This is a genomic window from Mesorhizobium sp. B2-5-4 (assembly GCF_006441095.1).
Taxonomy (GTDB): domain Bacteria; phylum Pseudomonadota; class Alphaproteobacteria; order Rhizobiales; family Rhizobiaceae; genus Mesorhizobium; species Mesorhizobium salmacidum.
The window spans coordinates 335,619-392,204 of record NZ_VFUR01000002.1 but is presented as its reverse complement, the minus strand read 5'-3'; the positions used below and the strand labels follow the sequence as shown (position 1 = coordinate 392,204).

Sequence of the window (56,586 nt, the reverse complement as noted above, 5' to 3'; positions counted from 1 at the left end):
GCCGGTCAAGGCGTCGCCTTCGGCCTTCTCGACCGGCAAGGGCTCGCCCGTGATCATCGATTCATCGATGGAGGAGCGGCCTTCGAGCACCGTGCCGTCGACCGGGACGGCATCGCCGGGACGGATGCGCAGGCGCTCGCCGGTCTTGACGTCGTCCAGCGGCACATCGCTCTCGGAACCGTCCTCGGCGATCCGCCGTGCGGTCTTCGGCGCGAGGTCAAGCAGAGCTCGGATCGCCGATCCGGTCTTTTCGCGGGCGCGCAGTTCCAGCACCTGGCCGAGGAAGACCAGCGCCACGATGACTGCGGCTGCCTCGAAATAAACCGGCACCGCACCGCCATGGCCGCGAAACTGATGCGGAAAGATGTCCGGGAAGAGCGTGGCGGCGACGCTGTAGAGATAGGCGGCGCCGACGCCGAGCGAAATCAGCGTCCACATGTTGGGGCTGCGGTTGAGGATCGAGTCCCAGCCGCGATGGAAAAACGGGAAGGCGGCCCAGAGCACCACCGGGCTCGCCAGGACCAGTTCGATCCAGACCTTTGCGCGATCCTCGACCAGGCCCTCCAGCGACAGGCCTACCATCGGCGCCATGGCGATGATCAGCAGCGGGAGCGACAGCACCGCGCTCACCCAGAGCCGCCTGGTGAAATCAACCAGTTCGGGATTTGGCCCTTCATCGCCGGTTGGCACGCCCGTTGGCTCGAGCGCCATGCCGCAGATCGGGCAGGAGCCGGGCTTGTCGCGGATGATCTGCGGATGCATCGGGCAGGTGTATTGCGTGCCCTTGGGCACCGGCGCCGGTGCCGGCCTGCCGCCGAGATAGGTTTGCGGCGCCGCCTCGAACTTCGCCTTGCAGCCGGCGGAGCAGAAATAAAAGCCTTGGCCTTCATGGCGGACAAAATGTTTCGCCGTCGCGCGGTCGACGCTCATGCCGCAGACAGGGTCGGTCGCCGTCAGGTAGCTTTCCGGCTCGGCCTGAAACTTCGAACGGCAGCGCTCACTGCAGAAATGATAGAGGCGGCCGCCATGCTCGAATGTCGGTTTGCCGGCGGCCGGATCCACGGTCATGCCGCAGACCGGGTCGCGCAGAGCCGCATCCGAGGCGGCGCCTTTCGGCGCGCAACAGCCGCCATGCGAGCCGTGCGTGTGATGATCGTGATCTGAATGCGTCATTCTAAAATGCCTTGATTGTCACTGCTTCAAAACCCGAGGTAGTGCTTCCAGTAACTGGAAGGTCAAGGGCCGTTTTGGTTTTCCGCATTTCAAGCCCCGTGAAATCGATCGACCCCCTGCACAAAGGCCGAGCTCGTGCTAAAACTTTTCTTGCTAATATTCTCCGCATCCCATTCAGCCCGCTAGATTTCGGTCGACAATGAAGTGCCTGGTCATAAATCTCGATCGGTCCCCGGACCGACTTGCTCACATAAGTGCAGAGTTCGCCCGGATTGGCACCGCGTTCCAACGCGTTGCGGCGATCGGTGCACGCAGCCACCCCGAAGTCGGGCAGCAACCGCAACTTCCGATGTATGTCCCCGGGGTTTGTTGGGCAGCGAGATTGCTTGCCTGCACAGCCACCGCCTCTGCTGGGCGATCTTGGCGCAGGAAGAGGCCCCCTACGGCGCCATCTTCGAGGACGACGTGGTTTTTTCAGCAAATGCCGGTCCGTTGCTTGCCTGCCATCCCAAGAAAAAATAAGTTTTGTTGAAGAATGAAGCGCCTGGTCATCAACCTCGATCGATCTCCCGACCGGCTTGCCCATACGACGGCGGAGTTTTCGCGCATCGGCCTCGGATTCGAGCGGGTTGCCGCAATCGATGCAAGGGACCATCCGGAGCTCATGCTGCAGCGCCAGCATCCACTGTATGCGGTGCGGCGCCTGTCCGGCAGCGAGATCGCATGCCTGCACAGCCATCGCGCCTGCTGGACCATTATCGCGCAAGACGACGCGCCCTATGGCGCCGTCTTCGAGGACGACATGGTGTTTTCCGCGAAAGCCGGTGCGCTGCTTGCCGATACTAGCTGGATTCCGGCCGATGCCGATGTCGTCAAGCTCGAGACATTCTTCCACACAACCGTGATCCAGAGGGAGAGGTTTTCCGTCGGCGGCGGTTTTTCGCTGTTCAGGCTCCGCAAGAACCACATCGGAACTGGCGGTTACCTGCTCTCCCGGCAAATGGCACGTGCTCTTCTCGAGGCGACCGCCGACGTCAACGTGGCGGTGGACAGTCTCATCTTCGACCCTGCGTTCGCTACGTCAAGCGGCAAGACGATCTACCAGCTGGTCCCGGCGCTCTGTGCGCAGGAGCAGTTCGTGGGCAACAGGTTGCCGAGCCTGGTTGAACCGGGACGGGAGGCCGAGTGGGTCGCAAGCGGGCTCGCCGGCGGACACAGGATGCCGGCTCTCGCGCGGATACGCAGGGAGGCCCGGCGGGCAGCGCGGCAGATCACCGATCTCTGCAGGCTGCGGCGGCAGATTGTCGTACCGCTCGCTCCAGTCGAGGCAAACGACTAGAGCGTTTGCCGGATCGACAGCAGGCCCATACCCAGCGCCACGAAAACACGCTATAGACGCCGCCCAAAAGACAGGGCCAACCGGTATCCATGGCGAAAATTTCCCTGAAGCTCGATGAATTGATCGACGGAGACGCTTTGCGCCGCGAGATGACCGCGCTGACCGCGGCCAGTGCCGGCGACGGTTCCAGCCAGGCCATCCGTGCTGCCGTTCTTCAGCTTCTCAAGGGGCGCCTCGCCGAGGGCCGCAAGACAGCCGAGGCCATGCTGAGGCAAGATGGCGGCGGCAACGCTTGCGCCGAACGGCTGTCGCACCTGATGGACGAGCTGATCTGTGCGCTCTACGACTTTGCCGCGACGCATGTATACCGAGTGAAGAACCGGTCCTCGGCCGAACGCATGGCGGTCGTTGCCGTCGGAGGCTATGGCCGCGGCACGCTGGCGCCGGGATCCGACATCGACCTCCTGTTCCTGCTGCCCTACAAGCAGACGCCGTGGGGCGAACAAACAGTCGAGTACATGCTCTACATGCTGTGGGACATGGGGCTGAAGGTCGGCCATGCCACCCGCAACATCGATGAGTGCCTCAGGCTGTCGCGCACCGACATCACCATCCGCACCTCGATCCTGGAAGCCCGTTTCCTGTGGGGCGAGCGCAAACTCTATGACGAGCTGATGCTGCGCTTCGACCATGAGGTGGTGCGCACGACCGGCCCGGAATATGTGCAGGCCAAGCTCGCCGAACGCGACGAGCGCCATGCCAAGGCCGGCGAAAGCCGCTATCTGGTCGAACCCAACGTCAAGGACGGCAAGGGTGGGTTGCGCGATCTGCAGACGCTGTTCTGGATCGGCAAGTATTTTTACCGCGTGCGCACCGGCGAGGAACTGGTCGAGAAAGGCGTCTTTACCGAGGCCGAGTATCGTGAGTTTCAGAAGGCCGAGGATTTCCTGTGGGCGGTGCGCTGCCACATGCATTTCCTCATGGGGAAGGCCGAGGAGCGGCTGCATTTCGACATCCAGCGCGAGATCGCCGAACGGCTCGGCTATACGACCCATCCCGGCCTGTCGGCTGTCGAACGCTTCATGAAGCACTATTTCCTCGTCGCCAAGGATGTCGGCGACCTGACCCGCATCTTCTGCGCCGCGCTGGAGGAAGAGCAGGCCAAGCACGTTCCCGGCTTCAACCGCATCTTCCTCACCTTCCAGCGCCGTAAGCGCAAGCTTGCCGGCACGTCCGACTTCATCGTCGACAACCATCGCATCAACATCGCCGACGACGGCGTCTTCGAGCGCGACCCGGTCAATCTTCTCAGGCTGTTCTGGTTCGCCGACAAGCACGGGCTGGAATTCCATCCCGATGCGCTGAAACTGCTCACTCGTTCGCTCGGCCTGGTCAACAAGTCGCTCAGGCGCGACGAGGAAGCCAACCGGCTGTTCCTCGACATACTGACCTCGGACCGCAACGCCGAACTCAACCTGCGGCGCATGAACGAGGCGGGGCTGCTGGGCCGGCTGATCCCGGATTTCGGCAAGATCGTCGCCATGATGCAGTTCTCGATGTACCACCACTACACGATCGACGAGCACCTGATCCGCTGCATCGGCGTGCTGGCCGAGATCGAGCGCGGCGACGGCGAGAAGGTGCATCCGCTGTCGCATTCGCTGATGCCGGGCCTGAAGAAGAGCCGCGAGGCGCTCTATGTCGCCGTGCTGCTGCACGATATCGCCAAGGGCAGGCCTGAAGACCATTCCGAGGCCGGCGCCAGGATCGCGAGGCGGATCTGCCCGCATATGGGGCTTTCGCCGGCCGATACGGAAACCGTCGCCTGGCTGGTCGAGAACCACCTCGTCATGTCGATGACGGCGCAGACCCGCGACCTCAACGACCGCAAGACGATCGAGGACTTCGCCTCGATCGTGCAGTCGGTCGAGCGGCTGAAGATGCTGTTGATCCTGACCGTCTGCGACATCAGGGGCGTCGGACCGGGCGTATGGAATGGCTGGAAGGGCCAGTTGCTGCGTACGCTCTACTACGAGACCGAACTGCTGCTGACCGGCGGCTTTTCGGAAGTCTCGCGCGCCCAACGCACGGCGGCAGCGCGCGAACGCCTGGCGGAGGCGCTCGCCGACTGGCCCGACAAGGCGCGCAAGCGCTATGTCAGGCTGCATTATGAAAACTATCTCCTGACCGTGGACCTGCCGGACCAGCTCCGCCACGCCGAATTCATTCGCGAGACGGACGCGGCTGGCAATAAGCTCGCCACCATGGTCAAGACCCATCAGTTCGAGGCGGTGACCGAAATCACCGTGCTGGCGCAGGACCATCCCCGTCTTCTCTCGGTCATTGCCGGGGCATGCGCCGGGGCCGGCGGCAACATCGTCGACGCGCAGATCTTCACGACATCGGATGGCCGCGCTCTGGACACGATCCTGATATCGAGGGAGTTCGATCGCGACGAGGACGAGCGCCGGCGCGCCGAGCGCGTCGGCCGGCTGATCGAGGACGTGCTGTCGGGCAAGAGCTGGCTGCCGGAGATGATCGAGAAACGCACCAAGCCAAGGCGCGGATCCAAGGTGTTCAAGATCCCGCCGCGCGCCGAAATCCGCAACGCGCTGTCGAACCGGTTTTCGGTCATCGAGGTCGAAGGGCTCGACCGCCCTGGCCTTTTGTCGGAGATCACCGGGACGCTGTCCGACCTGTCGCTCGACATTGCCTCGGCGCATATCACCACTTTCGGCGAGAAGGTCATCGACACCTTCTACGTCACCGACCTCACCGGCCAGAAGATCGACAGCCCAGCCCGCATCGCCACTATCCGCAACCGGCTGATCGCGACGCTCGAAGGCATCGTGCCGGAACGCGGCGGCAGGTCCAAGGCAGCCGCCGAGTGACGGCCATCATCCCCTTCTCCCAGTCCCACAGGTAGTTTGCGAACGCATGAGTCTCGTCAAGAAATTTGCTACCGTCGCTTCCGGCACGTTGATGAGCCGTGCGCTCGGTTTCGGCCGCGAGATGCTGATGGCAGCCGCACTCGGCACCGGACCGGTCGCGGACGCCTTCAACGCCGCCTTCCAGTTTCCCAACACGTTTCGCCGGCTGTTCGCGGAGGGCGCTTTCAATGCCGCCTTCGTGCCGCTGTTCGCCAAGGAGATCGAGACGCACGGCACCGACGGCGCCAAGCGTTTCTCGGAAGAGGTGTTCGGTGTCCTGTTCACCGCGCTCCTGGCGCTGACCGTTGCCATGGAACTGGCGATGCCGCTGATCGTGCGCTATCTGGTGGCGCCGGGCTTTGCCGACACGCCGGGCAAGTTCGAGACGACCGTCACGCTTGCGACGATCATGTTCCCGTATCTGATCTGCATGTCGCTCGCAGCCATGATGGCGGGCATGCTGAACTCACTGCGGCGCTATTTCGCGGCGGCGATCGCGCCGGCTTTCCTCAACATCATCCTGATTAGCGTGCTTGGCTACGCCTGGTACCATGGACTGGATGCACATGCTGTCGGCTTCGCCCTGTCCTGGGGCGTGCTGGCGGCGGGCGTGGTGCAGCTTGCCATCGTCTGGGTGGCGGTGCGCAATGCCGGCATCTCGATCGGCTTCCGCCGGCCGAAGATGACGCCGAACGTGAAGCGGCTCCTGATCCTGGCGCTGCCGGCGGCGATCACCGGCGGCATTACCCAAATCAACCAGCTGATCGGAACGGCCATCGCCTCGGCGCAGGACAGTGCCGTCTCCTCGCTGGCCTATGCCGACCGCGTCTACCAGTTGCCGCTCGGTGTCGTCGGCGTCGCGGTGGCGATCGTGCTGTTGCCCGAACTGTCGCGGGCGCTGAAGTCAGGCAACCTGATCGAGGCCGCCAATCTGCAGAACCGCTCCGTCGAATTCACCCTGTTCATGACCTTGCCGGCGGCGGCGGCACTCTGGGTCATGTCGGAACCGATCGTACGGCTGGTCTATGAGCGCGGCGCGTTCGCCGCCAACCATTCAACGCCTGTCGTGGCGGCGATCCTGGCGATCTTCGGTCTCGGCCTGCCGGCCTTCGTGCTGATCAAGGCCTTCACCCCAGGCTATTTCGCCCGCGAAGACACGCGCACGCCGATGATCTTCGCCGCAATCTCCGTGGCGGTGAACGTCGCCACGGCGCTGACGCTGTTCCCGAGGATGGGCGCACCCGGTATTGCCGTGGCTTCGGCCGTCGCCGGCTGGGTCAACGCGCTGATGCTGCTTGCCGTGCTGATCCGGCGCGGCCATTGGGGCCGCGACGTGCCGCTCCTGAAGCGCATTCCGCGGCTGGTGCTGTCGGCGGTGGTAATGGGGGTCGCCCTCTATTTCGCCGAGCATTATTTCGCCGTCAGGCTCGGACCCGGCTCGCCGCTGGTCATCAAGGCGACGACGGTACTCGCGCTGGTGGCGGGCGGAGCTACGCTCTATTTCGTCACCGCGTTCGTCACCGGCGGTGCCGATTTCAGTATGATCCGGCGCAATGTCGGGCGCAGGGGATCGCCAGCGACTAAGGAACAGTCTCCAGATCCGTAAGCCGGAATTCGTCTGCCGTCGAAAGTATCGAAACGGCGTAGTAGCGCGCGCAAGCGTAGTGGAAACAGTCCGCCAAATTCAGGCGAATGGCGTTGTTGCGAAACCGCGACGCAGCCTCGATGGACAATGACGTTGCCTCGGAGGCAGGCGGAAGCTCCCGCAAGGCTATAGCTCGCTCTTCAAGAAAACGACTGACTATCCTCAGGCTTACTTCGACGGGGACTGCCAATTTTTCTGATCGCGAAAGCGCCATCGAGGCTTCCCAGACGGCGATCGCCGACGTGAAAGGAGCCGGCGCCTCCATGATCGCTTGCGAGCAGCGTGGAGCTTCGGCCTCTTGGCTCAGCATCGCGACGATAGCGGCTGCGTCGACGAACATCAGTCTTCGCCGGACAATTCGTCGTAGACCGAGCGCGGCAGCGGATTGCGTGCCTGCTCGCTCAGCTCGATCCCGAATTCGGCACGGAGTCGTGCAGCCGTCTCAAGAGGTGTCTCTCGGTTACGCCGACGCTCCAGGGCTTCGCGCATGGCGATGACGATCGCCTCGGTGAGGCCGACTCCCTCGACCTTGGCGAAGGCGCGCGTCAAGCTGTCCGCCTCCTTGTTGTTGATGTTGATGGTCATCGCAGTACCTACATTCATTTGTGTAGTTATTGATACGTATCACACTACAAAAATAAATCAACATGGTCGCGGAGCGATCTCACGCCTCTTGATCCTCTCCCCACTCTCGTCCATAAGCGCGCCGTCGCAAGGCTTTCGCCGCGCGCGGTTTCCAGCCGCGTGATTGGCTCCGAAAAGTCTGCAACTTTTCGGAATCACGCTTATACGGCCCTCCACAAGCCATGAGGAAACCATGTCCGCCTTCAAGCCACTCGTCTTCTCCGGTGTCCAGCCGACCGGCAATCTGCATCTCGGCAACTATCTCGGCGCCATCAAGAAATTCGTCGCCCTGCAGGATACGTCCGACTGCATCTATTGCGTCGTCGACCTGCATTCGCTGACCGCCCAGCTCGTCTATGACGATCTTGCCGACCAGACGCGGTCGATCACCGCGGCGTTCCTCGCCTCCGGCATTGATCCGAAGAAGCACATCGTCTTCAACCAGTCGCGGGTGATGCAGCATGCGGAGCTTGCCTGGATCTTCAATTGCGTCGCGCGCATCGGCTGGATGAACAAGATGACGCAGTTCAAGGACAAGGCTGGCAAGGACCGCGAGAATGCCTCGCTGGGCCTGCTCGCCTATCCCTCGCTGATGGCGGCCGACATCCTGCTCTACCGCGCCACCCACGTGCCGGTGGGCGAGGACCAGAAGCAGCACCTGGAACTGACCCGCGACATCGCCCAGAAATTCAACAACGATTTCTCCGCCCGCATTGCCGGTCTTGGCGTCGGCGTCGAGATGCAGGTCGGTGAGGAGACGGTGAACGGCTTCTTCCCGATCACCGAACCGGTCATCGGCGGGCCGGCGGCGCGCATCATGAGCCTGCGCGACGGATCGAAGAAAATGTCGAAGTCCGACCCATCGGACCTGTCGCGCATCAACCTGACCGACGATGCTGACACCATCTCGAAAAAAATCCGCAAGGCCAAGACCGACCCGGAGGCCCTGCCGAGCGAGGTCGACGGGCTGGAAAGCCGGCCCGAGGCGGAGAACCTGGTCGGCATCTATGCGGGTCTCGCTGAGATGTCGAAGGCCGATGTGCTGAAGCAATTCGGCGGCCAGCAATTCTCCGTCTTCAAGCCGGCACTGGCCGATCTCGCGGTGGAGAAGCTGGCGCCGATCGCCGGCGAGATGCGCCGCATCCAGGGCGACCGGGCCTATGTCGACGCCGTGCTCAGGGACGGCGGCGAACGCGCCGGCGTTCTTGCCGAGACGACAATGAAGACGGTGCGCGACATTGTCGGGCTGCTGCAGGGCTGAGCCCGATCGTCAACGCGCCGCCTCATACCGGCCAAGACATACTGGCCTGTGGCCGACGGCTTGCCGCCGGCCTGCCGTAGTGGCAGATTGCGGCCGAAAAGTTACCAAGTAGGTAGACATGGTCTCCAAACGTCTCAGCCGCGAAGCCGGTCATCGCAGGAAATTCCTGACGATCATCGATGACACGCCGGAATGCGAACGCGCCGTCGCCTACGCCTCGAAGCGGGCGCAGAGCACCAGCGGCACGCTGGTGCTGCTCTATGTCATCGTACCGGACGATTTCCAGCACTGGCTGGGCGTCGAGAAGATCATGCGCGAGGAGGCGAACGCCACGGCGCGCGCGGCGCTCGACGGCTACGCCAACAAGGTGCGCCAGAAGCTCGGCATCGAACCGGAGATGGTCGTGCGCGAAGGCAAGCCTACGGAAGAGATCCATAAACTGATCGAGGAAGACCAGGATATCGCCATCCTGGTGCTGGCGGCCGGCGCCGGCAAGGAAGGTCCCGGACCGCTGGTCGGTGCGGTGGCCGGCAAGGGTGCGGCCTTTCCGATCCCGGTGACCGTGGTGCCGCAGAACCTGTCGGATGAGGAGATCGACAGCCTCGCCTAAGGCCCGCCCGGGATCCAGTTCCCCAGCCAGCAAAAACATTCCGCCAGCCAGCCGTTCCGGCGACGCGTTTCGCTTGAATGTCCAGCCGATAGAGCCTATTTAGAACTATTCCAAACTAGTTGCCCAAAACGGGCATGGAGACGGCTATGTTCATCCAGACCGAGTCGACGCCCAATCCGGCGACGCTGAAATTCCTGCCCGGCAAGGAAGTGCTGCTCGAAGGTACCGCCGATTTCCGCGATGCCGACAGTGCGGCGACGGCCTCGCCGCTGGCTGGCCGGCTGTTCGAAATCCCCGGCGTCACCGGCGTGTTCTTCGGCTATGATTTCATCACCGTGTCCAAGGACGGCCCGGACTGGCAGCACCTGAAGCCGGCAATCCTCGGCGCCATCATGGAGCACTTCATGTCCGGCGCGCCTGTCATGGCCAAGGCGGGCCCCGCCGCCGAGACCAGCCAGACGGGCGAATTCTACGCCAAGGCCGACGAGGAGCTCGTCATCACCATCAAGGAGTTGCTCGACACGCGCGTGCGCCCGGCGGTCGCCCAGGACGGCGGCGACATCACCTTCCGCGGCTTCGAGAACGGCACCGTGTTCCTGCACATGAAAGGCGCCTGCGCCGGTTGCCCGTCGTCGACGGCGACGCTGAAGCACGGCATCCAGAACCTGCTTCGCCATTTCGTGCCGGAAGTGCAGCAGGTCGAACAGGTCTCCTAACCGCCAGTTCCCTGCCGACAGACAACAAAAAACCGGGCCGAATTGCCCGGTTTTCTGTTTGGGACGTCCGTTGTTGCCTAGACGGTCCGCGTATGAAAGGCGACTTCCAGTTTAACCACGATGTGCCGAAAAAGCGGGGCTTTCCGGCATCATGGCCTAAAGAACGATGACCTTGGCGCCGACCTCGGCGCGATCGTAGAGGTCGATGACATCCTGGTTCATCAGCCGGATGCAGCCCGACGACATCGCCTTGCCGATCGAGTTCCATTCGGGGCTGCCGTGCAGGCGGTAGCCCATGTCACCGCCCTTGTTGAACAGGTACATGGCGCGCGCGCCAAGCGGGTTCTTCAGGCCCGGATCCATGCCGCCGGCGAACTTGGCGAGTTCGGGCTGGCGCTTGATCATCTGCGAGGGCGGTGTCCAGGTCGGCCATTCGCGCTTGATGGCGATATGGGCGGTGCCGTGCCATTCAAAGCCTTCGCGGCCGACGCCGATACCGTAGCGGATGGCCCGGCCGCCGCCCTCGACGAAGTACAGGAACTTGTTCTGCGTATCGACGATGATGGTGCCCGGCTTTTCCTTGGTGTCGTAGTTGACTTCCTGGCGATGGTACTTCGAAGGCACTTTCTCGATCGGGATCCGCGGCAGCTGGTAACCGGCATCGGTCACCGCGCCATAGTCGTTGGAGAAGATCTGTCCGCCGATGGTGCTGCAACCGGCAATAGCGGTGGACAGCGCCAGTGCGGCGATTATTGCAAGCGACTTCATGCGCATGTGGTGATCCGGTGCCCCGCCTAAACCAGAGCGGCACGAGTCGGCCGCTTTCTCATCATCATTCATGCTGGCATTTGCTTTGCTTGCCAAGCACACGATGCCTATATGCGGGGACTTACATGCTGGTATGCGTATCACTATGGCATTTCGGCAACATACCTCGCCGGATTGTCAAGGAAATTCAATGGGCCTGAATCGCAGGCCCGCAAAATCGAGGACCCGCCATGAATGTCGGCGACGCCGCCCACCGCTCAGGCCTGCCGGCCAAGACCATCCGCTACTACGAGGAAATCGGCCTGATCGCGCCCGCGCGCGCCGCCAATGGCTACCGCGACTATTCGGGCGACGACATCCATCGGCTGGCCTTCCTGCGCCGCGCGCGCAATCTCGGCTTTTCCATAGACGATTGCCGCCAGCTGATGGCGCTCTACAGGGATCGTGGCCGCGCCAGCCAGGACGTGCGCGCGATCGCCGCCGCCCATGTCATGGCCATCGAGGAGAAGGTGCGCGAGCTGCAATCGATGCGCTCGACGCTGCAGAAGCTCGTTCACGCCTGCCATGGCGACGAGCGGCCGGACTGCCCGATCCTGGATGATATGGCGGGGGTGGCGTGAGTCAGCGACAAACCCCATCGCAGGAGCGATAGACCTCGTATTGAGGAAGGTGGCCTGGGCGAAGGCGGCGAAAGACGGCAAACCAGATGACAGCCCGCATCTTCGAAAGCCCCGTCTTGCCCCTGTGATTGTCGACGGTGCGAGTGGCCTTGCACACTTCCGTGAAGGCCGCCAGCATTGGTTCGTGTAGTATATTGCACGCTCTAATATGAACGTAACGTATAAGCCGGAGAGAGCGCATGACCCGCGACCAGATGCTCGCCTACCTTAGCGCCGCCGATGCGGTCGCTCGCGAGGCTGCCGCGCACGGCCATCATCCGTTCGGTGCGGTGCTGGTCGGCCCCGACGACGCGATCCTCATGCGCCAAGGCAATATCGATACCATTCATCACGCCGAGACCGAACTTGCACGGCGCGCGGCAGCAGCCTATTCGCCTGAGTTTCTGTGGACATGCACGCTGGTCTCAACCGGCGAGCCCTGTGCGATGTGCACCGGAACGCTCTACTGGGCGAATATCGGCCGGCTGGTCTATGGCTTCGAGGAGATCGAGCTTCTCGCGCTGACTAGCGACCATCCCGAAAACCCGACGATGAACCTGCCCTCGCGCGTTGTGCTCGGCTCTGGACAGAAGAAGATCGAGGTTCACGGCCCCTTCCCCGAAATTGCGGACGAGCTGGTCTCGGTGCACCGTGGCTTCTGGCAGCGGTAGTGGTTCTTCGGGTTTGCTGGGTTGCCGGTCTGACCCAGGAACAGATAAAGGAACTGGTGTGTCGGAAGCGGGATCAAGGCGAAGATTAGACGGCTATTCACCCTTTCTTCACCATATCAGCACATGCTCATAAGCGGACATGCTGATGTAGCTCGTACGTGTCGAAAGCCCCGGTGCAGGCCCAAGCGCCGGGGCTTTTTCAGATACCTCCCGATGGCTCCGGGAAATAGCGTCCTTCAGAAGATTCCCATGACAATTAGGATGATCCCAATCGCCGCAAGGGCCATGACGAGGATCATGGCCATCTCGAAGGCGTGACCGAAATTGTCAGTCATCAGGCACCACGCACAAAGGACAACAGCCCGGCCTGCTCATCGTGTGACACAGGATTCCGCAGGCCGGGCCGTACGCCGGCTTTTGAGGGCACGAGCCGGTGAAGGTTGAGCATGTTCCTAAGCGGACCTGTTCGCAATGGCATGTCCGAATGCGTACAAAATTCCGGTCTTATCTAGCAAACGGACCAAACAGCCTTCGGCTACTTTTTCGCCAGCAAGAGAGCTTCGCGCACCAGCGATGGCAAACTGCCAACGCCAAGCAAATCGATAAGCTCGCGTGCTTGGCTGAGGGTGATTCCGGTTTTGTCGACAAGCCAGTTGGCGTGCTTGTCCTTGGCGGTTTGGATCAGCATTTTCGTTTCATCGAGTTCGTGCATGGCAAATGCTCCATGGCGAAACCGAAACGTATCCCTAGTGAAAGTAGCTCGCAAGCCGCGTAGGTGAAATCGTACAAATCAGACAAATCGGCCTCGCGGCCCGGCGCTTAAACGAGGATGGGTTTGTCAAATATACAATCGCCTCGATTCTGGCGATTATATATTTGACAGACCCGGCTTGGTCGGTTGAATTGGTTATGGTATAGCCCCCTTGGGTTGAAGGGGGGATTATCATGACGAGATATGTTCCAATTTTGAGATGGAAGCAGGGCGAACGCACCGCGCTTAATCATTTGGCCGCTGCTACTCGCGATGGCGTAGCGCCGCATGTCGTTCTGACACAAGCGCAGTTCATCGGTTCGTCCAAGAAGTCATCAAGCGACACTCCACCTAAGAAGGCGCCTCCGAGCGCGGCGGAACATTTTGCCAAGCAGGTATTCGATTCATGGGGGAAGAACTTGTTTTTCCTCGATGCGGCCGACTTGCTGGGGAACGAAACGAAACACGATCTAGACGAGATACGGCAGGCCGCAAAAAAACTCGGACTCTACCTAGTGCCTTCCGCACGGTATGCAGCGCCAAAGGAATATCGCGCTGCCGTGCGACGCGCTGTAAAGCAAGACGGGGTTGGGTTGGCGCTGCGTCTTACCCTGAGCGAAATGACCTCTGCTGCTACCTGGGTTTCGTCATGGCCCTTCCCGGCTTCGGAAACCGATCTGATTATAGACTTGGGTGCTTCGGTCGCGAGTGTTCTAGCACTTGGCAGTTCTGTCCTGACTGCATTCCAAGCACTTACGAACGGTGCGCAATGGCGCTCTATAACCATGACTGGAGGCAACATACCCGCTACCCTAACAGGCTATGTCGTGGGTCGCACCATGTTGCCAAGATCGGAATTTGCACTCTGGTCAAAACTAGTGGCCGCACCCTTGCCGTATAGCTTGGATTTTGGCGACTACGCTACCATTGGCCCCGAGGCCAGCACAGAAGACATCGGCGGGCCAGTTCCGATCAACGCGAAGTACACCATAAAACCGGACTTTGTCGTCTATCACGGCGTCAAGGAAAAAGGGCCGGTAGGGAAGCCGCGAGATCAACAATATCGGGCCTATGCGAAGGACATAACCAGTAAATTACCAAACCGATCCCCATTGGCATATTGCTGGGGGGATCAGATGATCGATGCTATCGCCAATTCGGCCCCCACCGCCGGAAGTCCTACCAGCTGGGTCAGTTATAGCATCAATCGGCATCTCGAGATTACCAGGGCTCAACTGCCCTAGCTTCGGCCGGTTTTTGAGTACCTCTCGGACTTCCAACGCCAGTTGCCGGTATGAAAAGGCGTCGATTAGATGGCGGGCAACATCTGCTGAAGACTTTGCCCGCCATCCCTTCGCAAGCCCGTGTTTCTCCAAAATCGAGACCGCCTCATCCTTCCATATAAGTTGAGCTAATATGGCCGGGTCTGGATTCGGATTACGTTTCGCACGGCGCTTTGTCGCAAGCTTTATGCCGCCATTTTTCATTGTGGCCAGCACGCAGCCCCACCACGAGGGTATGCAAGACAGGGCTTTGTCATAGTGTTTCCCACCGACGACCAACGTCATGCGGTCAAAAACCTTGCCATAGATTTCAACTTGGTTGGGAAGGCGCGCGAGATTGTCGCTGTCGCTTTTTAATTCGTATCCGCACAGCTCGCCATTGATGACGGCGATATCGACGCGAACGGCTCCGGACCAAACGCCCATCTCCTCCACAATGCGCGTTGTGGCGTCGTCTTCATGCAGTAATTGGAGGTGAGCCTTAACCGCTCTCCTCACATCGGCATCCCGCATCCCGGCCCTTTCCGATGCTTCGTCTCGGCAACGTAACGACGAAAGGTTAACTGAACTTTTACCAATTGGTCAAGGAATCGCAGGTTGTAAACTGGGCTATTCCTCTTTCTTTTTCTGTTCTTCGTGCCTTGGCGGCGGCGCTTTCGCCACCTTCCTAAGGGCCGCATTCAACGGCTCTTCGGAATCGACGGTTTCGATCTCCCGCGCCAGTTCTCGGAACTTGTCGATTTGGGGCTTCTCTTCCTGTGCAGACTTGTGGTCGCCGCTCGCGCGGGCACCTTCATTGGATTTCTGATAGTGTGCCAAGTCTGATTCTTTTGGCTTGCGCGTCATGAGTGACCATTTTGTTTTTGCCGATGAGGCCGGTTGCTTCAAATTCGAAGCTGGCGATCACGCCAGTCGGTATTTTATCCTCTGCACCATTCGGATGGAAACATGCGAGGTGGGAGCGGAGCTTTTGGATCTTCGTCGCCACCTCGTGGCAAAGAAGCAAATCGACGGCGAAGGCTTCCATTGTACCACAGATAAGCAGGCTGTTCGCGACGAAGTTTTCGGCGTTCTTAAAGGCCATAATTTCGCGGTGGATTCCACCATCCTTGAGAAGCGGAAAGCGTTACCTCGCATCAGCCAGGATGAAGCCGTCTTTTACAAATATGCTTGGTATTATCACGCCAAGGATTTGTTACCTCGTCGCTTCAAGGCGGACGACAATGTGCTTATTTCTGCGGCTGCGCTGGACACCAAGCGAGGCAAGGCTGCCTTTCGGAATGCCTTCAACGAAGTGATCCAGCAAACTGGCAAGCACTTGGAGCACACCACCGTTTTCCACCTGTCCAAAACCGACCCGTGCCTTCAGGCAGCCGATTATTGCGCATGGGCATTGCAGCGGAAATGGGAGCGAGAAGACGGTCGCTCATACGACTTGATAGCCGGCAAACTGTCCACCGAGTTTAATCTGTGGAAGTACGGCAAGAACCCATTATTATTGATAGAAAAAGTTGTGCGCCCCGCTATCCCGATTATCTCCTTTTCAGGAGCGGCCACTGGGGCTTTTCGTCAGGCAAGGGGCGCACAAACCAACCATAATGTAACCGAAGCTAAAGAATCTGACAACCGGTCATGACCGGTTTTTTCGTTTCGCAGCCGTGACAGTCTTTGGGAACCGAGGCTTTCTGGCCACATATTTCCAAAGCGGAAGCGTCAACTGGACCGGCTTCCGGTAGTGCTCATGCCTCGCGTTGACGAGGCCCCCCATAGGTAAGGCGCTTGCCCTTGGCACCCCGCAAGGCGATGAGCGAACGAACGCTGTCATCGATGCCGAGCGCGATGCGGTTCGAATAGCGGAAGTCGAACTCTGCCAGATAGCGGTGCAGATGGTGTTCGGCGCAGTGCTGGTAGACGCCCTTCATGCCGCGCTTGAAGATCGAATAATAGCCTTCCACCGTGTTCGTGTGGATGGTCTTTTCGCCTTCGTAGCGCACGTATTCATCCTTGGAATGCGTCACGACATCGTGCGAGGCGAATTCCTGGCCCACGCGGCGATACATGCCAGCCTCGTCCGTCATCAACGCGCTTTCCTTGGCGATGTTGGCGCGGATAATCGGCATGACAGTGCCAATGCGGGCGGTATCGACATGGAAGGAACGGGCGCGGCCACCACGCTCTACCAGCGTGACGACAGTGTTCTTGTGCGAGCCGCCGCCAGTCTTCACCGGAGTACCGGCAAGGCGACCGATATAGGTTTCGTCGGCCTCAACGGTCTTGCCATTACCGCCCATGGGCGTGAAGTCGCCAGAGCGCATGGCCTCGCGAATGCGATGGTACATGAACCAAGCTGACTTGTAGGTGATTTCCAGAGCGCGGTGCAGTTGATGGGCCGAAACGCCCTTCTTGCTCGCGCACATGGCGTGCAAAGCCTGCAACCAGATGTGCAGCGGCAGGTGGCTTTCCTCAAAGATCGTACCCATGCGAACAGTGAACTTCTTGCGGCAATCTCTGCACTTGTAGAGGCCGTGAATTTCCAAGCCGTGCGGGTTCTTCTTGGACGGCTTCGTGCGACCGCCCTTCAATGCGTAGTGCTTTTCCATGGAGCCGCAATGATGGCAAACCGGACCCTGCGGCCACAGCATACCCTCGACGTGTTCGAAGGCGGCGGCTTCGTCATGAAAGTAGGGGCGGGAAAGAACGGACATAGCGATAACTCCTTGGATTCGTTATCGCACGTCCGTTTGGGTCTGTCAAATATATAATCGCCTCGATTCTTATTAAGGTTGGCTAATTTGAAGCGACGTGATACCCGGTTTCCACAGGCTACGGCTGGATAGCGCCGCCTGACTTGTCGACAAGCCGGTCGGCTTCACCACTTTGATTAGCGATCACTAATATGCTATAGGCAAATGGTGAGGGGCTAGTTCCATGAGACAGTCGCTAAGACACATTGCATTGGCATGGCTCATTCTGCCCGGCGATGCAGACGCTCACGATTGGTATACAGGCAAGACTGATCCCGTCCTTCACTATAACTGCTGCGGAAACAAAGATTGCCACCCGATCAGTTCCGACTACGTCAGGATGACGAAAGACGGCTATTTCGTCAGGATGCCGCGCCCGGCTTACTTGAATGAGCCCCAGGAACCGGAGTGGTTTATCCCCCGAGAACGCGTCCAGACTTCGCCTGATGATCAATACCATATCTGCGAGCGATTGATGACGTTTTACCGGACGATCATTCCTCACTTGAAGTTTGAGGCCTATTACCGGTTCAGATGGACGTGCTTCTTCGCGCCGCCGGGGACGGGTTCAATCCCGTCGGATTGAACCCGTCAAGGGCTTTCTGTCAATCGGGTCTGATACAATCGCCTTCTAAAAACGGGTTCAAACCGTGAACAAAATCTGGCATGGTGCCTGCCATGCCAATCATCTCCCCGATTCCCCTGAACCCTCTGATCGACGGCCGCCAGTCCGAGCGCGCCATGCTGGTGCGGCGTGGCGTGCAGCGGCTGCTGATGCAAATGGGCGCCCATGTGCTGCCTGAACTGTCGCTGGCCACCGGCCGCCGCGCCGACCTCGTGGCGCTGACGCGGCAGGGCGATATCTGGATCATCGAGATCAAATCCTCGATCGAGGATTTTCGCGTTGACCGCAAGTGGCCGGACTATCGCCTGCATTCCGACCGTTTTTTCTTTGCCACCCATCCGGGCGTGCCGGCCGAAATCTTTCCCCAGGAATGCGGCTTCATTCTCTCCGACGGATATGGCGCCGAAATCCTGCGCGATGCGCCGGAGCATCACATGGCGGCGGCAACGCGCAAGGCGCTGATGCTGCGTATCGCGCGTGCGGGTGCTTCGCGGCTTCTGGCGGCGGAACTCGCGGGGGTCGCGGTGCCGGCACTGGAGGGGGAGAGCGAGTAATCGCGGCCCTGAAATTGACGCCCGCAACTGTCAGATGCTCCAGCCCGGAACTGTTACTCCTCCGTCCCTTCCACTCCACTCGCAGCCGGCGCCATCAGCAGGACCGCGGCGCCGAGCAGCGCGGCGATGAAGGAACCGGCGAGAATGCCGACCTTGACCGCGTCCTGCAGCGCCACGTCGCTGGCGAAGGCGAGCAGGCCTATGAACAGGCTCATGGTGAAGCCGATGCCGCACAGCAGCGAGATGCCGATCATGTGCGACCAGCCGGCATGGGCCGGCAGATCGGCGAGGCCGAAGCGGATGGCGAGCGCGGAGGAGCCGAACACGCCGACCAACTTGCCGACGACGAGACCGGCCGCGACGCCCAGCGTCAGCGGCTCGATCAAGGCGCCGAAACTCAGGCCGGCAAGCGAAACGCCGGCATTGGCAAAGCCGAAGATCGGGACGACGATGAACGCCACCAGCTTGTGCAGGCCATGCTCGAGCCGGTGCAGCGGCGAACGGTCGAGATCGTGACCGATCCCGGCGGAGCGTTCGAGCGGAATGGTGAGCGCAAGTGCTACGCCGGCCAGCGTGGCATGGACGCCGGACTTCAGCACCAGCACCCACAGGATGGCGCCAAGCATGAGATAAGGCACCAGGCTCATCACCCGCATGCGGTTGAGCACGACAAGCGCGGCAATGACGGCGAAGGCCGCGCCGAGATAGGCCAGCGACAGACCGCTGGTGTAGAAGATGGCGATGATGATGACGGCGCCGAGGTCGTCGATGATGGCAAGCGCGGTCAGGAAGACCTTCAGCGAGGCCGGCACGCGGCTGCCGAGCAGCGACAGCACGCCGAGGGCGAAGGCGATGTCGGTGGCGGTCGGGATCGCCCAGCCGGACAGTGCGGCCGGATTGCTGCTGTTGATGGCGACATAGACCAGAGCCGGCACCACCATGCCGCCGGCCGCGGCGATGCCAGGCAGCATCCTGCGCGGCCAGGTCGAGAGCTGGCCATCCAGCATCTCGCGCTTGATCTCCAGCCCGACGAGCAGGAAGAACACCGCCATCAGCCCGTCATTGACCCAGTGCGAGACATTGAGCGGGCCGATATAGGCGTGGAGAACGGCGAAATAGGTTTCGGCAAGCGGCGAATTGGCGACGATCAGGGCAAGGGCCGCCGCCACCATCAGGATAATGCCGCCAGCCGCCTCGCTGTCCAGGAACTCGCGGAAGACGGAAACCGGCCGTTGCTTCAAATCCTGCATTTTGCCTCCGTACCTAGCCTGGCAGCCAACGTTGTTTGCAATGATGGCAGGTGCCGTTGACGATGCAAGGCGCCTTAGTTTCGTATGAGTTCACAGGCATATCGTATGCTTGGGAAATCGACCGACATCGCTTCGTCATCTACAGGCGTAGCAAGGAGCGCAGCGACGCGGCGCAGACCCGAGGATGACGAAGCTCGGGTGGCCTTACGCCAATTGCCCGGAGTCGACGTCTCTCAGCGCGGCGCTCGCTTGGCGAGGATCCGCTGCAGCGTGCGGCGATGCATGTTGAGCCGGCGCGCGGTCTCGGAGACATTGCGCTCGCACATCTCGTAGACGCGCTGGATATGCTCCCAGCGCACCCGGTCGGCCGACATCGGGTTTTCCGGTGGGGCGGCGCGCTCGCCGGTGGTGCGGGTCAGTGCCGCAAAGACATCGTCGGCATCGGCGGGCTTCGACAGATAGTCGACGGCGCCGAGTTTCACCGCGGTCACCGCGGTGGCGATGTTGCCGTAACCGGTCAGGATGATGGTGCGGGAATCCTCGCGCTTCTCGCGGATGGCGGCGACCACGTCGAGGCCATTGCCGTCGCCCAACCGCATGTCGACCACCGCATAGGCGGGCGGATTGGCGCGGGCCTTGCCCACGGCCTCCTCTACGCTCTCCGCCGTCTCGACCACGAAACCCCTGGTTTCCATGGCACGGGCCAGACGGGTCAGGAACGGCTTGTCGTCATCGACGATCAGAAGCGAGGTATCCTCGCCTTCAACCATAGGCCCACTGTTTTCATCGCCTGTCATCGTCTCGAAAATTCCTGCTGCCTTATTTTTACGCAGATATAGTTTTGCGGGGCTATTGTCCAATTACGCAGTGTCAAACATCGTCGCCGGGGCCGTTTCCGGGTTCAGGAAAACGCTCCTCGGCCAGGAAATCCGCACCACGGCCCCTTCGCCGAGGCCGCTCGAATTGCGAAAATCGAGCGTGGCGCCAGACCGTTCGAGCAATGTCTTGGCGATGAACAGGCCGAGCCCGAGGCCGCCTCCGGCTTCATTGCCCTGGCGTGTCGACATATAGGGCTCGCCAATGCGGTCGATGATCTCGGGCGGAAAACCCGGGCCGTCATCGGTGATCGAGAAGGAGACCATTGCCTCGTCCCAGCTCCAGCGTATGGTGACGCTCTTGCGGGCGAAATCGACGGCGTTCTCGACCAGGTTGCCGAGGCCGTAGATGACACCCGGATTGCGCCGCCCGACCGGCTCCGGTCCGGTCCGCTCGCCCGGACGAAGCTTGATCGAGATGCCGAAGTCGCGATGTGGCGCGGTGACCTCCTCGACCAACGAGGTCAGCGGCAGGCGGGACAGATGCGCCTCGCCTTCGGACGACAGGCTGGTCAGGCGCTTCAGGATTTCGCGGCAGCGCTCGCTCTGCGAGCGCAGCAGCTTCACGTCTTCCCCGTATTTCGGATCGGTGCCGAGCGCCTTCTCCATTTCCTTGACGACCAGCGTGATGGTGGCGAGGGGCGTGCCGAGTTCGTGCGCGGCGGCGGCGGCCAGGCCATCGAGCGCGGAAAGGTGCTGCTCGCGCTGCAGCACCAGTTCGGTTGCGGCGAGCGCGTTGGCCAGAAGCCGGGCTTCGGCGGCCACCCGGAAAGCGTACATGGCGGTGAAGGCGATGGACGACAGCACCGCCATCCACATGCCGGCGACATACACGAAGGGCATCGCCAGCGGCGCGTCCTCAGGCCAGGGCAGCGGCAGATGGCGGAAGACCAGCAAGGTCGCCGCTATCATCACCAGCCCGCCAAGGATGGCGGTGAGGCGAAGGGGCAGCGACGTTGCCGAAATGACGACGGGCACGGTCATCAGCAGCGAGAACGGATTGGTCAGGCCGCCGGTCATATAGAGCAGCCCGGCTAGCTGCAGGCTGTCGAAGATCAGGATGCCGAAGGCTGCGAACGGAGTGAGCCGGTGCGCGGCCGGAAACCGGAAGGCCAGAAACAGGTTCATCCAGGCCGAACAGGCGATCAGGGCAAAACACAGGCTGACCGGCAGCGGGAATTTCAGGCCGTAAGCGACGACGAGCACCGTCACGCTCTGTCCGACAATGGCCAGCCAGCGCAGCCGGATCAGCGTGTTGAGGCGCAGTCGCTGGCTCTGCTGGAAATCGGGCGTGTTCAGGATGTTGATCATGGCAATGGATTACAGCCGTGGGAGGAATAGCGCCAGTAGCGCTGTCAGCCCGAGCCCTCCCCAACTTCGTCATCCCTGGGCGAAGCAGGAGCGAAGCTCCGTCGCGGAGGCCCTGGGATCCATGCCGTGACCTTAGCCGGAGCGTGCAACGGAGCAGAATTCTGCACCGTCGCGTGGCCTTGATGTCGCGGCATGGATCCTCGGGTCTACGCTGCGTCGCTACGCTCCTTGCTTCGCCCGTGGATGACGAAATGATGGGCGCCAATCGCCAAGGCGTGCGTTATCCCCAAGGCTAGGTCCCTCGCGGTTTGGCGCGGGCGGTGGCGGCGGCGAGTAGCGGGTTTTCCGGCCAGACATGTTTGGGATAGCGGCCGCGCATGTCGGCACGCACATCGGCCCAGGAGCCGCGCCAGAAGCCGGGCAGGTCGCGCGTCGTCTGGATGGGCCGGTGCGCCGGCGACAACAATTCGAGCGTCAAAGGCACGGTACCGTTGGCGATCGAAGGATGGCGGTCGAGGCCGAAAAGTTCCTGGACGCGGACCGCCAGCACCGGCCATTCGCCGTCGTAGCGGATCGGCACGTGGCTGCCCGACGGAGCGTCGAAATGGGTCGGCGCCAGCGTCTCGACCTTGCGCTGCAGGTCGTGCGGCACGAGCGACGCCAGCCCGGCCGGGACAGTGCCGGGGTCGATGGCGGCCAGGGATGCCGCACCGGACAGAAACGGCAGCAGCCAGTCGTCGAGGCGTCCGATGAGTGCTTCATCCGACATGTCCGGCCAGGGCGCGCCTAAGCCTTTGTACAGCCAGGACAGCCGCTGGCGCAGCGTCTGAGCCTCCTTGCTCCAGGTCAAAAGGGAAAGCCCATGCTCGCGCAAGGCCTCGATGATGGCGCGGTCGGCATCGGCGCCGGCCGGCGCCGGCAGCATGCGTTCGACGAGCGTGATGGCGCCGAGGCACTCGGTTTCGCGCACCCGCACGGCGCGGCGCTCGCGGTCGAAACTCGTCTGCCTGCGCGTTTCGATCTTGTTGCCAAGCGTCGACCGGATGTCCTCCTCGCCGATTGCCGCCGCCGCCGTGATGCGGGCATTCTGCGCCTTGCCCTGCAGGTCGGCGACGACCAGAAAGGGTTCACCCGCCAGCGGATCGGCGGCATCGAGCATGGCGCCGGAGCCATTGGCCAGCACGAAACGGCCGCGCTCGCCGCGCGCCTTGGCGACGCGGTCCGGCCAGGCATGGGTGAGCAGGGTTCCGGTTGGAACAGCTCCGCTGGTCTTCGCACCGCCTGCCTGACTGGCCAGGCGCTCGGCAAGCTGGCGCGCCGACGCGGCACGCGGCGATTTTTCGCCGCGAAAGCGCATCAGCCGCCGTTCGAGGTCGGCACCGTCGCCGCCGAGGCCACGCTCGGTGAGCAGCACGGCAAGCATGGCTGCTTCCTGCGCCTGTCCGGCCTTCGCCGCCTCGGCGACCATATGCGCCAGCCGTACCGGCAGAGCGAGCTTGCGCATCGAAGCGCCCGCGTCCGTCAAGCGGCCTGCCTCGTCGATGGCATCGAGTGCGCGCAACAGCGCCCTTGCTTCATTGAGCGCGGGAGCCGGCGGCGGATCGAGGAAAGCGAGCGTCCTGGGATCGGCGACACCGAAGGCGGCGCAGTCGAGCAGGAGGCCGGATAGGTCCGCCTCAAGGATTTCCGGCGGCGTGAAGGCGGGAAGTGCCGCCGTCTGCTCAGCCCGCCACAGCCGATTGGCGACGCCGGCCTGCGTACGGCCGGCGCGGCCGGCGCGCTGGTCGGCGGAAGCCTTGCTGACGCGCACTGTCTCCAGCCGTGTCAGGCCGCTGGCCGGCTCATAGCGTGGCAGCCGCGACAGACCGGAGTCGATGACGACGCGCACGCCGTCGATGGTGATGGAGGTTTCGGCGATCGAGGTCGCCAGCACCACCTTGCGGCGGCCCGCCGGCGCCGGCTTGATTGCCGCGTCCTGCGCCTTGCCGTCGAGCTGGCCATAGAGCGGGACGATATCGGTGTCGGCGCCGACCTTGCCGGCCAACCGCTCGGCGGTGCGCTCGATCTCGCGCTGGCCAGGCAGGAAGGCAAGCACGCTGCCGCTCTCGTCGGCAAGCGCGGAGCGGATTGCCTTGGCCATGGCATCCTCGATCGGCATCCCGGCCGGCCGTTCGTCGTAGCGGACATCGACCGGGAAGGCACGGCCCTCGCTTTCGATCACCGGCGCGCCCGACAGGAGTTTCGCGACCCGTGCGCCGTCGAGCGTTGCCGACATCACCAGCAGACGCAGATCCGGCCGCAGCGCGCCTTGTACATCGAGGGCGAGAGCGAGACCGAAATCGCCGTCGAGCGAGCGCTCGTGGAATTCGTCGAAAATGACGGTCGAAACGCCGGGCAGCTCAGGGTCGTCAAGAATCATGCGCGCAAGCACGCCCTCGGTGACGACCAGGATTTTCGTCCGCGCCGAGGTGCGGTTTTCCATACGCATGGCATAGCCCACCGTGGCGCCGGGCTCTTCCCCCAGTAATTCGGCCATGCGGCGCGCCGCGGCGCGGGCGGCAAGCCGGCGCGGTTCGAGCAATACGATCTTGCCCGCGCCCAGCCAGGGAGCATCGAGCAACGCCAGCGGCACCAGCGTGGTCTTGCCGGCACCGGGCGGTGCCACCAGCACGGCGCTGTTGCCAAAGCCGAGCGTCTCGCTCAGCTCCGGCAGCACGGCGGATACCGGAAGCTCCGGCAACGGTCTGGTCGTCATTGCGATCGCATATCAGCGGTCGCGGGCACCGTGCAACTCGTGAAAGTCGCGCCGGTCAAAGCCGGGCTCGCGCAAACGGATTCCAACGCACCGTACCCAGCCGCGCTTCCTCGCGCACCAAGCAGCAGGCGAACAGCGTCGAAAAGAAGCCAATCTCGAACACCGTGAATTGGCCGCCCAGGCTCTTGATAACGGCATCGCTGCCCGAATAGCTTGCATAGGCGATCGGGGCGAGCAGGATTCCGTTCGGTACGTTTTTCATTTCCGGGGAGAGAAAGTTGAAAATACTGGCGCTCGGTGCGCATGCGGACGACATCGAGATCTTCATGTTCGGTACGATGGCCGCCTATGCCGCCCAAGGCGCGGAACTCAGTTTTGCCGTAGCCACCGATGGTGCCAGGGGCGGCAAGAGCGATCCCGCTGTCCTGGCTCGGGTCCGCCGTGAGGAAGCGATGGCCGCGGCCGCGCTGCTGGGGGCGGCGGCGCGCTTCCTCGATTTTCCCGACGGCGGGCTGGTGGCCGACGCCGCACTGATCGATGCGCTGAAAACACTGATCGGCGAAATCGGGCCGGATCTTGTGATCACGCACGCGCCCAACGACTATCACGCCGACCATCGCGCGCTGTCGGACGGCGTGCGCATCGCTGCGTCGTTCGGCGTTCCCGTGCTGCATGCCGACACGATGGGCGGCACCGGGTTCTCGCCGACCCACTATGTCGATATTTCCTCCCATGCCGATATCAAGGCCAGGGCGATCCGCATGCATCAGTCGCAGGACCCCGATCGCTTCGTCGATATCGCGCTGACGCAGAACCTTTTTCGCTCGGGCCAATGCAATGGCGCGCAAGGCTCGCTGGCCGAAGCCTTCCGCTTCGAGCCGACGTTTCCATTCGGCGACATCCGCGCGCTGCTGCCGCCGGCGCCGCCGATCCGGACGGTGATGGTGAGCACCAAGCGGGTCGACTGACGTTTCGGACGCGTCCACAATCCGCGCTCATCCGACCGGGCCTTCGGCGCTTTTCCCAACGTTTTCAGAGACCGGCTTCAGTATGTTGCGGCGCAGCAACGAATTCGCTTGCCTTGTTTAGTAAAAATTGCATCACTAAACAAATTACTAAACATCCGCGGCGCAACGATGCCGCCGTGTTTGGGCCTCTGAGGAGAGAGGTTGAGGTTCTTGAGACCGCCATCCGGGCGTGTTTCACAAATGGGAGGAAGGCATGAAATCGAGATTGAAACTGGCGTTGGGACTGACCTCGGCGATCGCAGCGTCGACAGCCGTCTCGAACGCCGCGCACGCTGAAGACCTGACGCTGTGCTGGGCCGCCTGGGACCCGGCCAACGCGCTTGTCGAACTGTCCAAGGATTTCACCAAGGAAACCGGCATCGGCATGAAATTCGAATTCGTGCCGTGGACCAACTATGCCGACCGTTTCCTCAATGAGCTGAACTCACACGGCAAGCTCTGCGACCTGATCATCGGCGACAGCCAGTGGATCGGCGGCGCGGCCGAGAACGGCCACTACGTCAAGCTGAACGACTTCTTCGACAAGGAGAAGATCAGCATGGACGACTTCGTGCCGGCGACCGTCGTCGGCTATTCGGAATGGCCGAAGAACACGCCCAATTACTGGGCGCTGCCGGCCATGGGCGACGTTGTCGGCTGGACCTACCGCAAGGATTGGTTCTCCAAGCCCGAGCTGCAGAAGGAGTTCAAGGAGAAGTATGGCTGGGACCTCGGCCCGCCTACGACCTTCGAACAGTTGAAGCAGATCGCCGAATTCTTCCAGAAGCGGCAGGTCGACGGCAAGACAGTCTATGGCGCCTCGATCTACACCGAGCGCGGTTCCGAAGGCATCACCATGGGCGCCATGGACGTGCTCTACAGCTATGGCTTCCAGTACGAAAACCCGAAGAAGCCCTACGAGATGGAAGGCTTCGTCAACTCCGAGAAATCGGTGAAGGGGCTGGAATTCTACAAGGCGCTCTACGACTGCTGCACCCCTCCGGGCGCCTCGAACAGCTACATGGGTGAAGGCGTCGATGCCTTCAAATCCGGCCAGGTGGCGATGCACATGAACTTCGCCTTCACATGGCCGGGCCTGCAGAAGGACGAGAATGTCGGCGGCGACAAGATCGGCTATTTCGTCAATCCCAAGGGGCCGGACGGCGACCAGTTCGCCCAGCTCGGCGGCCAGGGCATTTCGGTGGTGTCCTATTCCGACAAGCAGGAAGCGGCGCTGAAATACATCAAGTGGTTCGCCAACAAGGACGTGCAGGCCAAGTGGTGGTCGCTCGGCGGCTATTCCTGCCTGAATGCGGTGGTCAAGGATCCGAAATTCCCGGCCAGCCAGCCCTATGCTCAAACCTTCCTCGACTCGATGGCTATTGTGAAGGACTTCTGGGCCGAGCCGAGCTACGCACCGCTGCTGCAGGCGTCGCAGAAGCGCTTCCACGACTATGTCGTCGCCGGCCAGGGTTCGGCCAAGGATGCGCTCGACGGGCTGGTCAAGGATTGGACGCAGGTCTTCCAGGACGATGGCAAGATGTAGCCGCGAGGCAATATCCAGGCTCCTCCCGAGCTGTGACCGCCGCGTCCCGTGCCGACCTTGGCACGGGACGCGGTTCAGATAAATTCCATCCCAGAGACGCCCAAGTGACCGAAGCAGGACTTACCATGCTCAATCGGACCGCGGAGAACGTTGCCCGGGCAACCCCGGAACCGTTGGCGCGCAAGGTCCGGGGCATCAGCGACAAGGGCCTCGCCTGGCTGTTCATCTCGCCGACGATCCTGTTACTGCTCGCCATCAATATCTTCCCGCTGTTCTGGGCGATCTATCTGTCGTTCACCAATTTCCGCGCCAACCGCCCCAACGAAGTGGTGAAGAACCTCGGTTTCGCCAACTACCAGCGCATCCTCGGCGACCAGGACATCTGGATCGCTATGCAGACGACGGCGCATTTCGTGTTCTGGACCATCCTCTTGCAGACGCTGATCGGCTTCACACTGGCTTGGCTGATCGACAGGAAGTTCCGCGGCCACGCCTTCTGGACGACGCTGATCCTGGTGCCGATGATGCTGTCGCCGGCGGTGGTCGGCAATTTCTGGCGCTTCCTCTACGAGCCTCAGATCGGGCTGTTCTCTTATGTGATCTCGTTCGTGTCGGGCATTCCGCCGACAAGCATCCAGATGCTCTCCAACGTCTCGCTGGCACCGTGGTCGATCATCATCGTCGACACCTGGATGTGGACGCCATACGTGATGCTGATCTGCCTCGCGGGCCTGCGTTCCATCCCTGAATACATCTATGAGGCGGCCGAGGTCGACCGTGCCTCCAACTGGCGACAGTTCTGGTCGATCACCCTGCCGATGGCGCTGCCCTTCATCATGCTGGCGGTGCTGTTTCGCGGCATCGAGAACTTCAAGATGTTCGACATGGTCAATCTGCTGACCGGCGGCGGACCGGGCTCCACCACCGAGGTGGCCTCGATCACGCTGAAGCGGCAGGCCTTCGAAAGCTGGCGCACCGGCTATTCGTCAGCCTTCGCCATCATCCTGTTCGTCGCGGTGTTCGGTCTCGCCAACATCTACGTCAAGGCGCTTAACAAGGTGAAGCAGAGATGAGCCTGACCACTGCCCATTCGGTCGTCGCCCCCTCGGCAGGTTCGAAGCGCATCGCCGGTGCCATCATCATCGCCTACGCGCTGATCTCGATCGTGCCGCTGTTGTGGATCTTCGCCACCAGCTTCAAGACGCCGCCGGACTCGATCGCCTATCCGCCGAAGATCGTGTTCCAGCCCAGCATCGAGGGCTACTGCAATTTGTTCACGACGCGGACCAGGCAGACGCCGGAATACATCAACTCGCTCGGACCGGCGACCGGCTTCTGCGACGAGACGGTGCGCAAGCGCAACATGGTGATCGCCGGCCCGTCCAACTTCCTGCCGCGCTTCATCAATTCGCTGGTCATCGCCTTCGGCTCGACCTTCTGCGCCGTCTTCCTCGGCACGCTGTCGGCCTATGGCTTCTCGCGCTTCAAGGTGCCGCTCGCGGACGACCTTCTGTTCTTCATCCTGTCGACACGCTTCATGCCGCCGATCGCGGTCGCCATCCCCATCTATCTGATGTACCGCGAGCTTGGGCTGTCGGACACCGCGCTCGGCATGATCCTGCTCTACACGGCGGTCAACGTATCGCTGGCGGTCTGGCTGCTCAAAGGTTTCATCGACGAGATTCCGCGCGAATACGAGGAAGCCGCCATGATCGACGGCTACACGCGGCTGCAGGCCTTCTGGCGCACCGTGCTACCGCAGGCGACCACCGGCATTGCCGCGACCGCCATCTTCTGCCTGATCTTCGCCTGGAACGAATACGCCTTCGCCGCGCTCCTGACCTCGGGCACGGCGCAGACGGCGCCGCCCTTCATCCCGACCATCATCGGCGAAGGCGGACAGGACTGGCCGGCGGTGGCGGCCGGCACGACGATCTTCCTGGTGCCTATCCTTGTCTTCACCATCCTGCTCCGCAAGCAATTGCTGCGCGGCATCACCTTCGGCGCGGTACGCAAATGAGCATGACCAAGCCCATCAAACGCAAGTCGCGCTGGCCGCGCTGGGCAAGGCGCGGGCTGATGGAAAACATCGCGACCGCACTGATCGCCATCGGCTTCCTGATGCTGTTCCAGCCCTTCGCGCTGTCGCTCTACACCTATTCCTTCATCACCATGCTTGCCGGCACGGTGATGTTCATCGTCGTCTCGAAATTCCCGGAATAATCATGGCCGAAATCCGCGTCCAACATCTGAGAAAGGCCTTCGGCGATTTCGTCGCGGTGCAGGACTCCAACTTTGTCGTCGAGGACGGCGAGTTCTTCGTCATGCTCGGGCCATCGGGTTGCGGAAAGACGACGACCTTGCGAATGATCGCCGGGCTCGAGCTGCCGATGCGCGGCCAGATCCTGCTCGGCGGCGACGACGTCACCATGCTCCGGGCCCGCGAGCGCGACATCGCCTTTGTCTTCCAGCTGTTCGCGCTCTATCCGCACATGAATGTGCGCAAGAACATCGGTTTCCCGCTTTTGGCGCAAGGCATGCCGTCGGCCGAGATCCGCACCCGCGTCGAGGAGACCGCGAAGCTTCTGCGCATCGACCATCTGCTCAACAAATCGGTCTCGGGACTGGCGGGCGGTGACCGCCAGCGCGTCGCGCTCGGCCGCGCCATCGTGCGGCGGCCGAAATGCTTCCTGATGGACGAACCGCTGGGGACCCTCGACACCGAATTCCGCGATTTGATGGTCCATGAGTTGCGCGAGCTGCACAACCGTATCCATGCGACGACTGTGTACGTCACACATGACCAGATGGAAGCGATGTCGATGGCCGACAAAATCGCCGTCATGAACCACGGCGTTATCGAGCAGTTCGGCACACCGCGCGAGATCTACGACCGCCCCGCTACCATGTTCGTCGCCGACTTCATCGGCTCGCCGCCGATGAATTTTCTGGGCTTCGGCGGCGGGCTCGCCAAAGGTGCCAAGGAGATCGTCGTCCAGGGTGCCAAGGTAGCGGTGCCGGAAGTGCGCGAGGACATCGCGCCGGCCGACATGGCGCTCGGCATCCGGCCTGAGCACATCCGCTTCGACGATGCCTCCAAGCTGCGCGGCGCGATCTACGGCACCGAATATCTCGGCACCACGCAGATCGTGGCGGTGGAGACGGCGGACGGCATCATCAAGGCGCGCGTGCCGGCCGAAATTCGACTCAACACCGGCGACCATGTCGGCCTGACGCTGAACAGCGCGCGGCTGTCGCTGTTCGACAAGGGCTCCGGGCGCGCGGTGAGGACGGCGATCCACGATACTGCTTCGGAGCGGAGAGTGCAGTATGGCTGATGTGCGCATCAAGGGCGTGACCAAGAATTTTGGCGAGCAGACCGCCGTCAACAGTCTCGACCTGCATATAACGGACGGCGAATTCGTCGTGCTGCTCGGACCGACCGGCGCCGGCAAGACGACGACGCTGCGGCTGATCGCCGGGCTGGAGCGGCCGGATGCCGGAACGATCGAGATCGGCGGCCACAATGCCACGAACCTGTCGCCGGCCGAGCGCGACACCGCTTTCGTCTTTCAGCAATATTCGCTCTATCCGCATTTGTCGGTGTTCGACAACCTCGCCTTCCCCCTGCGCTCGCCGGCGCGGAAAATACCGGAAGACCAGATCCGCCGCCGGGTCGAGGAGGTGGCGAAGATGGTGCGCATTCATCACAAGCTTGGCAACCGGTCGACGAAATTGTCGGGCGGCGAAATGCAGCGCGTCGCCATCGGCCGCGCGCTGGTGCGCAAGCCGTCCATCTACCTGATGGACGAGCCGCTGTCGTCTCTGGACGCCAAGCTGCGCGCGGATCTCAGGCTCGAATTGAAACGCATCCAGTCCGAGCTCGGCGCCACCATGCTCTACGTCACGCACGACCAGATCGAGGCCATGACCATGGCCGACCGGATCGGCATCCTCGCCGACGGCGTGCTGGTGCAGATCGGCTCACCACGAACCATCTATTCCGAACCGGCAAACCTGCATGTCGCGGCACGGCTTGGCCAGCCCGCGATCAATCTTCTGCCGACGGGGCTTCTGCCTGATAGCGGCGCGCCGGCCGGCACCAGGACGATCGGCGCACGCACCGAGCATCTGGCTATCGAGAAAGCCATGCACGGCCATGCCGACGGCGTCGTCGACTGGGTCGAACATCTCGGCGACCAGAACCATCTGCATGTGACAGTGGGGCCGAAGAAACTGGTGACGCTGACCGATCCCGACACGGATCTGGCGCAAGGCGACAAAGTGATGATCCGCTACCGGTCGCCGCTCTATTTCGGCGCCGACGGACAACGACTGATGTGAATGGTTTTCGGCATCCCCGCCAAGGTGATGCCAGCTTCTGATTGACGATTGCGAAATACGGGACGAATTCGATGAAGCACTTTTTCAACCGCAGGGAAACGATCGTCACCGAGGCGCTGGACGGATTGTTGCGCACCATTGGCTCAGGCGACCTCGCGCGCCTCGACGGCTATCCCGAGATCAAGGTCGTGCTGCGCGCCGATTGGGACAAGTCCAAGGTTGCCATCGTCTCCGGCGGCGGCGCCGGGCACGAGCCGTCGCATGCCGGCTTCGTCGGCAAGGGCATGCTGACGGCTGCCGTCTCGGGCGAGATCTTTGCCTCGCCAAGCGTCGAAGCGGTGCTGGCGGCCATCCGCGCGGTCACCGGGCCGGCGGGTTGCCTGCTGATCGTCAAGAACTACACCGGCGACCGGCTCAATTTCGGCCTGGCGGCCGAGAAGGCGCGCGCCGAAGGCTTTCGTATAGAAATGGTGATCGTCGCCGACGACATCGCGCTGCCCGACATTGCCCAGCCGCGCGGCGTTGCCGGCACATTGTTCGTGCACAAGATATCAGGCCATCTGTCGGAAGCGGGCAAGGATCTGGTATCCGTCGCGGCGGCCGCGCGTGCGGCGGCAAAGGATATCGTCTCGCTCGGCATGTCGCTGTCGTCCTGTTCGATCCCAGGCCAACAGCACGAAGACAGGTTCGGCGCCGACGATGGAGAGCTTGGACTAGGCATCCACGGCGAGCCCGGCGTTGAGCGCATCGCGGTGCAAAGCGCCGACCGGCTGGTGGCTGTTATGGCGGAGCGGCTCGTGGTGCGGCTCGACCCGACGGCCACCTATGCCTTGCTGATCAACAATCTGGGCTCGGTGCCTCCGCTCGAAATGTCGCTGGTTGCCAATGCGGTGCTTGCATCGCCGCTCGCCAAGACCGTCAAGCTGACGATCGGCCCCGGGCCGCTGATGACGGCGCTCAACATGAACGGTTTCTCACTGTCGCTGATCAAGCTCGATGCGGCGCGAGAGGCTGCCTTGCTGGCACCGGTCGGCCCGCATGCCTGGATGCCGGCAAAGCCGGTCGTTGCGCCTGCTGTCGAACCTATGACCAAGGCAGCCGGACAAGGCGCGGCGCGCAAGGCCAGCCAGGATGCAGGCACCAGGCGCTTGATCGCCACTGTCTGCGAAAGGCTGATTTCGCTCGAAGCGACATTGAACGGACTGGACGCCAGGGCGGGCGACGGTGACACCGGCTCGACCGTGGCGACCGGCGCGCGCAGCATCCTCGAACGGCTCGATACGCTGCCGCTTGCCGGGCCGGCCGCGACCCTTGGCGCGATGGGCGATATCCTGAGCGCCTCGATGGGTGGCTCCAGCGGCGTGCTGCTATCGATCTTCTTCACGGCGGCGGCGCAGGCAATGGACAGTGATGCGAAGCTATCCAAGGGGCTGCTCGCCGGGCTTGAACGAATGACCTTCTACGGTGGCGCAGAACCGGGCGATCGCACCATGGTCGACGCGCTGGAGCCGGCCTTGAAGGCGCTCGACGGCAAGGGTCTGGAGGAAGCCGCGATAGCGGCCCGACGCGGCGCCGAGGCCACAGCCGCGATGGACAAGGCCAAGGCCGGACGGTCCGCCTATGTCGGCGCCAAATTGCACGGCGTGGTCGACCCCGGCGCCCATGCGGTGGCCGAAGTGTTCGCGGCCGCCGCCACGCTGCTAGTCACGGCCTGACGCATGCACCAGTTGTCGAACGACCGTTCTTTCGCTACTGCGGGCAAGGTGGAAACCGGGAATTCGGGCGACATGACGGCGCTGGACCTTTCGAGGCTGATCACGGCGGCCGCGGACACGATTGCCGCTCACGCCGAGGAATTGACGGCGCTCGACCAGGCGATCGGCGACGGCGACCATGGGCTGAACATGAAGCGCGGCTTCGAAGCCGTGCGCGCCGAGGCCGATGCGTTCGCGGCAAAGCAGCTGCCCGACGCCCTGAAGGCGATCGGCACCAAGCTGGTGATGACGGTGGGCGGTGCCTCCGGCCCGCTCTTCGGCACGCTGTTCATGGCGCTCGGCAAGGAGATTTCGGCGGAGCCCGACCATGCCAACCTGACGGCTGCCTTCGGCAAGGCGATCGAAGCGGTGGCCGCGCGCGGCAAGTCACAAGTCGGCCAGAAAACAATGCTCGATGTGCTGCAGCCCGTGCGTGACGCGTTGGCCGGGGGAAAGACGGCGGCTGAAATAGCCGACATCGCCGACGCCGCGGCCGAAGCGACCGTGCCGATGAAGGCGCTGCGCGGCCGTGCCTCGTTCCTCGGCGACCGCTCCATCGGCCATATGGATGCCGGCGCGCGCTCGACCGCGCTGCTGGTGCGCACGGTGGCGCAAATCATCGGGGACAAAGCATGAGCAATGTCGGGATCGTGATCGTGTCGCATTCGCCACTGGTCGCGGAGGGCACGGCCGACATGGTACGCCAGATGGTGGGCGACGAAGTGCCGCTTGCTTGGTGCGGTGGAAATGGCCATGGCGGGCTCGGCACCAATGTCGAGGCGATCATGGGCGCCATCGACAGGGCCTGGTCGGAAGCTGGCGTTGCCGTCCTTGTCGATCTCGGCGGCGCCGAGACCAACAGTGAAATGGCGGTCGAGATGATCGGCGAGCCGCGTGCGCACAAAATCATCGTCTGCAACGCGCCGATCGTCGAGGGCGCGGTGATGGCGGCGACCGAGGCATCCGGCGGCGCCTCGCTGCGGGAAGTGGTCGCGACGGCGCACGAATTGTCGCCGTCGTGAGTGAACGGGATTTTTGAAGACATGTCGGAAACCGCCGAAGCGACCGTCCTGATCACCCACGATGTGGGCCTGCATGCGCGTCCTTCGGTGAAGTTCACCAAGCTGGCCAAGAGCTTTGCCGCCGACGTGGAAATTGCACTCGCCGCCAACGGCCCATGGTTCGATGCCAAGAGCATCGTCAAGGTGATGGCGGCCAAGGCACCGAAGGGCACGGTGCTGCACATCAGGGCCAAAGGCGATGGTGCCGATGATGCTGTCCGCGCGCTGATCGAACTGGTGCAGCGCGATTTCGACGAGGATGCCGGCCATGTCCGCTCGGCTTGAGTGCGATCCATGCCTTGGCCTACCCGCTGGGAATGCGGGCCATGCGCATTGAGGGTGTTCCAGCCTCGGCCGGCTATGCCGAGGGGCCTCTGTTCGACCTCGGCCGGCCTGCAAGCATCTACGCGAGCAAGGCAAGCGCTGCGGAAGAGAAGATGTCGCTGGAGGCAGCGATCGGCAAGGCGGTGAACCGGCTCGTGGCCATGATCGAAACCGCCGACAGCGATGCCGCCGGCATACTCGAATTCCACCTCGCCATGCTGGAAGACGACGCGCTTAGCGGACCGGCCTTCGCGTCGATCGCTTCCGGAAAACCCGCCGACGTGGCCTGGCGGCAGGCACTCGATGCCGAGATCGCCGGCTACGACGCCTCGGACCAGGATTATTTCCGCGCCCGCGCCACGGACCTGCGCGACATCAGGGATCAGGTGCTGCGCGCCCTGACCGAGGACGGTGGCAGCACGGCACCGGCCGGCGCCATCCTCCACGGCGAGGACATCGCGCCGACGCGCTTTCTCGAAACCGACTGGAGCCATGGCGGCGGCATCGCGCTGGAGGCAGGCAGCACCGCCAGCCACGTCGCCATGCTGGCGCGCTCGCGTGGCGTGCCGATGGTCGTGGGTCTGCGCGAGCCGCTCACCGCTGTTGCCGGCATCGCGCTGCTCGACGCGGAGCACGGCAATATCGTTCTGGCGCCCTCGCCTGTGGAGATCGGCTCGTTCCGGCAGGCATCCTCCGCCTTCACCGCCCGCCAAGGCGACGCGCGCACCTTTCTGGCACGGCCTGCGGCGACGAAGTACGGCACCGCGGTGCGGGTGCAGGTCAACATCGCCGACCCCAGCGATGTCGAGGCCATCGACATCGCGACTTGCGACGGTGTCGGCCTGATGCGCACGGAATTCCTGTTCGGCAAGACGCTGCCGGATGAAGAGACCCAGTATCACGCCTATCGCAAAGTGCTGGAATGGGCCGGCGAAAAACCAGTGACGATCCGTACCGTCGATGCCGGAGGCGACAAGCCGGTGCCGGGCTTCACCGTCGAGGAAGGCAATCCGTTCCTTGGCCTGCGCGGCATCAGGCTGTCGCTGGCCAGGCTCGACATATTCCGTGTTCAAATCAGGGCATTGCTGCGCGCCGCACCACACGGCAATCTCAAAGTCATGTTTCCGATGATCGCCACATCAGAAGAGTATGAACGCGCCGCCACCCTGTTCGCCGAGGAACGGGCAGCCCTTGCCGCGCGCGGCATCGCGCAAGAAATGCCGCCGCTCGGCATCATGGTCGAAGTGCCTTCGGTGGCCATCGCGCCGGAGGCGTTCGCCGGCGTCGCCTTCCTGTCGATCGGTTCCAACGATCTGACGCAATATGTAATGGCGGCCGCGCGCGACAATGCCGCTGTGGCCCACCTGAATTCTGTTCGTCATCCCGCGGTGCTTAGGCTAATCGGTTCGGTCTCGGCCTTCGGACGGGAAACCGGGATTCCCGTCAGCCTGTGCGGGGATGCCGGCGGCGACCCCGCCTCGATCCCGTCGCTGCTGGAGGCCGGCCTGCGCGATCTCTCGGTCGCGCCGGCGCAACTCGCCATGGCCAAGGCGGCCATCGCGGACGTCCCGGTCTAGGCGGCAGGCATGATCGATATCAAACCCGAGCCCGGCTCCGAAGAAGCGATCCGCGCCTACAAAACGATCCTGTCGCAGGTCATCGACCAGCGTCCGTCCGGCATGCGCCAGCGCCTTGCCGACGCGCTTGGCAAGCACCGCAGTTTCGTCACGCAGATTTCGAGCCCCACCTATTCGATCCCGATTCCGTCGAAGCATCTGCCCGCCATCTTTTCCGTCTGCCATTTCAGCCAGGCCGAGCGGGACCAGTTTCTCGCCGCCTACCATCAGGCCCATCCAGGGAAGATCTCGATCGCCGCGGGCGCGCGCAAGACAAGGCACGTTTCGCTCATCGTGCCGGATTTCGGCGACGACAAACAGAATGCGGCGCTCGACCGCGCGATCAACGAATTCATCCAGAAGGTCACCAGCATCACCGGCAAGAGTGGCTAATTGACCCCTTGATGTCAGGCTATTTCGGGAGGAGACGGCCGTGAAGAAATTCATGAACTCGGTGGACACGGTGCTGACCGAGAGCCTCGACGGTTTCGTGGCCGCTCATGCCGACATCCTGGTGCTAGGCGAGGAGCACAAATTCATCCGCCGCAAGATGCTCAAGCCGGGCAAGGTGGCGCTGATCTCCGGCGGCGGCTCCGGCCACGAGCCGCTGCATGGCGGCTTTGTCGGCCATGGCATGCTGGACGCGGCCTGCCCCGGCCAGGTGTTCACCTCGCCGACGCCGGGCCAGATGCTGGCCGCCGCGCAGGCTGTCGACACCGGCGCCGGCTGCCTGTTCATCGTCAAGAACTATGAGGGCGACGTGATGAACTTCGACATGGCGGCGGAAATGTCGGAAGGCGTGCTTCAGGTGGTGACCAATGACGACGTCGCTGTCGAGAATTCGTCCTACACGACCGGACGGCGCGGCGTCGCCGGCACGCTGGTGGTGGAAAAGATGGTCGGCGCCGCCGCCGAGCACGGGCTGGCGTTGCCGGCGTTGAAGGCGCTGGGCGAGCGTGTCAACGACGCGACCCGCTCGATGGGCGTGGCGCTGACCAGTGGCACCGTGCCGGCGGCCGGCAAACCGACCTTTGACATCGGCGATGGCGAGATGGAATTCGGCGTCGGTATCCATGGCGAGCCCGGCCGCCGCCGCGACACCTTGAAGAGCGCCGATGCGATCGCGCAGGAGATCTGTGCCACGATCCTTGGGGATCTGGATGGCCAGGCGAAAGGCCCGGCGCTGCTGTTCGTCAACGGTTTCGGCGGCACGCCGCTGATGGAGCTCTACTTGATGTACAACAGCGCTCGCCGGATTTTCGAGAAGCATGGCGTGACGATTGCCCGCTCGCTGGTCGGCACCTATGTCACCTCGCTCGACATGGCCGGCTGCTCGATCACGCTGACCCTGCTCGATGACGAACTGACGGACTGGTGGGACGCACCTGTCCACACGGCCGCGCTGCGCTGGGGCCTATAAGGCTGGCTTCGGCCGCGCTTTTCTGCAACCATTCTGGACAATCCACTTAGCCATGGATTTGCCCGGGTTGATGCTGCCCTCCCTCACCTTCGCCGAAGAAAGACTGCTGCTGCGCTTGGCCGATCCGGAGGCCGCGGCGGTCGAGGACAATTTGTCGGCGAAGGCACTGTCGGCGTTGCTCGACAATGCCGAATTCCACGGTGTCCTGCCGATTATGCTGCGTAAGCTCAGGGAGCGCGGCGACGCGCGCCTGCCTCAAGATTCAGGCCTGCAATCCAAGCTGGATGATCTGCGCCAGAAGGCGACGATCGCCACCGGCCATTCGATGCTGCTGCAGTATCATGGTGACCGCATCATGAAGGGGATGGCGGCGGAAGGCATTCCGGCGCGGATCGTCAAGGGACCGGTCTTCGCGCGAAAACTCTATCGCAACATTTCCGACCGGCCGTTCACCGACATCGACATCCTCGTCGAGCCCGCCAACCTTGCGCGGGCAAACCAGGTGATCGCGGCGTCAGGCTTCGAGCTTGGCAGCAACGAAGCCGAATCCTACCAGCTGCAGGAGTTCAAATGGCAGGAGAAGGAGAACTCCAGCCTGCTGGTCGAGCTGCATGGCGACCTTGTGCACGACACCGGCATGCGGCGGCGCCTGTCCCTGGGCTTTCGCGAGCTGGGCATCATTGACGGCGAGGCGACGGACACGCCGGCAGCCCTTTTGACGATCGCCATCGTGCATGCGGCAGGGGGGCATAAATTCCACCGGCTGCAGCTTTGTGTCGACGTGCTGCAAGGCGTACGGGCGCTACAGTCGCCGAAAGCCGAGGAACGCTTGCTCGACGCCGCCCGCATGACCGGCATCGAACTCGAACTGGCGATCGTGCTCAACGTGACCGGCCAGTTGTTCGACGAATCGCATGCGCTCGAACTCGCCGCTCGGATCAAGCCCGACCTGTCGATACGGCTGGCCAAAAAGCTGATCACGACGAACACGCTGCTCAGGGTCAATTCCCGGGAGAAGATCGGCTCGCGCCTGCGTCGCGATGCGTTCCGCTGGATCCAGCGGCTGGCCAAGGCCAGGTCATACGCGGCTTGAAGTGGCCGTCAGTCCCGTGACGTCAATATGGCGCTTATCAGCGCCGCCGCATCGGCCGGACGCGCGCCCACTTCCAGGGTGAAGGCCGGCACCGAGGAGACCAGCTTGCCGATCGTCGCCAGCCGGCGTTTCTGCAGCGGCAGCAGGCCGGTCATGCCGGTGCGGACATTGTCCATCGCCAGCGCCACCGTCGCGTCGGTCCGGGCCATGGGCGTGAGCCGGGTTTCTTCGTCGGCCGATCGCGCAAGGTGCAGGAGTGCTGCTACCGGACGGGCGGTCGGGTTCTCGATTTTTATGATCCCACCCAGCTTTTCCAGCGAAACAGCCTGTTCGCCGTTACGGTCCCAGGACGGCCCGAGACATGGCGCCACAAGCGGGATCATCCGCGCGGTCTTCTCATGGATCTTGACGTGGCGGGGCAAACCCCAGGCAACAGGCCTGGCGGAAGCGACATCCAGGATCATGGCATCGTCGGAGCACAGGCCGAATCCTTGCGTTGCCAAGGCCAGCGATGTGGTGGTCTTGCCGGTACCGCTCGGGGCATGGACCAGCACGACGGCGTCGCTGCCCGGCAGCGTCAGGCCCGCCGTGTGCAGCATATGTTGGCCGCCGGCATCGAGTGCTGCGTCCAGCATCAGCATCGATGGCGTCCAGGCGGCCTTGCTGTCGGGCACGATGCGGAGTCGAGCCCAGCCCTTCTCGTTGATCTCGACGGTCTGGCGCCCTGGCAAGACCAGATGCACGCTGGCGCCGTCCGTGATCATCCGGCAGTAGCCGTCGTCCGGTATCTCGCCGTCAAAGACCAGGGATCCGGCGGGTGTCTCGTCCAATGTTTCCGCCTCGACGATGTCGAGATGAAAATCCGCTTCGGTCGAACCTTCGACGCGCAGGCTGGCGAGCATCCTGTCGAAGCCCAGCCATAGTCCGGCGCGGTCGGCCGAAATGCCGAGGACATGACCGTTGAGATCATAGAAGGCGCAAGGTCTGGTCAAGCGGCGCGCACTTTCGAGGCGCGGTCATGGTGGCGATAGATCTCGACCATGCCGGGAAGGCTGTCGCTGACCACCGGCCTGCCGTCGAGGCAGACCCAGCAATGCGCCGACAGCCGCGACGCTTGCAGCGACTTCGGATCGACGCCGAAGCGCAACTCCGGATCGAAGCCGGCAAGGCGCAGGAAACGGTGGCCGAGCAGTCCTTCCCGCAGGCATCTGCGGTCGCGCATCAGCCAGGGACGGCGCACGGCACGGTTGACACGGGCGATAATGTAGGGGGCTGGCAAGCCGCGATAGGGCGTCGGCGAAGCGAGCGGCGCCCATTTCAGCACCTCCTCGAAGCTGCGGTTGGCAATGAGGACCGGCATCAGCCGCGCGCTTGCCCAGAGATGGCAGCGAAACAAGGCGCGCAAGAGAGGACTGTCCGCCATCAAACAGTCCTTTCAGCTATCGAGTCCTGGAGCGGCGAGAATGCCTTCCGAAACAAGATCGGTGGCCAGCGCCGCCATGTCCTCGTCAAGCGTGCCCTTGTCGACCTCGAACTCCTCGCAAAGCAGGCCGACGATCTGGCCGAGGTTGCGCGCGCCATCCACCTTGTCGAGAAAAGCTTCGGTCGTGCCGTTGCAGGTATAGAGTTGACCGCTGCGCGCCAAAAGCACGACCGCGCCGTCGCCGACATGCTGAACCGAGGCATCGTCCGCCAGCCGCAGAACCGTTCCAGAGGCAATCTCCATCACGAACCCCAAAAGCGATGCAAAACCCCGAAATGAGATAGCGCGGTGGTGGGGCGCTGTCTATCGGCCGGCGGGGGTATGGCCCGCAGGCCTCTATGTTTGCGATAGGCTCTCGTCAGGCCGCAACGTCCATCCACGGCCGAAATCGTCCCAGAAACAGTCGTCGGAATGACGCGGCAGGCGAGTGCGTTGACCGGCAAGACCGTTGCTTTTCTTCCCTTGGGTAAGGTAAGAACTCCCCGGGACCTGGGGAGATAAGCGTATGCGTTACAATTGGGAGCGGGCTCCAACGACTTTCGAACGTCATCGAAAAGCTCTTGCGACAGCCATTTTGATCTTCGGCGGTGTCGGCCTCATGCTGGTGGCCTTGCCGATCTAGCGCCGTCGACATTCGCCCAACGAATCCGGCTTGTTAGACGGCAATCGACGGATTGTTCAGCGGGGTTGTCCGGTCACCGCTATGAAGCGGTGTTCGCGGGATTCCGACAGGCTGTAGGAGGTCGGAGAGTTCCTCTAGCCTGGTCCCGATCGACCATCCCCGATCGACCATTGATGGGGCATGCGCTCACATTCTGCCGCTCGATATCGTTTTCGACAGCGGGCATCCCGCTCAGGACAAGACCGCTTCAAACGAAAAACAGGGAAGACAGCGCCGGAAAAAACAGCATAGGCTGTTTGCAAAGACGGCAAATGGTTTCCGGGAGGTTACGGATGGCTTCACGCTATCACGAGGTCTATGACGGCTGGAAACGCGACCCGGAAAAATTCTGGGCGGAGGCGGCCGAGGCCATCGACTGGTATTCGCCTTGGGACAAGGTGTTCGATACCGCCGCCGGCGTCTATGGCCGCTGGTTCACCGGCGCGACCTGCAACACCTGCTACAACGCCCTTGACCGGCATGTCGCCGGCGGGCGGGCCGACCAGATCGCACTGATCCATGACAGCGCCATCACCGGAACGGTGAAGAAGTTCACCTATGCCGAGTTGAAACGCGAAGTGGTGGCGCTGACCTCGGTGCTCAAGAACCGCGGCGTCGGCAAAGGCGACCGCGTCATCATCTACATGCCGATGGTGGCGGAAGCGGCCATCGCCATGCTCGCCTGCGCCCGCATCGGCGCCGTGCATTCGGTCGTGTTCGGCGGCTTTGCCTCACATGAGCTTGCCACCCGCATCGACGACGCAAAACCGAAACTGATCATCTCGGCCTCCTGCGGCCTGGAGCCGGGCCGGGTGGTCGCCTATAAGCCGCTGCTCGACAAGGCGATCGAGATGTCCCGCCACAAGCCGGACGCCTGCCTGATCCTGCAGCGCGACCAGTTGCGCTGCGATTTGAAGGACCATTTCGACATCGACTATGCCGATGCCGTCGCCCGCGAACGGGCGGCCGGCGCCAATGTCGACTGCGTGCCGGTGCTGGCGACCGACCCGCTCTACATCATCTACACGTCGGGCACAACCGGCCAGCCCAAGGGCATCGTGCGCGACAATGGCGGCCACATGGTCGCGCTGAAATGGACGATGGACAACGAGTTCGGCGTCAAGCCGGGAGAAGTGTTCTGGGCGGCGTCCGACGTGGGCTGGGTGGTCGGCCATTCATACATCGTCTACGGACCGCTGCTGCATGGCTGCACCAGCGTGCTGTTCGAAGGCAAGCCGATCGGCACGCCCGATGCCGGCACCTACTGGCGGGTGATCTCGGAGCATGGCGTGGTCGCGTTGTTCACCGCGCCGACCGCCTTCCGCGCCATCAAGGGGCAGGACCCCAAGGGCGAGTTCGTGCCGAAATACGATCTGTCCAAATTCCGCACGCTGTTCCTCGCCGGCGAGCGCGCCGACCCCGAAACCATCAAATGGGCGGAACAGAAGCTCAACGTGCCGGTGGTCGATCATTGGTGGCAGACCGAGACCGGCTCGCCGATGACGATCAATCCCGCCGGGCTCGGCCTGCTGCCGGTGAAATACGGCTCGCCCGGTGTGCCCATGCCGGGTTACGACATCCGCGTGCTCGATGATGCCGGCCACGAGGTGCAGCGCGGCACGCTGGGCAATGTCGTGGTCAAGCTGCCGCTTCCGGCGGGCTGCCTGCCGACGCTGTGGAATGCCGATGCCCGCTTCCGCCAGGCCTATCTCGATGAGTTCCCCGGCTTCTACAAGACGGCCGATGCCGGCATGATCGACGAGGACGGCTATCTCTACGTGATGGCCCGCACCGACGACATCATCAACGTCGCCGGGCATCGGCTGTCGACCGGCGCGATGGAAGAAGTGCTGGCCGCCCATCCCGACGTCGCCGAATGCGCCGTCGTCGGCATCGCCGATGCGATGAAGGGCCAAATTCCGCTGGGCTTCGTTGTGCTGAACGCCGGTGTCGCGCGCGAAGGCGGCGCCATCGAGAAGGAGGTCGTCGCGCTGGTGCGCGAGCGTATCGGCCCGGTCGCCGCCTTCAAGACGGTGGTGACCATCAAGCGGCTGCCCAAGACGCGGTCCGGCAAGATCCTGCGCGGCACCATGCAGAAGATCGCCGACAAGGAAGCTTGGACGATGCCGGCGACCATCGACGACCCCGCCATCCTCGAGGAAATCACGGCGGCGCTGAAGGCGCGTGGCATCGGCGTGTAGGGAGCACTGCCGGCATCTGGGTGGCGCTACCGTTCCGCGATGTTGCGGCGCTGCGAACTTTTGTGACGGCCGCAGGGCGGGACGGCCGAAACTTTGCGCAATCTCGAAATGAGAGCGGCGGCCTATCTCAGGCCGCTGTCTTCGACCGCACTTCCGACTTGTCGAGATAGTAGCTCGAGTACTTGTCGAAGAATTTCTCCGACGCGCCGAACGATCCGTATTTGACCAGCTTCTTCAGATCGACCTTGTTCAGCACCGCGCCGACGATCTTGTTGGCGACATAGGGCTCGGATTCCAGCATGGAGCGCACCATGGCGCGCGGCGTGCGGCCCCATTCGGCGACCAGAACGAAGCCGTCGACGAGCGGCGCGAAGGCCTTGGCGTCGACCACCGGCCCCAGCGGCGGCAGATCGACGACGATGTATTCGAACGTCTCCTTGGCGTTCTCGATGAAGCGCCGCATACCGGCCGAGGAGAGAAGCTCGCTGGTGTGCGAGAAATGCCCACGCGACACCGCCGGAATGATCGCCAGCTTGGTCTGCCTGTCGATCTTGCCGACGGACTGCCAGGTTTGACCGCTCACCACGGCTTCCATCAACCCTTGCTCGGCTTCCATGCCGAGGCTGCGGCTGAGGCCCGGATTGCGCAGGTCGCCGTCGATGAGCAGCGTCCTGGCGCCGTTGGCGGCGAGCAGACCGGCGAGATTGGCCGCGACCGTCGACTTGCCTTCGCCGGGCAGGACCGAGACCACGCCGATGACGCGGCTGGCTTGCCCTTCCATGACGACATCGAAAGCGATCTTGGCGCTGCGCAGCGTTTCGGAGAACATCGACGCCGGAGCGTCGATGCTTACCCGCATTCGCGCGCGCCTTTCAATGGCGGCCGGCGATCTGGCGACCTTGAGATCGGGCTCGTCCGGTTTGTCTTCCTTCGTCGGTTTGCTGCCGATGGTGGGCAGGTAACCGAGGAATTTGAGGCCAACGCGGTCGCGCACCTCGTCGCCGGTCCTGAAGAACCGCTCGTTGAACTCGTTGAGCCCGCCGAAGCCGGCGCCCATCAGAACGCCGAGCACCAGCGAAAGGCCGAGCACGATGACGGTGCGCGGGCTCGAGGCGGCAAGCGGCGTCGACGCATCCGAGATGATGCGGATCTTGCCGACCGGGAAGGATTGCTGCTGCGCGGCTTCCTCGTAGCGGCCGAGGAACGTCTGGTAGAGTGTGGTCAGCGCCGTCGCCTTCTGGTCGAGCTCGCGCAGCTTCACCTGCGACTGATTGTCGATGGAGCTCTTGCCTTGCGCGGCGGCGACATTGGCCCTGAGCGCGGTCTCGCGCGCCAGCGCCACCTCATATTCGTTGCGATAGTTTTGGGTCAGTTGCTTCAGTTCGCCGAAGATCTGCGCCGATATGTCGGCCTTCTCCTTGGCGAGCGCCACCGCCTGCGGATGCTGCGGGCCGAAATTCGCCTCCACATCCTGCTGCCGCTTGGCGACGGTGAGATAGCGCGTCTTCAGCGCCGCGATGACTGCGCTGCTTGGCTGGTCGCTGGATATGGCGGCGTCCTTGAAAGCGTTGTCCGAACCGCTGTCGACGATCGACTTGTACTGCTGATAGCGGGCGCTGGCACGTGCCGTGTCGGCCTGCGCCACGATGAGCTGGGCGTTCAGGTCGGCGAGCTGCTTGTCGCTCATCAGCTGGCCGTCGCTGTTGGCGGAGAGGCCGTGTTCGGCCCTGAATTTCTCGACCGCCAGCGATGCCTGCTGCGAGCTCTCGCGCAGTTCGGTCAGCCGGCCCTGCAGCCAGACCGCCGCGCGCTCGGTGGCGTCGAAGCTGGCATCGAGCTGATCGGCGAGATAGGCGTCGGCATAGGCCTTGGTGATGGCTTTCGCCAAACCCGGATCCGTCGCTTGATAGCCAAGCGCGATGACGTAGCTTCGCCCGACGCGATCGGCCCGGATCTCGTTCTGCAGCTTGAGGATGGCATAGTCGCGTCGCGACGTGGCGATCAGCGCATCGCGCGCGGCGGGGTCGAGCTTGGAGATATCGCCGACGCCCGGCGTGGCCTGGCTCGGATGGACATACTGGATCAGACCGCGGATCATCCCGACGCCCTGGGCAAGCGCCGACTGGGGCGGGTTCATGAACGCGTCGTTCTGGTCGAGCTTGAGCTTGTCGACGACCACGGCGGCGAGCCGGGTCGAGGTCAGGATCTCGATCTGGCTCAGGATGGCCGAATCGGTCTGCATGGTTGTCGATGCCGCCGAGATGTCGTCGACGATCTTGTTCAGGCCCTCATCGATCAGCACGCTGGAGACCGACACAAATTTTGGCGGCGTCGTCTGCAGATAGAGCAAGCCCAGGAAAAGACCGATGATGGCGCACACGCCAACCACCTTGGCCTGCCGTGCGGCCATGCCAAGCAGCCGCTCGATATCGATGAAGTCGTCGCCGTCTCCTGCGTCCGAATTCGGCAATGGCATCCTCTTGTCGAGAGGAAAATTGGCATAATTCATCTTCGGTCCAATTCTGGCTTGTCTCGCTCGCGGGCCCCAGAAAGATCGGGAGCATTGGCGGACGCGACACACGCTTGGTGCCGGACAGCGAGGAGCCGACCGGCCCCTCCGCCGTCAGCCATCCGACAATGCTCCCGAAAGATGGGCATTATGCGGCTTCTTCCTGGCGTTCATGCGTCCGGACGAACTCCCGGAGCATCTCGAAAACCGGGCCCTTCATGTCGTCGCGCGCCAGCGCGAAGGCGATATTGGCCTGGATGAACCCCTCCTTGGAACCGCAGTCGAACATGCGGCCCTTGAAAGGCTGGGCAAAGAATGGCTGCTCCTGCGACAGGCGGACCATGGCGTCGGTCAGCTGGATCTCATTGCCGGCGCCGCGTTGCTGGTTGCCCAGAAGCTGGAAGATCTCGGGCTGCAGGATATAGCGGCCGTTGATGTAGAAGTTCGACGGCGCGTTGGCCGGCGCCGGCTTTTCGACCATGGCCGTCACCTCGAAGCCGCCGCCAATGTCGGCGCCACGGCCGACGATGCCATATTTGTTGGTCTCGGTCGGATCGCAGCGCTCGACGGCGATGACGTTGCCGCCGGTCTCGGCATAGAGGTCGGTGATCTCGGCCAGGCATCCGCGCCCTCCGAAGGAGACCATGTCAGGCAAAAGCAGGGCGAAGGGCTCGTTGCCGATGACCTCGCGCGCGCACCAGACGGCATGTCCGAGGCCTTGCGGCGATTGCTGGCGGATAAAGGAGGTGGCGCCGGCCACCGGAAGCAGGCTTTCCAGCGACTGCAATTGCGCCTTCTTGCCGGTCTGCTCCAGGGTTCCGATCAATTCCGGATGGAGGTCGAAATAGTCCTCGATGACCGCCTTGTTGCGGCCCGTCACGAACACGATGTGTTCGATGCCGGCCTCGAAGGCCTCGTCCACCGCGTATTGCACGACGGGCTTGTCGACTACGGGAAGCATTTCCTTCGGCATCGACTTGGTCGCCGGCAGGAACCTTGTTCCAAGCCCCGCCACCGGTATCACGGCCTTCCTGATTTTCTTCATCGCAAATTCCTTCTGAGGAGATCGACTTCAGTCCATTCACAGGCCACGAAAAATCCCTTCATGTGCCTGCATCTTCACCTCCCCACCCCAACGGCAAACTGTGCCGCTACTCTTCGCAACCGCACGGCGATCGGCATGCCCATATGCCCGACCGCCGCCGGGTCGCTGAGCGCAGTCCGTATCGCCTTGAGCGGGGACCGCGCCTTGATGTGCTGAACCATCGCCAGGAACGAGGCTGCCTTGCGCAGGCTGCGGCCGCGCCGGGTGAACGCTGCCTGCGCGGCCTCATCCATCTGGTGGGTTTGAGCGAATACCGCATCTGCTTTGCGCATCGCTTCGACGTGATGAAGCTCGAGCACACGGGAGATGGAGCCGCTACGAATATGATAGACATAGCCGATAGTAGGCTCGACCACGCATCTGCCGCCCTTGGCGAGAGCGTCGGCAAACAGGATGTAGTCCTCGCCGATCCTCAGTTTCTCGTCATAGCGCAGCTGGTTCTCGTCGAGGAAACTGCGCAGGAAGATCGGCTTGAGGTAGCCGAAATTGAATTTCGATTCGAAGACGACGTTGCCGGCGATGTAGGTGGCGAGCGTTATCTCGCGCAGACCTTCCAGATACTGGTGCGGGAACATCGCGTCCTCGATCACACCGTCCTCACGGACGACCTGGAGATTGTCGACGGCGATCTCGGCGTCCGCCTTTTCGGCGCGGCCTATCATGGCGGCGATGCGGCCGGGAAAGACGGCGTCGTCGGAATCGAGAACCGCGATCCACCTGCCGCGCGCGGCGTCGAGCCCGGCATTCCTGGCCCCACCGGGGCCTTTGTTCTTTTCGAGCGCCACGACGCGCACGATGTGCTCGGGGTAGGCCCGCGCCACATCGAGTGTGCCGTCACGCGATTTGTCGTCGACGACGATGATTTCAAGGCTGACACCCTTCTGGGCGATGGCGCTGGCGATCGCCCGATCAAGGGTTGCCTCGGCATTGTAGGCGGCAATCACAAAAGAAACGTCGGGGACGAAGGCACCATCAGGCTGCATGCTTGCCCCCTTCCTCTGGTGAAGGCTGGCCGTAGAGGCGCAGTTCGCGGACACCGACAAGGCCGCTGACGACGCCGACATGCATGATGCCGCGCAGTACGCTGCGGTTCCTGCGCATCGGGCTGGCGGCAACCGGAAGTGCGGCGGCAAAGCAATAAGCGGCCTTTGCCGCGGCAAGGCCGGCCTGCTTCACCCGAGCGATGCCGCTGGCATTGCGGCCCAGGAGATGGCCGTGCGTCTGGCCGACCCGGAAACGACGGCGGCTGAGCCAGTCGAACGCGGCTCTGGCCCTCGGCACCGCCTCGTCCACCCATGCTTCCGGGGCAAAGGCGATCTGGCCGCCTGCCTTGTGCATCTGGTCGAAGAATTCGGTGTCCTCACCGCCGGTCTGGCCGCGCGCCAGGCTGAAGCGGCGGTCGCGCAGGCTGTCCGATCCCATGCGCAGCAGGACGTTGCAGGTGTACCCGGTGCGGATTTCGCCGCGCACGCGAACCGGCAAGGTGGAATGGAAATCGCCGCGGCGCATCCAGTCCGGCGCATCCGGGCGATAGAGCGCGCGCACCGGGCCGAGAACCGCGGCGGCGCCGCTCTGTTCAGCCATTGTCACCAGTTCGGCGAGCCAGTGGGCGGTGGCGGTCTCATCGTCGTCGATGAAGGCCAGGAAATCCGCCTTGCTGGCGTCGAGGCAAGCGTTACGGGCAATCGAGATGTTACGCGCCGGGCAATGCCGGTAGCGGACCGGCAGCTTCAATTCCTGCGACAGCGCCGTCACCAACGCCCTGGCGCTCGGCGTGTCGTCATTGTCGGCGACGATGACGCCGACCTCGAAGCCGTCAGGCATGGCAAGCGCGGCGAGCGAGCGCAGCGTGTCGGCCAGTTCCGGCCGCCGGAACGTGCACACGCCGATGTCGATGCTGCGGTTCCTGGCCCCAGCCACCATTACGCCGCCCTCCGCCACGCGCCGAGGCCGAGAAGCTGCAGCCAGAAGCCGACGGACCAGCCTAAATGCATGACCATCGCCGAGACGCCGGCAAGCGCGATATCCGCATTGCGCTGACTGATGGCCGTCACCAGGCCGTAGCCCAGGCACACCGCCACCCACAGCAACAGCGGCAGCGCCGCAATCCAGTGCACGAAGGAGAAGGCCGCCAACAGAACCACCGGGAAGACCGCCAACGGCACCATCTGCCGAACCTTCGGGATCACCCGGTGCTTCAGCACATTCTTGGCCCGGCCACGGCCATAGCCGAGGTACTGGAAATAGAGGCCGCGCAGCGAAGTACGCGGATAGTAGACCATCTGCGTCCTGCCGCTCATCCAGATCCTGTAGCCGGCCTGCCTCAGCCGATAGTCGAGTTCCGCATCCTCGTTGTGGCTGAACGTCTCGTCATAGCCGCCGACGGCCTGGAAGGCCGATATCCGCATCAGCGCGTGATGGCCGTGGTCGACCCACTCGCCGGCGGAGAGGTGGCGATGCTTGGAGCCGCCGGTGCCGAGCTTGGAGTTCTGCGCCGCCGCCGCCGCCTTCTGCACGGTGCCGCTGCCGCTGGTCAGCATCGAAACCACCACCGAATCGGCGCCGGTGGCCTGCGCCTCCTCGATCAGCCGGTCGCAATAGTCGTCGGGATAACCGCCATGGGCATCGATGCGGATCAGATATTGCGCGCCCTCGCCGAATTTGGACACCGCCAGGTTGATCGCGGCACTCTGGATGCGCCTTTCATTGTGAAGCAGGATGATGCGCGGATCGTTCTTCTGGCGCTCGCCGACGATTGCCAGCGTACCGTCGGTGCTGCCGCCATCGGCAACAAGGATCCGCGCGCCAAGCCGTTCCGCCGCCGGGCAGAGCTGGTCGAGCAGCGCACCGATATGAGTTGCCTCGTTGAGGCACGGGATCACGATCAGGCTGGCGGCAGGCGCTTGCGTCATCGGGCGATGTTTCTCCTAGGCCAAAACTTCGGTTGTGAAAGGCTCGCGCCCGATGGTCAGTCGGCGAAGTTTCTCGACCAGGGCGCTGCAGTCGCCGCGATCGTAGCTCCACATCCTCGGATTGTGGGCCAGCACGCGCGCCTTGAGCCTGCCGAAGCGGTGTTGTTCCATCCTGCCAAGTGCTGTTTCCAGCGCCTCGGGCGTGGCCTGCGGCAACAAAACGCCGATATCGCGATGCCGCAGGAACCGTCCGGTCTCGGTGTTGTCCATCGAGATCGGCACCGCGCCGAAGCGGCAGCCTTCATAAAGGCGGTTGGGCAGCAGCCATTCGGAGTTCTGTCCCTCCTCGAAGAAATCGATCGCCCAGGAGAAATGGACGTCCTGATAGATCGCCGCCATGTCCTCCGGGTTGCGATACGGCCCGCGAAACGACAGGTAAGGTTCGGCATCGACGAAGGCATGGAAATCCGGGAATTCGGAAAGTGCCGGGCGGCCGCGCAGTACGATCTCGAACCGGCCCTCCATACGGCGCGTGAAGCCGGCCAGCAGTTCGAGCGAGCGGCGGCACCGAAGCGCCCCGAACCAGCCGATACGCCATGGCGGCGCGCCAGGTCCTTCCAGCGCCTCGCGTTCGCCAGGCAGAACAGCCGCTGCCTCGAAATACTTGTTCTCGACCAGTTCCACCGGTGCCGCGACCTGGCGGAAGGGTTTGAAATAATTGGCGATGAAGGCGGGCGAACTGGTTACCAGCAGCTTCACGTCCCGCGCCAGATGGCGCTCGGTGGCGCGCAGCGCCTTGCCCAGGACATCGTCGCGGAGCACCAGGCGATGAATGTCGAGGCATTCATAGACGATCGGGACCGCGGCGCCGAAAGCCGACCTTGCCCGGCGCGCCAACGCCAGCATTTCCAGGTTGCGCGCGATGATGATGTCGGGCTTCGGCATGCCCTTGAGCTTCGAACCTATCGAAACTGCTGTTTTCGCCACGGCCGCCAGACGCTGCGCGAATCGGCCGTCACGCGTCGCGCCAAGGTCGACCGGCCGCAATCCTTCGATATCGGCAACCGGAGTGGCGGTACGGCGGAAGCCAGCCAGGGTGACCTGGGCGCCACCTGTCCGGAGCATCGTGATCCGCCGGCGAACCGCCGGATCGGAAACATCGTGTACAAGGTACAAGACATGCAGCATGAAAACTCGACCGCTGTTTGACCCACCCGAGGCGAGCCTAGTACAGCTCTTGCTGCATCGCAACATTTTTGCTGCGGCGTAGCAAAAATCGACCCGGTGCGTTGATCAAGGCGAATGCCAAGCAGTCAGAAGAACCACACGCTCCGGATGGATTTGTCACGTCATTTCAAAGGCTTGCCGGATCGGGAAGCTTCCCTTGGGGAGTCAGGCCGCGGAAGACCATCGACTGGCGATAAATTTGTCCACGGTGCATATTGCGCTGCAGCATAAAATGCGTGGATCGAGACGAAGCAGGATGGCGCCCTACGGATTGGCCGAGCCCCGAGCCAAATTCGGTTTCTTGAATAGGTACTTAAGCCACATTTTGATGATGTCTCGATACCTGATGTTCTCTTTTCGCATGACCTCCCCGGCGAATCCCGACCGGAGCAGGTGCTTCCAATAAAGCCACGCAAACGGGTGCCACTCTCCAGCCTTCCACGGCTTAACGCTCTCCGTAAAGTGGATGATTTTCGGCACGGTATGCCTATCTCTCGACATCACGCGCCATGCGGCTAGATCATCGTACATAAACTCTCTCTGGAAATTCCACGTCGCATCCACCTGCTTCCACTTACCCCACAACATAACATTCAGGGCGTCCTGATCGGCATATTCAAACTTGGATGGATGCTCCAGCAACAGATTCAATGCACCTCTCAGAATTCCATCAATACGAGCGCGCTGCATGTCAAGTACCATCATCCCCGCGTTAAAATATTGACCGGGAAGGGTCAAATTATACTTCTCCGCGAACGCTTCGATATTTATACCAGGATCAGGAACAGCCGCACAAACACAGTGACCCAAATCACATTGCCAAAGCTCTTTCAGACTGCCCGTCACAACCATATCGATATCCAGGTATATGAGACGAGATATCGATTCATCCAGGACCTCGTCCATGATAAGACGCAAATAGGTAGCGCGGCTTATTTGCAGAAGAGGAGGCAATGTCAAAGCATCGTGACCAACAATTGAATACCAGCGAACCTCCATCCCTCTCAATTCGGCCGATATTAATTTTTGCAAATCTTCACTTATAGCATCGTGTATAATATGCACATTGAAGGTGTCATCATGACCAGAATTTGATTGGACTGACTTCAATAGTGCAACCAGATGCGGTACATAGTTTGTATCGGACACGCATGCTATGTTGATATTTTCATCAGCAGAATTTCTCATCACCGTTCCTTAAACTAAAAAAAGCCGTTCTGATCTTTCGAACGCCAAAAATGTCAGCCATCACGACCCGGGAGATGCTCCACGGCTCAAAAATATCGCGACTTTGCACTTGGTTGCTTGAAATTTGCTTTAGTCATGGCCCAGGCAAAGCCGAAATGCACTCGAGCTTTTTCTGGTCGGCGGCGCAAAGTGGCGAGAATACCTCGCAAAAGCCGAGCGATGATCCTGTCCGGCAAAAGTAGCCGCCGATTGACGAAGTATCCAATTGCCAATTCCTCCCGCAGAAGCTTGGTCTCGCTCCATGTCTCGGCGTTGTGGTTGGGATTGCTGTAGCTGACATCCCTGGTGTCGATGCGCAACATCGCGTGACGGCGGGATGCCAAATAGTACTTGGTCCATTCCTGGTCCTCGGCCGAAAAGACCTCCTCCCGGAAGGGACGCTCTCGCAGCAGTCGAGTAGGGATCATGGCCATGGTATTGGACAGGCCATTTCTGCCGTTGAAGTTGTGATTGGTCATAACGGTATGGCACTCGTGTGGGGCATCCTGTGCTGGTGGATGCCTCCAGTAGACAATCTCCATGCCCCCACTAAGACCAGCGTCCCATCCTTTCGCTATCAGGTCAGGCGCCCGAATGAGCATGTGGCTGCTGATGATGAGCGTGAGAGGCTGGTCGTTGACCGCGACACCGAGATTGATCGCTTTCGAAAAATTGAAGTCCTCGGAAGGATATGTTACGATATCCGCACCAAGCTCTTCAAACGCGCTGGATACGGCCGGATCGCGCGACGAATCCACGATGATCAACCGTTTCGGAGGCACGCTTTGTCTTCGCAGCGCTTCTATCACTTCGATCAGGAGCGGCGTGCATTGATATGCGCGGATCACCGCCGCGTAATGCGGCGAAGAGCTGCAATCCGGCATTCCAATGACCTGGCTCATTTCGGCGGCATCACGGCTTGGACGGCATGGACCATGTCGGAGGGACCATCAGCTAGCCGGCAGATGGGCGCCGCATGTGTCCAGGTGTCGTAAAAAGCAGCAGCTTTGGCATCGAAGGATCTGAAAACGACGTTCGGGATTCCGAGAAGCGTGCTCAGAATATGAGCATGCAACCGATCGGTGACCACAATACGCCCGCGGCTCAACAGATCGATACCCACCCTCAGCCGGGTCTCCGCGTAGCGTCGGCGTGCGATAAGCGCCAAGGGCGCCAGCAGCGGATAGGCGGCAGGAAACTTACGCGTGAATTTGGAGAACAATATGTCCCCCAATCGAGCCGCGGTTCTGGGATCATCCAACCAGTCTCTCGCCTCCGCGGAAAGCCCCATCTGGTTCAGCTGCCTCTTGATTTCTTCATGCGGCGCCACCGCTTCCTTGTCAGTGCGCAACAGACAGAACGCGTCCACATTTGCCGGCTTGCGGACGATCCGGTCCATGGCGAATGCCATGTCCGGACAGAGCACCACTTGGCAATCGAAATTCGCCCGGGCAAAGGCTTCACTTTTTGTGTCACGAGCCAGCAATGTGAAATCGGAATGCGCGGCGATGGCGTCACGCGTCTCCTGCAACACCGCCGGTGAGTCGAAATGGATGCTTTGAGACAGCTGGATGGTCGGTCGATTGGGAAAGCGTCGAAGGATTTTCAAACGAAACTCGTGGTGGTGAGGATATATATCCCCGAAATTGCCCCCGCCATGCATCAAGAGAACGGATGCGCGCTCGATGTGTCGGTCAGATGACGGGCTGTAGGTACTCCAGTCGTGGAATGCCACTTGGCTGCCGGGAAGCTCGCGTTTGAAAAAATCCAATTCGCCCAACAAGATCGCGCAGTCGCCGACGTTGGGATGCTCCGGTGGATCAATAAGGTGGATGCGCTCGCCGCGTCCGGCTATCAGCGGGAGCAAGACTTCTCTGATACGATGCCGCAAGGCAATTTGAAGATCTTCGGTCGTTCGGCTCCCTTGCGGGGGCTCTTCCAGCCATTTCTGGTGCGTCATCAGAAGTCGATCCTTTTGTGTGTCGCTCTTTCCATCTTGCCCCACCGACTGCGGTGCACAATAGCCATATCCGTTTTAATGCTGCACTGCGGCATAAATGCTTGCGCCCTGACCCGACGGGGAATAAAAACGATCGCATCGGACATTGATCGAATATCGATCGCGGGCGGGGATGTGTCGGTTCTGAGTGTACTGGAGGCGCCGGCGCGTGGATGGAATCAAGGGAAGACTGGCCAAGGGCGCGGCATGGATCACCGCGGCTCGGCTCATCACCAATCTCCTGGGCTTGGTAAGCACGCTTGTCCTAGCGCGGCTGCTCACTCCCGGCGATTTCGGAATTGTCGCCCTCGGCTGGACCGTGCTCGCGATCTTGAACTCAGTCACCGAAATTTCGATCGGCGCTGTGCTCATCCATCACCCAAATCCCACCAAGGAACATCTTGATACCGCCTGGACGCTAAGCGCGGTGCGTGCCGCGGCGGTCGCCGCGATGCTTATGGTCGTCGCGATGCCGGCCGAATCGGCGTTCGCGGAACCGCGCTTGCCGCCAGTGCTGGCGGCGTTGGCAATTTCGACACTGATAGGCGGGCTTGGCAGTCCGCGTCGAATCCTCCTCACGCGCGACCTGGTGTTCTGGCAGCAATTCCTGGTCGAAGTTTGCCAGAAGCTTGTCGGGCTCATCGTGTCGGCCGTGTTCGCGTTCATCTTCAAAAGCTACTGGGCGCTTGTTGCGGGAACGTTGGCATCGGATTTCACTGGCCTCGTCATTTCCTATATAGTCGCGCCCTTCAAGCCAAAGCCCGGCTTGCGGCACTGGCGCGAGATGTTCGGCTATTCCATCTGGCTGACTCTTGCACAGGCTATCAACACACTGAACTGGCGGTTCGACCATCTGCTGATCGGGGCCTTCCTCGGCAAGACCCCGCTTGGATATTATTCGGTGGGCGACAATCTCGCCGCCATGCCGACGCGCGAGGCGATCGCTCCTTTGACCTCGGTGCTGTTTCCTGCATTCGCCCATGTGAAGAACCGCGACGACGGCGGCCTGGAGAAGGTCTACCAGTCGTCGCAAGCGCTCGTCACGATGATCGCATTGCCCGTCGGTGTCGGAATGGCGCTGATCGCCGAACCATTGGTCCGGCTGACGATGACGGACAAGTGGCTTCCCGCCGTAATCGTGATCCAGGCGTTGTCTGCCGTGTTTGCCATTCAAACCCTGGGAAGCCTGGCGCAACCGCTGGCGATGGCAACGGGGGACACGCGATTGCTGTTCAAGCGTGACGTTCAGGCATTCATCCTGCGCGTCCCCTCGGTCGTCGTGGGACTTTGGCTTGGTGGACTTGCCGGCGTGGCAATCGCGCGAGCGGTGGCGGGGGTCATCGGCATCTTTTTCAATCTTCAGGTCGTGCGGCAACTCACCGGCATTGGCTATCTTGCACAGGTGCGCCCCAATCTGCGAAGCCTGGCAAGTGCCGGAGTCATGATCGCGGCCGTGCTCGTCTCTCGGTCGGCGCTTCCATCCAGCGTCGAAATGTCCGAGATGATTTTGAACCTCGCGTCACAGATCGCCATTGGAGCGATCTCTTTTGCCGGAGCGCAATTGCTGCAGTGGAATTTGATGCGACGACCTGTAGGACCCGAAACTGAACTGATTGCCCTGAGCAAGCGGCTTTTGATGGGCAGGGGCGCACGCCTGCTTGGACGGTGGGCATGACAGGGAAAAGGCACGACACCGCGGTCGTCTTCGTGACCGACAACGGATATCTCGGTCCGTCACTCCTGGCGGCACTTCAGTTGACGGCGCAAGGCATCGACGCGTTGGCCGACATCATGATCTACACGGTCGGTGTCGATCCAGCACTGATCGACACACTTCAGAACCGTGCAGGTCGGGCGATATCCTTCATCGCGCTGCCCGACACGTCCTATGTGCCACCGGATGGCGTGGCGTTTGCCAAGAACCACGTGCCAGTCACCGCTTTGGCGCGGCTCGTGATAGCCGACCATTTGCCGTCGCAGTATCGCAACATCGTTTACCTTGATGGCGATATCCAAATCGTTGGAGACATTGCGCCGCTCGTCCGGCATCGGGTCCGGGACGGTTGGATCGCGGCCGGCAGGGGTAGCGCCTGGCTCGATCCCGACGATAGATTGGGGCTTAATCCTAAAGGCTATTTCGATGTGTTGGCGGGAGCCACGCGTCAGAGCTACTTCAACTCCGGAGTGCTGGCATGCAACCGGGACACTTGGGCCATTTATGGTCCCAAAGCGCTAAACGCATTCTTCAGCAACGGCGACACGTTCATTCGGCACGACCAGAGTGCGCTCAATGCCGTCTTTGAGCAAAATGTCGAACCGCTCTCGCCGGCCTATAATTTCCACAATGTCTACGCCAAGCTCAAGTGCCACGGAATTCTCGCGCCAAAGATCATCCATTTCACCGGCCCCGCCAAACCCTGGAAGGCTGCCGTCCCGCCATGGGGATGGCGTTTCCACAAGTCTTATACCGATCTCATGGAGCGCTTTCCGGAGCTTGCGTCGGTCTTCAAAGTCGAACCTTACGCGCCGCAGCCGACACCCGGCCTGCGTGCG

The 56,586-nt window shown here is 62.2% G+C and carries 53 protein-coding genes and 2 pseudogenes (2 of these 55 running past the window's edge); 31 read left to right on the top strand and 24 right to left on the bottom strand.

The window, feature by feature from the left end; genetic code table 11:
• Positions 1-1,173, bottom strand: partial view of a heavy metal translocating P-type ATPase gene (locus tag FJ492_RS04435; protein ID WP_140768663.1) — the start only. Its footprint begins 1,335 nt before the window's first position; only the first 1,173 of its 2,508 coding nucleotides appear in the window; its start codon is at positions 1,171-1,173; its stop codon lies beyond the left edge, outside the window.
• A gap of 199 nt (positions 1,174-1,372) precedes the next feature.
• On the opposite strand from FJ492_RS04435, the pseudogene FJ492_RS29545 reads away from it, so the two are divergent.
• The 5 genes and pseudogenes from FJ492_RS29545 to murJ all read left to right on the top strand — a co-directional run.
• A pseudogene (locus tag FJ492_RS29545) lies at positions 1,373-1,440 on the top strand (hypothetical protein); the annotation flags it as partial.
• A gap of 99 nt (positions 1,441-1,539) precedes the next feature.
• On the top strand, positions 1,540-1,695 hold the full coding sequence (locus FJ492_RS29540; protein ID WP_348641902.1) for a glycosyltransferase family 25 protein: 156 nt from the start codon (positions 1,540-1,542) through the stop codon (positions 1,693-1,695).
• Between the two features lie 13 nt (positions 1,696-1,708).
• Positions 1,709-2,512 (top strand): glycosyltransferase family 25 protein, encoded by an 804-nt coding sequence (locus FJ492_RS04425; protein ID WP_140768661.1) that lies wholly within the window; start codon positions 1,709-1,711, stop codon positions 2,510-2,512.
• Between the two features lie 89 nt (positions 2,513-2,601).
• Complete coding sequence (locus tag FJ492_RS04420) at positions 2,602-5,403, top strand: [protein-PII] uridylyltransferase (protein ID WP_140768659.1); 2,802 nt, start codon at positions 2,602-2,604, stop codon at positions 5,401-5,403.
• 46 nt (positions 5,404-5,449) lie between these two features.
• Positions 5,450-7,048 carry a murein biosynthesis integral membrane protein MurJ gene (gene murJ / locus FJ492_RS04415; protein WP_140716494.1) on the top strand — a complete coding sequence of 533 codons (1,599 nt, stop codon included), beginning with the start codon at positions 5,450-5,452 and terminating at the stop codon, positions 7,046-7,048.
• Here murJ and FJ492_RS04410 read toward each other — a convergent pair.
• Positions 7,023-7,427 (bottom strand): type II toxin-antitoxin system VapC family toxin, encoded by a 405-nt coding sequence (locus FJ492_RS04410; RefSeq protein ID WP_140509111.1) that lies wholly within the window; start codon positions 7,425-7,427, stop codon positions 7,023-7,025. The two genes, murJ and FJ492_RS04410, sit on opposite strands and share 26 nt — an antisense overlap.
• The gene (locus FJ492_RS04405) at positions 7,427-7,672 is read right to left on the bottom strand and encodes a type II toxin-antitoxin system VapB family antitoxin (RefSeq protein ID WP_140509110.1); all 246 of its coding nucleotides are present in this window, start codon (positions 7,670-7,672) and stop codon (positions 7,427-7,429) included. The genes FJ492_RS04410 and FJ492_RS04405 overlap by 1 nt, the downstream gene beginning before the upstream one ends.
• Before the next feature lie 232 nt (positions 7,673-7,904).
• On the opposite strand from FJ492_RS04405, the gene trpS reads away from it, so the two are divergent.
• The 3 genes from trpS (at position 7,905) to FJ492_RS04390 (ending at position 10,298) form a co-directional block, all read left to right on the top strand.
• On the top strand, positions 7,905-8,972 hold the full coding sequence (gene trpS, locus FJ492_RS04400) for a tryptophan--tRNA ligase (protein WP_140509108.1): 1,068 nt from the start codon (positions 7,905-7,907) through the stop codon (positions 8,970-8,972).
• Between the two features lie 118 nt (positions 8,973-9,090).
• Positions 9,091-9,582 carry a universal stress protein gene (locus tag FJ492_RS04395; RefSeq protein WP_010913128.1) on the top strand — a complete coding sequence of 164 codons (492 nt, stop codon included), beginning with the start codon at positions 9,091-9,093 and terminating at the stop codon, positions 9,580-9,582.
• Positions 9,583-9,728: 146 nt separating this feature from the next.
• Positions 9,729-10,298 (top strand): NifU family protein, encoded by a 570-nt coding sequence (locus FJ492_RS04390; protein WP_140509106.1) that lies wholly within the window; start codon positions 9,729-9,731, stop codon positions 10,296-10,298.
• Positions 10,299-10,454: 156 nt separating this feature from the next.
• Here the strand turns inward: FJ492_RS04390 and FJ492_RS04385 are convergent, their stop codons facing one another.
• Positions 10,455-11,072 (bottom strand): L,D-transpeptidase, encoded by a 618-nt coding sequence (locus tag FJ492_RS04385; RefSeq protein ID WP_027142903.1) that lies wholly within the window; start codon positions 11,070-11,072, stop codon positions 10,455-10,457.
• 224 nt (positions 11,073-11,296) lie between these two features.
• On the opposite strand from FJ492_RS04385, the gene cueR reads away from it, so the two are divergent.
• Together cueR and FJ492_RS04375 are read left to right on the top strand one after the other, a co-directional pair.
• Complete coding sequence (cueR, locus tag FJ492_RS04380) at positions 11,297-11,686, top strand: Cu(I)-responsive transcriptional regulator (protein ID WP_140768657.1); 390 nt, start codon at positions 11,297-11,299, stop codon at positions 11,684-11,686.
• Between the two features lie 239 nt (positions 11,687-11,925).
• Entirely contained in the window at positions 11,926-12,396 is a 471-nt protein-coding gene (locus FJ492_RS04375; protein WP_140768655.1) for a nucleoside deaminase, read from the top strand.
• Positions 12,397-12,931: 535 nt separating this feature from the next.
• Here the strand turns inward: FJ492_RS04375 and FJ492_RS28650 are convergent.
• Complete coding sequence (locus FJ492_RS28650; RefSeq protein ID WP_181165863.1) at positions 12,932-13,108, bottom strand: hypothetical protein; 177 nt, start codon at positions 13,106-13,108, stop codon at positions 12,932-12,934.
• A gap of 233 nt (positions 13,109-13,341) precedes the next feature.
• Between FJ492_RS28650 and FJ492_RS04370 the strand changes: the two genes are divergently transcribed.
• Positions 13,342-14,391 carry a beta family protein gene (locus tag FJ492_RS04370; RefSeq protein ID WP_140768653.1) on the top strand — a complete coding sequence of 350 codons (1,050 nt, stop codon included), beginning with the start codon at positions 13,342-13,344 and terminating at the stop codon, positions 14,389-14,391.
• A 648-nt stretch (positions 14,392-15,039) separates the two neighbouring features.
• On the opposite strand, the gene FJ492_RS04360 is transcribed toward FJ492_RS04370, so the two are convergent.
• Complete coding sequence (locus FJ492_RS04360) at positions 15,040-15,276, bottom strand: hypothetical protein (protein WP_140768649.1); 237 nt, start codon at positions 15,274-15,276, stop codon at positions 15,040-15,042.
• On the opposite strand from FJ492_RS04360, the gene FJ492_RS04355 reads away from it, so the two are divergent.
• Complete coding sequence (locus FJ492_RS04355; protein ID WP_140768647.1) at positions 15,275-16,066, top strand: DUF3800 domain-containing protein; 792 nt, start codon at positions 15,275-15,277, stop codon at positions 16,064-16,066. The two genes, FJ492_RS04360 and FJ492_RS04355, sit on opposite strands and share 2 nt — an antisense overlap.
• Positions 16,067-16,169: 103 nt before the next feature.
• On the opposite strand, the gene FJ492_RS04350 is transcribed toward FJ492_RS04355, so the two are convergent.
• Positions 16,170-17,135, bottom strand: coding sequence for an IS1595 family transposase (locus tag FJ492_RS04350; protein ID WP_140768645.1), 966 nt, complete (start codon positions 17,133-17,135; stop codon positions 16,170-16,172).
• 717 nt (positions 17,136-17,852) lie between these two features.
• On the opposite strand from FJ492_RS04350, the gene FJ492_RS04340 reads away from it, so the two are divergent.
• Positions 17,853-18,353 carry an MmcB family DNA repair protein gene (locus tag FJ492_RS04340; protein WP_181166574.1) on the top strand — a complete coding sequence of 167 codons (501 nt, stop codon included), beginning with the start codon at positions 17,853-17,855 and terminating at the stop codon, positions 18,351-18,353.
• A 53-nt stretch (positions 18,354-18,406) separates the two neighbouring features.
• Here the strand turns inward: FJ492_RS04340 and nhaA are convergent, their stop codons facing one another.
• The 5 genes and pseudogenes from nhaA to FJ492_RS29535 all read right to left on the bottom strand — a co-directional run.
• Positions 18,407-19,603 carry a Na+/H+ antiporter NhaA gene (gene nhaA, locus FJ492_RS04335; protein ID WP_140768639.1) on the bottom strand — a complete coding sequence of 399 codons (1,197 nt, stop codon included), beginning with the start codon at positions 19,601-19,603 and terminating at the stop codon, positions 18,407-18,409.
• Between the two features lie 233 nt (positions 19,604-19,836).
• Positions 19,837-20,400, bottom strand: a complete 564-nt coding sequence (locus FJ492_RS04330) for an ActR/PrrA/RegA family redox response regulator transcription factor (RefSeq protein WP_015314185.1) — start codon at positions 20,398-20,400, stop codon at positions 19,837-19,839.
• A 63-nt stretch (positions 20,401-20,463) separates the two neighbouring features.
• Positions 20,464-21,789 carry an ActS/PrrB/RegB family redox-sensitive histidine kinase gene (locus FJ492_RS04325; RefSeq protein WP_181165861.1) on the bottom strand — a complete coding sequence of 442 codons (1,326 nt, stop codon included), beginning with the start codon at positions 21,787-21,789 and terminating at the stop codon, positions 20,464-20,466.
• Between the two features lie 292 nt (positions 21,790-22,081).
• Complete coding sequence (gene hrpB / locus FJ492_RS04320; RefSeq protein ID WP_140768637.1) at positions 22,082-24,544, bottom strand: ATP-dependent helicase HrpB; 2,463 nt, start codon at positions 24,542-24,544, stop codon at positions 22,082-22,084.
• Between the two features lie 127 nt (positions 24,545-24,671).
• A pseudogene (locus FJ492_RS29535) lies at positions 24,672-24,806 on the bottom strand (EamA/RhaT family transporter); the annotation flags it as partial.
• A 16-nt stretch (positions 24,807-24,822) separates the two neighbouring features.
• On the opposite strand from FJ492_RS29535, the gene FJ492_RS04310 reads away from it, so the two are divergent.
• The 15 genes from FJ492_RS04310 to FJ492_RS04240 all read left to right on the top strand — a co-directional run bounded on the left by FJ492_RS04310 (position 24,823) and on the right by FJ492_RS04240 (position 38,709).
• A complete protein-coding gene (locus FJ492_RS04310) occupies positions 24,823-25,512 on the top strand; it encodes a PIG-L deacetylase family protein (protein ID WP_140716482.1) in 690 nt (229 codons plus the stop codon).
• A gap of 253 nt (positions 25,513-25,765) precedes the next feature.
• The gene (locus FJ492_RS04305) at positions 25,766-27,097 is read left to right on the top strand and encodes an ABC transporter substrate-binding protein (protein ID WP_140768635.1); all 1,332 of its coding nucleotides are present in this window, start codon (positions 25,766-25,768) and stop codon (positions 27,095-27,097) included.
• A gap of 125 nt (positions 27,098-27,222) precedes the next feature.
• Entirely contained in the window at positions 27,223-28,170 is a 948-nt protein-coding gene (locus FJ492_RS04300) for a sugar ABC transporter permease (RefSeq protein ID WP_095771946.1), read from the top strand.
• Complete coding sequence (locus tag FJ492_RS04295; protein ID WP_027142892.1) at positions 28,167-29,117, top strand: carbohydrate ABC transporter permease; 951 nt, start codon at positions 28,167-28,169, stop codon at positions 29,115-29,117. Before FJ492_RS04300 ends, FJ492_RS04295 begins: the two co-directional genes overlap by 4 nt.
• Positions 29,114-29,320, top strand: coding sequence for a hypothetical protein (locus tag FJ492_RS04290; RefSeq protein WP_140506591.1), 207 nt, complete (start codon positions 29,114-29,116; stop codon positions 29,318-29,320). The genes FJ492_RS04295 and FJ492_RS04290 overlap by 4 nt, the downstream gene beginning before the upstream one ends.
• A 2-nt stretch (positions 29,321-29,322) precedes the next feature.
• Complete coding sequence (locus FJ492_RS04285; protein WP_140506593.1) at positions 29,323-30,435, top strand: ABC transporter ATP-binding protein; 1,113 nt, start codon at positions 29,323-29,325, stop codon at positions 30,433-30,435.
• Positions 30,428-31,441, top strand: a complete 1,014-nt coding sequence (locus FJ492_RS04280) for an ABC transporter ATP-binding protein (protein WP_140746197.1) — start codon at positions 30,428-30,430, stop codon at positions 31,439-31,441. The genes FJ492_RS04285 and FJ492_RS04280 overlap by 8 nt, the downstream gene beginning before the upstream one ends.
• Before the next feature lie 71 nt (positions 31,442-31,512).
• A complete protein-coding gene (locus FJ492_RS04275; protein ID WP_140768633.1) occupies positions 31,513-33,156 on the top strand; it encodes a dihydroxyacetone kinase subunit DhaK in 1,644 nt (547 codons plus the stop codon).
• A 72-nt stretch (positions 33,157-33,228) separates the two neighbouring features.
• Positions 33,229-33,831 (top strand): dihydroxyacetone kinase subunit DhaL, encoded by a 603-nt coding sequence (gene dhaL, locus FJ492_RS04270; protein WP_140506885.1) that lies wholly within the window; start codon positions 33,229-33,231, stop codon positions 33,829-33,831.
• Positions 33,828-34,217, top strand: coding sequence for a dihydroxyacetone kinase phosphoryl donor subunit DhaM (dhaM, locus tag FJ492_RS04265; protein ID WP_140506598.1), 390 nt, complete (start codon positions 33,828-33,830; stop codon positions 34,215-34,217). The genes dhaL and dhaM overlap by 4 nt, the downstream gene beginning before the upstream one ends.
• A 21-nt stretch (positions 34,218-34,238) precedes the next feature.
• On the top strand, positions 34,239-34,541 hold the full coding sequence (locus FJ492_RS04260) for an HPr family phosphocarrier protein (protein WP_140506600.1): 303 nt from the start codon (positions 34,239-34,241) through the stop codon (positions 34,539-34,541).
• A 41-nt stretch (positions 34,542-34,582) separates the two neighbouring features.
• Positions 34,583-36,157, top strand: coding sequence for a phosphoenolpyruvate--protein phosphotransferase (gene ptsP / locus FJ492_RS04255; protein ID WP_181166573.1), 1,575 nt, complete (start codon positions 34,583-34,585; stop codon positions 36,155-36,157).
• 9 nt (positions 36,158-36,166) lie between these two features.
• Positions 36,167-36,589 (top strand): hypothetical protein, encoded by a 423-nt coding sequence (locus FJ492_RS04250; RefSeq protein ID WP_140506603.1) that lies wholly within the window; start codon positions 36,167-36,169, stop codon positions 36,587-36,589.
• A 40-nt stretch (positions 36,590-36,629) separates the two neighbouring features.
• Positions 36,630-37,616, top strand: a complete 987-nt coding sequence (gene dhaK, locus FJ492_RS04245; protein WP_140768631.1) for a dihydroxyacetone kinase subunit DhaK — start codon at positions 36,630-36,632, stop codon at positions 37,614-37,616.
• Between the two features lie 70 nt (positions 37,617-37,686).
• Entirely contained in the window at positions 37,687-38,709 is a 1,023-nt protein-coding gene (locus FJ492_RS04240) for a nucleotidyltransferase family protein (RefSeq protein WP_181166572.1), read from the top strand.
• 8 nt (positions 38,710-38,717) lie between these two features.
• Here FJ492_RS04240 and FJ492_RS04235 read toward each other — a convergent pair whose 3' ends face one another.
• From FJ492_RS04235 to FJ492_RS04225, 3 genes are read right to left on the bottom strand one after another with little or no spacing between them, the layout of a single operon-like run.
• On the bottom strand, positions 38,718-39,701 hold the full coding sequence (locus FJ492_RS04235) for a serine kinase (protein ID WP_140768627.1): 984 nt from the start codon (positions 39,699-39,701) through the stop codon (positions 38,718-38,720).
• Positions 39,698-40,132 (bottom strand): lasso peptide biosynthesis B2 protein, encoded by a 435-nt coding sequence (locus FJ492_RS04230; RefSeq protein ID WP_140716462.1) that lies wholly within the window; start codon positions 40,130-40,132, stop codon positions 39,698-39,700. The genes FJ492_RS04235 and FJ492_RS04230 overlap by 4 nt, the downstream gene beginning before the upstream one ends.
• A 12-nt stretch (positions 40,133-40,144) precedes the next feature.
• Positions 40,145-40,435, bottom strand: a complete 291-nt coding sequence (locus FJ492_RS04225; RefSeq protein WP_140506612.1) for a PqqD family protein — start codon at positions 40,433-40,435, stop codon at positions 40,145-40,147.
• A gap of 711 nt (positions 40,436-41,146) precedes the next feature.
• On the opposite strand from FJ492_RS04225, the gene FJ492_RS04220 reads away from it, so the two are divergent.
• Entirely contained in the window at positions 41,147-43,054 is a 1,908-nt protein-coding gene (locus tag FJ492_RS04220; RefSeq protein WP_140768625.1) for a propionyl-CoA synthetase, read from the top strand.
• A gap of 127 nt (positions 43,055-43,181) precedes the next feature.
• Here the strand turns inward: FJ492_RS04220 and FJ492_RS04215 are convergent, their stop codons facing one another.
• The 9 genes from FJ492_RS04215 to FJ492_RS04175 form a co-directional block, all read right to left on the bottom strand.
• Positions 43,182-45,563 (bottom strand): polysaccharide biosynthesis tyrosine autokinase, encoded by a 2,382-nt coding sequence (locus FJ492_RS04215; protein ID WP_140768623.1) that lies wholly within the window; start codon positions 45,561-45,563, stop codon positions 43,182-43,184.
• 148 nt (positions 45,564-45,711) lie between these two features.
• The gene (locus tag FJ492_RS04210) at positions 45,712-46,608 is read right to left on the bottom strand and encodes a UTP--glucose-1-phosphate uridylyltransferase (protein WP_140506618.1); all 897 of its coding nucleotides are present in this window, start codon (positions 46,606-46,608) and stop codon (positions 45,712-45,714) included.
• Positions 46,609-46,682: 74 nt separating this feature from the next.
• Positions 46,683-47,651 (bottom strand): glycosyltransferase family 2 protein, encoded by a 969-nt coding sequence (locus tag FJ492_RS04205; RefSeq protein WP_140768621.1) that lies wholly within the window; start codon positions 47,649-47,651, stop codon positions 46,683-46,685.
• Complete coding sequence (locus tag FJ492_RS04200) at positions 47,641-48,591, bottom strand: glycosyltransferase family 2 protein (protein ID WP_140506622.1); 951 nt, start codon at positions 48,589-48,591, stop codon at positions 47,641-47,643. Before FJ492_RS04200 ends, FJ492_RS04205 begins: the two co-directional genes overlap by 11 nt.
• Positions 48,591-49,580, bottom strand: coding sequence for a glycosyltransferase family 2 protein (locus FJ492_RS04195; RefSeq protein ID WP_140768619.1), 990 nt, complete (start codon positions 49,578-49,580; stop codon positions 48,591-48,593). Before FJ492_RS04195 ends, FJ492_RS04200 begins: the two co-directional genes overlap by 1 nt.
• A gap of 15 nt (positions 49,581-49,595) precedes the next feature.
• Positions 49,596-50,768: a glycosyltransferase family 4 protein gene (locus tag FJ492_RS04190; RefSeq protein WP_140768617.1), complete on the bottom strand. Its 1,173-nt coding sequence runs from the start codon at positions 50,766-50,768 to the stop codon at positions 49,596-49,598.
• Between the two features lie 303 nt (positions 50,769-51,071).
• The gene (locus FJ492_RS04185; protein WP_140768615.1) at positions 51,072-51,995 is read right to left on the bottom strand and encodes a glycosyltransferase family 8 protein; all 924 of its coding nucleotides are present in this window, start codon (positions 51,993-51,995) and stop codon (positions 51,072-51,074) included.
• Between the two features lie 86 nt (positions 51,996-52,081).
• Entirely contained in the window at positions 52,082-52,936 is an 855-nt protein-coding gene (locus tag FJ492_RS04180) for a glycosyltransferase family 2 protein (RefSeq protein WP_140506629.1), read from the bottom strand.
• Positions 52,933-53,994, bottom strand: a complete 1,062-nt coding sequence (locus FJ492_RS04175; protein ID WP_140768613.1) for a polysaccharide pyruvyl transferase family protein — start codon at positions 53,992-53,994, stop codon at positions 52,933-52,935. Before FJ492_RS04175 ends, FJ492_RS04180 begins: the two co-directional genes overlap by 4 nt.
• Positions 53,995-54,202: 208 nt before the next feature.
• Between FJ492_RS04175 and FJ492_RS04170 the strand changes: the two genes are divergently transcribed.
• Together FJ492_RS04170 and FJ492_RS04165 are read left to right on the top strand one after the other, a co-directional pair.
• Positions 54,203-55,708, top strand: a complete 1,506-nt coding sequence (locus FJ492_RS04170) for a lipopolysaccharide biosynthesis protein (RefSeq protein ID WP_140768611.1) — start codon at positions 54,203-54,205, stop codon at positions 55,706-55,708.
• Positions 55,705-56,586: the 5' portion of a glycosyltransferase gene (locus FJ492_RS04165; protein ID WP_140768609.1), read on the top strand. The gene runs 93 nt beyond the window's last position; 882 of the gene's 975 nt are visible here — the first part of the coding sequence; the start codon lies at positions 55,705-55,707; its stop codon lies beyond the right edge, outside the window. The genes FJ492_RS04170 and FJ492_RS04165 overlap by 4 nt, the downstream gene beginning before the upstream one ends.

Excerpts from the sequence above, each read along its gene's own strand:
- FJ492_RS04425 (WP_140768661.1), top strand. The coding sequence starts at position 1,709 with ATGAAGCGCCTGGTCATCAACCTCGATCGATCTCCCGACCGGCTTGCC.
- FJ492_RS04420 (WP_140768659.1), top strand. The coding sequence starts at position 2,602 with ATGGCGAAAATTTCCCTGAAGCTCGATGAATTGATCGACGGAGACGCT.
- murJ (WP_140716494.1), top strand. The coding sequence starts at position 5,450 with ATGAGTCTCGTCAAGAAATTTGCTACCGTCGCTTCCGGCACGTTGATG.
- FJ492_RS04410 (WP_140509111.1), bottom strand. The coding sequence starts at position 7,427 with ATGTTCGTCGACGCAGCCGCTATCGTCGCGATGCTGAGCCAAGAGGCC.
- FJ492_RS04405 (WP_140509110.1), bottom strand. The coding sequence starts at position 7,672 with ATGACCATCAACATCAACAACAAGGAGGCGGACAGCTTGACGCGCGCC.
- trpS (WP_140509108.1), top strand. The coding sequence starts at position 7,905 with ATGTCCGCCTTCAAGCCACTCGTCTTCTCCGGTGTCCAGCCGACCGGC.
- FJ492_RS04395 (WP_010913128.1), top strand. The coding sequence starts at position 9,091 with ATGGTCTCCAAACGTCTCAGCCGCGAAGCCGGTCATCGCAGGAAATTC.
- FJ492_RS04390 (WP_140509106.1), top strand. The coding sequence starts at position 9,729 with ATGTTCATCCAGACCGAGTCGACGCCCAATCCGGCGACGCTGAAATTC.
- FJ492_RS04385 (WP_027142903.1), bottom strand. The coding sequence starts at position 11,072 with ATGCGCATGAAGTCGCTTGCAATAATCGCCGCACTGGCGCTGTCCACC.
- cueR (WP_140768657.1), top strand. The coding sequence starts at position 11,297 with ATGAATGTCGGCGACGCCGCCCACCGCTCAGGCCTGCCGGCCAAGACC.
- FJ492_RS04375 (WP_140768655.1), top strand. The coding sequence starts at position 11,926 with ATGACCCGCGACCAGATGCTCGCCTACCTTAGCGCCGCCGATGCGGTC.
- FJ492_RS28650 (WP_181165863.1), bottom strand. The coding sequence starts at position 13,108 with ATGCACGAACTCGATGAAACGAAAATGCTGATCCAAACCGCCAAGGAC.
- FJ492_RS04370 (WP_140768653.1), top strand. The coding sequence starts at position 13,342 with ATGACGAGATATGTTCCAATTTTGAGATGGAAGCAGGGCGAACGCACC.
- FJ492_RS04355 (WP_140768647.1), top strand. The coding sequence starts at position 15,275 with ATGAGTGACCATTTTGTTTTTGCCGATGAGGCCGGTTGCTTCAAATTC.
- FJ492_RS04360 (WP_140768649.1), bottom strand. The coding sequence starts at position 15,276 with ATGACGCGCAAGCCAAAAGAATCAGACTTGGCACACTATCAGAAATCC.
- FJ492_RS04350 (WP_140768645.1), bottom strand. The coding sequence starts at position 17,135 with ATGTCCGTTCTTTCCCGCCCCTACTTTCATGACGAAGCCGCCGCCTTC.
- FJ492_RS04340 (WP_181166574.1), top strand. The coding sequence starts at position 17,853 with ATGCCAATCATCTCCCCGATTCCCCTGAACCCTCTGATCGACGGCCGC.
- nhaA (WP_140768639.1), bottom strand. The coding sequence starts at position 19,603 with ATGCAGGATTTGAAGCAACGGCCGGTTTCCGTCTTCCGCGAGTTCCTG.
- FJ492_RS04330 (WP_015314185.1), bottom strand. The coding sequence starts at position 20,400 with ATGACAGGCGATGAAAACAGTGGGCCTATGGTTGAAGGCGAGGATACC.
- FJ492_RS04325 (WP_181165861.1), bottom strand. The coding sequence starts at position 21,789 with ATGATCAACATCCTGAACACGCCCGATTTCCAGCAGAGCCAGCGACTG.
- hrpB (WP_140768637.1), bottom strand. The coding sequence starts at position 24,544 with ATGACGACCAGACCGTTGCCGGAGCTTCCGGTATCCGCCGTGCTGCCG.
- FJ492_RS04305 (WP_140768635.1), top strand. The coding sequence starts at position 25,766 with ATGAAATCGAGATTGAAACTGGCGTTGGGACTGACCTCGGCGATCGCA.
- FJ492_RS04300 (WP_095771946.1), top strand. The coding sequence starts at position 27,223 with ATGCTCAATCGGACCGCGGAGAACGTTGCCCGGGCAACCCCGGAACCG.
- FJ492_RS04295 (WP_027142892.1), top strand. The coding sequence starts at position 28,167 with ATGAGCCTGACCACTGCCCATTCGGTCGTCGCCCCCTCGGCAGGTTCG.
- FJ492_RS04290 (WP_140506591.1), top strand. The coding sequence starts at position 29,114 with ATGAGCATGACCAAGCCCATCAAACGCAAGTCGCGCTGGCCGCGCTGG.
- FJ492_RS04285 (WP_140506593.1), top strand. The coding sequence starts at position 29,323 with ATGGCCGAAATCCGCGTCCAACATCTGAGAAAGGCCTTCGGCGATTTC.
- FJ492_RS04280 (WP_140746197.1), top strand. The coding sequence starts at position 30,428 with ATGGCTGATGTGCGCATCAAGGGCGTGACCAAGAATTTTGGCGAGCAG.
- FJ492_RS04275 (WP_140768633.1), top strand. The coding sequence starts at position 31,513 with ATGAAGCACTTTTTCAACCGCAGGGAAACGATCGTCACCGAGGCGCTG.
- dhaL (WP_140506885.1), top strand. The coding sequence starts at position 33,229 with ATGACGGCGCTGGACCTTTCGAGGCTGATCACGGCGGCCGCGGACACG.
- dhaM (WP_140506598.1), top strand. The coding sequence starts at position 33,828 with ATGAGCAATGTCGGGATCGTGATCGTGTCGCATTCGCCACTGGTCGCG.
- FJ492_RS04260 (WP_140506600.1), top strand. The coding sequence starts at position 34,239 with ATGTCGGAAACCGCCGAAGCGACCGTCCTGATCACCCACGATGTGGGC.
- ptsP (WP_181166573.1), top strand. The coding sequence starts at position 34,583 with ATGCGCATTGAGGGTGTTCCAGCCTCGGCCGGCTATGCCGAGGGGCCT.
- FJ492_RS04250 (WP_140506603.1), top strand. The coding sequence starts at position 36,167 with ATGATCGATATCAAACCCGAGCCCGGCTCCGAAGAAGCGATCCGCGCC.
- FJ492_RS04240 (WP_181166572.1), top strand. The coding sequence starts at position 37,687 with ATGCTGCCCTCCCTCACCTTCGCCGAAGAAAGACTGCTGCTGCGCTTG.
- FJ492_RS04230 (WP_140716462.1), bottom strand. The coding sequence starts at position 40,132 with ATGGCGGACAGTCCTCTCTTGCGCGCCTTGTTTCGCTGCCATCTCTGG.
- FJ492_RS04225 (WP_140506612.1), bottom strand. The coding sequence starts at position 40,435 with ATGGAGATTGCCTCTGGAACGGTTCTGCGGCTGGCGGACGATGCCTCG.
- FJ492_RS04220 (WP_140768625.1), top strand. The coding sequence starts at position 41,147 with ATGGCTTCACGCTATCACGAGGTCTATGACGGCTGGAAACGCGACCCG.
- FJ492_RS04215 (WP_140768623.1), bottom strand. The coding sequence starts at position 45,563 with ATGAATTATGCCAATTTTCCTCTCGACAAGAGGATGCCATTGCCGAAT.
- FJ492_RS04210 (WP_140506618.1), bottom strand. The coding sequence starts at position 46,608 with ATGAAGAAAATCAGGAAGGCCGTGATACCGGTGGCGGGGCTTGGAACA.
- FJ492_RS04205 (WP_140768621.1), bottom strand. The coding sequence starts at position 47,651 with ATGCAGCCTGATGGTGCCTTCGTCCCCGACGTTTCTTTTGTGATTGCC.
- FJ492_RS04200 (WP_140506622.1), bottom strand. The coding sequence starts at position 48,591 with ATGGTGGCTGGGGCCAGGAACCGCAGCATCGACATCGGCGTGTGCACG.
- FJ492_RS04195 (WP_140768619.1), bottom strand. The coding sequence starts at position 49,580 with ATGACGCAAGCGCCTGCCGCCAGCCTGATCGTGATCCCGTGCCTCAAC.
- FJ492_RS04190 (WP_140768617.1), bottom strand. The coding sequence starts at position 50,768 with ATGCTGCATGTCTTGTACCTTGTACACGATGTTTCCGATCCGGCGGTT.
- FJ492_RS04185 (WP_140768615.1), bottom strand. The coding sequence starts at position 51,995 with ATGAGAAATTCTGCTGATGAAAATATCAACATAGCATGCGTGTCCGAT.
- FJ492_RS04180 (WP_140506629.1), bottom strand. The coding sequence starts at position 52,936 with ATGAGCCAGGTCATTGGAATGCCGGATTGCAGCTCTTCGCCGCATTAC.
- FJ492_RS04175 (WP_140768613.1), bottom strand. The coding sequence starts at position 53,994 with ATGACGCACCAGAAATGGCTGGAAGAGCCCCCGCAAGGGAGCCGAACG.